Origin of the sequence: Niveispirillum sp. KHB5.9 (assembly GCF_048066115.1) — a bacterium.
Lineage (GTDB): Bacteria > Pseudomonadota > Alphaproteobacteria > Azospirillales > Azospirillaceae > Niveispirillum.
On record NZ_JBLTYX010000015.1, the window covers coordinates 57,672 to 115,342 of the forward strand.

A 57,671-nucleotide genomic window follows, 5' to 3' on the forward strand; every position below is an offset into this window, starting at 1 on the left:
GGCTGATCGGCAGCGACCATTTCCCCGACAGCCGCCCCACGATGGGTGGTCCCACGAAGATGGTGCCGGTGTCCTGATGCACATGGACGGCGATATGGGCACGGTCCAGATAGTTGGTGATGCGCGCTTCCGGCCCCATGCCCAGCGTGCTGTCCATCAGATAGCCGTCGGCCCCGACCAGGGACAGCTGGACGGTGAAGCCTTGCGGCATCGTATGCTGGTGCATGAATTCGGGCAGGCTGAAGGTTGCGGGGGCCGCCTCGTACTCCGCCCTGGCCGTGCGCAGCGTCTGCTCCACGGTGGACAGGATCCAGAAGGATTGTTCCTCGAACGCCAGCGCCAGGTTGGCCACATCGCGCCGCGCCTGATCCAGCGCGCGCTCCCGCTCCAGCCAAAGCAGGCTGCCGGTGCCGGCCCAGATCAGGATCAGCGTGGATGCCAGGACCAGCAGCAGCTTTTTGGACGCGAAAACCATCGCCCCTCCGGCGATGGACGCCGCTGCCCATCGCACCTCATATGGTTGGGCATTAAGTAACAAATCGCCAACCGGTGTGGTAGGCGCAGAAGGTTAGGTTAACGATCCGTCCTCATCCGACGTCGGATAGACGATCGAAACCACTTCCAGCTCCTCCAAACCGGCGGGCGTGCGCAGGGCGACCAGATCGCCCTCGCGCGCCTTCAGCAGGGCACGCGCCACCGGCGATACCCAGCTGATACGGTTGGGGCCCATATCCGTCTCGTCCACCCCGACGATGGTGACGGTGTTTTCCGTCCCATCCTCGCGGGCATAGGTCACGGTGGCGCCGAAGAACACCTGGTCGCGGTGCTTCTGCTGTGACGCGTCCACGACATTGGCGATTTCCAGACGTTTCGAAAGGAATCGCATGCGCCGGTCGATCTCGCGCAGCCGCTTCTTGCCATAGATGTAATCGCCATTCTCCGACCGGTCGCCATTGCCGGCCGCCCAATGCACAATCTCCACCACCTTGGGCCGCTCCACGCGCAGCAGATTCTGCAATTCACCCCGCATGCGTTCGAACCCCGCCGGGGTGATGTGGTTCTTCTGGCCGGGCGGCAAGGGGCTGGGATCGTCGGGGCCGTCATCATCGTCCCCCGCCGCGTCGCGGGCATTCTCGTTCACCCAGGCCTTGCTCATCCCCGCCACCAACCGCTGGAAACCGGCGGATGGTTTAGCGCGGATGGGGGCGGGAGGGAATGGGGGGATGGAAATGCCGGGGCAAATTGGTCCATATTGTACCATACAGCCGATGCCGCCATCGCGAGGGAAACGGCCATGTCGCTCTATGAGAAGGATTTCTACGCCTGGGCCAACCAGCAGGCGGCACTGCTGCGCGCCGGCAAGCTGGACGCCGCCGACATCGCCCTTATCGCCGAGGAGATCGAAAGCATGGGGCGCAGTGAGAAGCGCGAGCTGGTCAGCCGTCTGACAATCCTGCTGCTGCATCTGCTGAAATGGCAGTTCCAGCCCAGCTTGCGCGGGCAAAGCTGGCGCCTGTCCATCGCCAATGCCCGCGACCAGCTGGCCGATCACCTAGATGACAATCCCAGCCTGAAGCACAAGTTGGACGAAGCCGTGGTATCGGCCTACCGCTACGCCACCCGACAGGCCGCCATCGAAACCGGTCTGCCGCAGGCAACCTTCCCCGCCAACTGCCCCTGGAGCTTCACCCAGATTGCGGGTGCGGATTTCTGGCCGGAAGCGGAGTGATCTTTTACCCTGCCATGGCGATGTCGGACACGTCCGATACGGTCAGGCGGGCCAAGCGGTGGTCGGGCAGGGCGCAGAGCAGCTTGACCCGACGTTCCACCATGCCGAACACCAGGTTCAGCAGCGCCCGGCGCTCCGTCTCCGACCCTTCCAGGGCCAGCGGGTCGGGAAAGCGCCAGGTGACGATCATCGGATTGCCCGTCCAGGCCGGCTGCGGCAGGACGGCGGACTGTTCGCAGACATGGAAGACGAAATCCAGGTCCGGCGCGTCGGGGCCGGTGAACAGGTCCCACTGCTTGGGGCGCAGGTTTTCCGTATCGATGGAGACCTTGCCCAGCAGGTCGAGCGTGATCGGATCGGCCGTCTCGCGCGGTTCCGGACCGGCGGAGAAGGTCTCGAACCGCCCCATCCCCCATTTGCGCAACAGCCCTTCGGCCATCAGGCTGCGCGAGGCGTTGCGGCGGCAGACGAACAGCACGTTGAACGGACGGTCAGGCGACATGGGATCAGCCCCGTTGCGGTATGGAAACCGCGCGGCACTATCCGACGGATCGACGACAGGATTTTCTCGGTTTGATGTCGTTTGCGTGAAGGCGTCGTCGCAGTGCCTTCTCCCTCCCATTGGCTCGCGTCAACGGGTCCCTCCCTCTCCCGCAATCGGGAGAGGGAGGAAGTTACGCCCTCGCCCACGAAAGAGGGGCCGCCCGTGTCAGCGGGTGGGAGGGAGAGAGATTGCTCTACCCCTTACGCGGCCCGTACCGCTTCTTGGGCGCACCCCGGAAACCCTGGGGCGGCTTGGGCTTGCCCCCACCGCCCGGTCGGCCACCGCCACCGCCGGGCTTGCCCATTCTCTGCCGCCGTGCGGTGCTGGCCAGCAGTTCCGACAGGCGCCCCGCCACCTCCGCCCGTCTTTCCTCCACCGCCTTGCGGTCGGGAAACAGCCGGGCGAATTTGCGGCTGGCCCAGTAGTAAAGGTCACAGGAGCGCGACAGCTCCTCCAACCCGTAATCGTCCAGCCGCTCCATGCGCAGCGGCACGACCAGGCCCAGCGGCACCGGCTCGTCCTTCTCCACCGCACGAAGCATCTGGTTGAAGAAGCGGGCATCCACCTCCTTCTCCAGGTCGGCGGGCATGAACAGCAGGCTCAGCTTCTCCTCGAACCCGATGCCGCGCTCGTCCAGGGCCTGGGCCAGGCGGCGCAGGGCCGACAGGTCGGCCACGCGATAGGGGCTGCCCGTTGTGCGGGCCGCCGCGAAGCAATCGACCAGCAGCATCATGCTGTCGCGGCCGATACGGCTGGCCAGCCGGTCGACCATGGCGCGGGTGGGCCGCACCGTCAGCGCCCGGCGGGGACCGAAGGACGGGTCGGGGCGGGTCCAGATGGTGCGCAGCTGCTGCGGCGTGCCTTTACCGACCACCCCGAACTCGCCCTCCTCATGATGCCCATAGCGGCCGGCGCGGCCGGCGATCTGTTTCAGCTCGGCCGGGGACAGCTCGCGCTGTTCGGTGCCGTCGAACTTTTCCAGGGTGGTGAACAGCACGCGGCGGATGGGCAGGTTCAGGCCCATGCCGATGGCGTCGGTGGCCACCACCACATCCGCCTCGCCATTGGTGAAGCGCTCCGCCTCGCGCCGCCGCACCTCCGGCGCCAGGGCGCCATAGATCACGGCGGCGGTCATGCCCTTGGCCTGCACGATGTCGCGGACCATGTGGACGTTGCGACGGGAAAAGGCGATCAGGGCATCGCCCTTGCGCACATCCTCGTACTCCAGCCGCTGTTCCAGCATGTGCAGTGGCTGCTTGCGCTCCAGCCGCACCACCTCCAGCGGTTCGCCCAGATATCCCGCCACCCGCTCGATCAGCGGCAGCGCCTCCGGCGCGCCCAGCAGATAGACCGTCCTGGCCGCCACGCCCATCAGCGCCGCCGTCCAGGCCCAGCCGCGATCCTTGTCGGCCAACATCTGGATTTCGTCGATGACGGCGACATCCACCACCTGCTCGGGATCCAGCATCTCGATGGTCGAGGCCAGATGCCGCGCACCGGGCACGCGGATCTCCTCCTCCCCCGTCAGCAGGGTGGTGGGCGTGCCCTCGCGGTTCAGCCGGTCCATCACCTCCAACGCCAGCAGGCGCAGCGGCGCCAGATAGACGCCCTGCTCAGCCTCATGCAGCGCCGACATGGCGCGGTGGGTCTTGCCGGAATTGGTGGGGCCGACGACCGCCACCAGCTTGCGTCCCATGGATCGGGCCGTGGGGAACAGCCGTTCGAACTTGGCGAAGTCGAATTCGGTATTCACGAAGGTGCGGCCGCGCGCCACGGCGCGTTCACGCAGCCAGGTGTCGGCCGTCTCCTCCCACCGGCGCAGGATGTCATTGGGCTGGTGGTTGGTGCGGGCGATGCGGTAAAGGCGCTGGGCCAGATTCTCGAAGGTCCAGCTGTCGTCAGCCTCTCCCACCGCCGCACGCAGCTGCCACAGCCGGCCCGATACATCGGCAAGCGCCTGTTCCATCGCCTGGGCCAGTTGCGGGTCCTCCACCAGATGCTGGCGCAGGGTGGCGTCGTCCAGGCCCGTCAACTCATCGATATCGAAGCTGCGGGAAACCTCCAGCCGGATGGGGCCGGACATGTCGGGGAAGGACAGCTCATCATGGGCCCGCGCCCGCACCCGGCTTTTCGCCTCCGCCGCCAGCAGGGCGACATGGGTCCCCTCCAGCGCGCGGCGCCCCTGTTCCAGCAGTTCCGACCGGCGGACCATGCGGGCCACCAGCCCCTCGATCTCCAGCACCACGGCATCGCGGCGTTCGGCCAGCACCACCAGATCGCGCCGCCCCTGCGGCAAAGGCAGGCCCAGCGGCACCATGCCATAGGCGGTCGCCTGCTCGATCCGGTCCAGGCCGAGGCGTCCGATGGTGGTGATTTCCGGATGATGCCGGGCGACGGCGAAGACGAGGTCCGGTTCCATCGGGATGGACGGTTCCGGGAGCAGATTATCCATGGGGGTGCTTTATTGAAGAAGGATGATTTCGCAGGCGCACAATATGCGCCTGAAAGCGGCTTTTGCCCAGGGGTCAGGCGTCTGCCCGTGATGGTGCATGCCGCTGATGCGCCCCGATGCAGGACAGCACGCTGCCCACGACCAGGACAAAGGCCGCCACCTCCAGCCCCGTGGGCAGGCGCTGTTCCCACAGGAAGCCGTAAAGCAGGGCGAACAGGGTCTCGAACAGGATCATCTGGCCCACCAGGGTCAGCGGCAGCAGCCGGCTCATCCGGTTCCACAACGCATTGCCCAGCATGGAGGCCAGAAGGGCCACGCCAATGGAAATGCCGGCCAGCCGCGCCCAGGCATCGGCGGCGTGCTGCACCGGCTCGACCACCATCGTCACCGGGATCAGCAGCACGGCCTGCGCCCCGGTCATGATGCCCAGCAGCAGGTTCCAGTCATGCACGGACACATGCGGCAGCCGGGCAAGACAGCGGCTGTTGCCCACCGCGAACCCCGTCCAGGAAGCAAGGGCGCCGACGGCGCACGCCAAGCCCAGCAGCGACGCCTCCGCCGGTGCTGCCAGCGCCTGCCAGCCGATGCACAGCGCCCCACCGGCACAGAGCAGCAGCGACGGCAGCAATCGGCCCAGCGGCACCGCCCCCTGGTCGCGGCTGCCGATGATGGTCACCGCCACCGGCAGGAAGCCGATGACAAGGGAGGTCATGGCGATGCCGCCGGTCTGCACCGCTGTGGACAGCAGGATGTAATAGAGCGTGTTGCCGGCCAGGGCCAGCCAGGCCAGGGACCGCCATTCCCGCCGCGTGACGGCCGCGCGCAACGCCCGCCACCGCGGTGCGATCAGCAGGGCGGATAGGACGCCATAGGCCAGGTAACGGCCGATGGCCAGTTGCAGGGGCGTGAAGTCCCGCACCAGTTCCGGGGCCAGGAACACCAGACCCCACAGGGCACCGGCACCGATGCCGCAGGCGATCCCCAGACTTGTCCTGTTATCGCCGGACGGGCGGGTAAGGGCGATGTCCACTCTCGAAGCCTCTCGCTGAGCCTTCGGTGATCATTATCATCGCCCGAGCGAGCGTTGCGCTCTTGATCGGCCCCTCAAATGCAACAAATACTCACCCCATGAAGAACCCGCTCCGCATCCTTGACGGTTTCGACCGCGCCATCCTGCGTATCATCCAACGCGACAACAAAACGCCGCAGCGGGAGATCGCAGAGGCGGTGAACCTGTCCGCCGCCGCCGTGCAGCGCCGGGTCGCGGGCATGGAAAAGGCCGGAATCATCCGCCAGAACGCCGCCATCGTCGATACGAGCGCCGTTCATATGGCCATCACCGCCATCGTCGAGGTGCAGTTGACCGATGAACGGGCGGCGACCGTCGACAAGGCCAAGGCCCTGTTCCGTGAAGCGCCAGAAGTGCAGCAATGTTACTACGTGACCGGCGGCATCAGCTTCGTCCTGGTGATCCTGTCGCCGGACATGGCCAGTTACGAGGCGATCACACGGCGCCTGTTCGCGGAAAACGACGCCGTGGTCAGCTTCCGCAGCCTGATCGCACTGGATCGAGTGAAGGAGGGGGCGGAGGTGATGATCCTCTGAAGCTCCCCCCCTGTGTGCGCCGTCATTGCATCCACCGTCACCCATGATAGCGTGCCCGGCGCAATGCCAGCGTGAGAAGGCTGCCCATGGTCCCCATCGACGCCGTTCAGGACAGATCCGCCCCTTCCTGGCGTGAGCGGACGCGGACCCTGCGCCGCTGGGTGATGGTGCTGCTGATCGGCGGTACGCTGGGCTTTCCCATAGCGCATTGGGCCGGGGTGTCGCTGCCCATCTCCATCGTGTTCGGATCGTGTATCGGCGGCCTGTGCCTGGCCTTCAAGCACCGGCTGCTGCTGTCGGGCCTGCGCACCCGCATCAGCCGGCTGCCGCGCGGCGTCGGGCTGCCGGCATTCTATCTGACCCATTGCGGGCTGATCATCGTGGGCATCGCGCTGGCCCATATCATCAATGCCACCACCGGCCTGGATGTCGATGACGGTTCCCCCAATATCGATTTCTTCCAGGTCTTCTCCTATTCCGCGGCATCGGTTGTGTTGCTGCTGCTGCTGGACCAGACGCGCAGCCTGATCGGCAATCCCGTGTTCTTCGCCCTGATCACCGGGCGTTATTCACGGCCGGTGGAGGAACAGCGGCTGTTCCTGCAGGTGGACATGGCCAATTCCACCGCCCTTGCAGCCCGCCTGGGCGACCGGGAAGCGATGCGGGTGGTCGGCCGCTTCCTTTATGCGCTGGGGGAGCCGGTGCGCTGCCATGGCGGGGTGATCGACAAATATGTCGGCGACCAGGCCATCATTTCCTGGCGCCTGACGCCCAAGCAGCCTCAGGCTCCGGCCCTGTCCTGCGCGCTGGCCATACGCCGGGCGTTGACCGGACTGGACCGGGAGATGGCGGTGGGGCTGGGCTTCCGCATCGCCATCCATGCCGGCCCCGTCATCGTCGCCCAGGTGGGGGACGAGCGGAAGGAAATCACCTATTTCGGTGACACGATCAATTCTCTCGCCCGTTTGGATGGGGTGGCCAAGGATCTGGGCCGCGACATCATCCTGACTGACGCGGCGCTGGAACGTTGCACGCCCCTGGCCGGGATGGAACCCACAAAGCTGGGCCCGGTCACGCTGCGCGGGCGCGAAACCCCGATCGGGGTGCTGGGCCTGCCGCCCTATTTCACATCCACGCCGTAGAAATCCAGCCGGGTGGAGGGCGAGGCGCGGAAATCCACCACTTCCGGCCGCACGCCGGTGAAGACCTGCGGATGGGCGATGGGGATCCAGGGCAGGTTCTGGTGGAACAGGGCCTGGGCCTTGAAATAATAATCCTTGCGCGCCGCCTGATCGCCCGTGCGCCGGGCGGCGGTGATCAGCCGGTCCATCTCCGAATCGCACCAGCGGGCCAGATTGCCATTGCCGGGCTTGGCCGCCTCGCACGACAGCAGATCGGACCAGAACCGGTCAACCTCGTCATTCGACCAGCCATATTGGGCCATCGCCGCCTCCCCGAAGCGCACGCGGCGGACATACTCGCCCCATTCATAGGTGACGATCTTGGCCTTGATCCCCACCTTGGCCAGATCGGCCTGGATCATCTCCGCGATGCGGCGGGGGGCGGGGTTGTAGGGGCGGACGACGGGCATGGTCCACAGCTCTGTCGCGAATCCGTCCTTCAGCCCGGCCTCTGCCAGCAGAGCCTTGGCCTTGGCGGGGTCGTACGGCAGGTCCTGGATACTGTCATCATGGGCCCAATGGCCCGGGGGAATGGGCGTGATGGCGGGTTTGGCGGTGCCCATATAGGCCTGATCCAGGATCGCCTTCTTATCGACAGCCAGATTGACCGCCAGGCGCACGCGGGCATCGTCGAAGGGCTTTTTGTCCATGTTCATAGCCACATAGCCCACGGACATCGCGTCCACCCCGACCAGCCGCACATCCTTGTCCTGACGCATTCGGTCCAGGTCGGCGGGGTTGGGATAGGTCATGGTGTGGCATTCGCCGGCCTTCAGCTTGGCATAGCGCACGGTCGCATCCGGCGCGATGACGAAGACCAGCTGGTCCAGCGGGGCCACGCCGCGCCAGTAATCCTTGTTGGCGCGCATCCGCACCTCGGTATCCAGCAGGTGGCGGATCAGCTGGAACGGGCCGGTGCCGATCGGGTCCAGATCGACCTTTTCCGGGGTGCCGGCCTTCAGCATGGAAGCACCATATTCGGCCGACTGGATGGACATGGCGTGGCTGGCAAGGGCGTAGAAGATGCCGGCATCCGGTTCCTTCAGACGGAACAGTACCTTGTAATCGCTGACTTTTTCCACGGCCAGCAGGTTGGTGGACAGGCCCAGGTTATGAAAGGCCGGATAGACCTTGCCGCCGGCCACGGCGTGATAGGGATGGGTCTTGTCCATCTGCCTTGCGAAGGTGAAGACCACGTCGTCGGCATTGAAATCGCGCGTAGGCGTGAACAGCTTCGACCGGTGCCATTTCACCCCCTGGCGCAGGGTGAAGATGATGGTCCGCCCGCCATCCGCCAACTCCCAGCCGGTGGCCATCTGCGGTTCCAGCTCCAGCGAACCGCGCTTCACATTCACAAGCTTTTCATAGAGTTGCTGGGCGATATCGTAGGCATTGCCCGAGGTGGAATATTGCGGATTGAGACTGTCGGGGGCGGCTTCGGCGCAATGGACCAGGGTCTTGGCCTGCGCGGTTCCCACCAGCAGCATGGCCAGCAGCAGCGATCCCACAACCCGCATCATCCATCCTCCACACCCGATCCATGACAGATCAACATGGGTGGCATGGGGGTGCAAGCGGGGGCTGCGACAAGCTGGACCAGGACGTATCGGCGCATCAGGTGTATGGATCATACAAATACCATACAATTCATCCTGTATGGCCCATACAATGGAGAGCCGCCATGGCCGGCAAGCAGAAGATCGATTTCGCCACCACCCCCTTCGGTCTGGGCATCAAGGGCCTGTGCCCGCATTGCCGGCAGGGATCGATCTTCGACGGGTATCTGAAGCTGGCGAAGAACTGTCCGAACTGCGGGCTGGACATGTCGTTTGCCGATCCGGCGGACGGGCCGGCGTTCTTCACCATGTCGATCGTCAGCTTCCCGCTGACCGGGTTCGCGGTATGGCAGGAGATGGTGTTCCAGGCGCCCTATTGGGTGCATCTGTTCACCACACTTCCGGTGACGGTGCTGTCGGTGCTGGCGCTGTTGCGGCCGTTGAAGGGCTGGCTGGTCTGTGCCCAGTATATGAACAAGGCCGAGCAGGGCCGGCTGGACGAGGGCGGGGATGAATGAGTGACTGGACGCCCCCTGCCCTGCCGCCCGGTGTGCCGCTCTATCGCGCCATCGCCGATGCCATGGCGGCCGACATCGCGTCGGGTGCGCTGAAGCCCGGCACACGGCTGCCCACGCACCGGGCGCTGGCCGATGCGGTGGGGGTGGACCTGACCACCATCACCCGCGCCTATGCCGACGCAAGGCAGCGCGGGCTGGTGGAGGCGTCGGTGGGGCGCGGCACCTTCGTCGCCGATGCCGCCCGCCAGCCCCCGCCGCCGCCGGTGGAGCTGGACCTGTCGATGAACCTGCCACCGCAGCCGCCCAGCGCCAACCTGGCGGCACGGCTGGCGCGGACCATGGCGGGGCTGACGCGCCGGCCCGACCTGTCGCGCCTGCTGAATTACCAGCCCAATGGCGGCAGCGAGGCCGACCGCAAGGCCGGGGCCAAATGGCTGGGCAGCCGCATCCCCGACCTGGACCCGGCGCGGGTGCTGGTCACCGGCGGGGCGCAATCGTGCCTGACGGCGCTGCTGACGCTGGAGACATGCTGGGCCGGCGATATCCTGAGCGATCCCTATGCCTATACCGGGTTCCGGCTGGCGGCGCAGATGCGCGGGCTGCATGTGACGCCGGTGCAGACGGATGCGCTGGGCATGGTGGCGCCGTCGCTGGCCCTGGTGGCGCGCGACACGCGGGCGCGGCTGGTCTATCTGACGCCGACCATCCACAACCCCACCACCCTCACCATGCCGCTGGAACGGCGGCTGGAGATCGCGGCGGTGGCGCGGGCGCAGAACCTGATCATCATCGAGGATGATGCCTACGGCATGCTGGCCGAACCCGGCCTGCCGCCGCTGGCCGCCTTGGCGCCGGAACGGGTCTGGCATATCGCCACCCTGTCCAAATGCCTGTCGCCGGGCCTGCGCGTCGCCTATCTGGTGGCACCGCAGGGGACGGACACCAACCCGATCCGTGCGGCATTGCGCGCCACATCACAGATGGCCATGCCCCTGTCGGTGGCCGCCATCACCGGCTGGATCGAGGATGGCACGGCGAGCGAAATCCTGGCCGCCATCCGGCAGGAGGCGGTGGAGCGTCAGGCGATCGCCCGGCGCCTGCTGCCGATGGGGGCGATGGCGGCCCATCCCCAGGGCCACCATGTCTGGCTGACCCTGCCACCCTACTGGACCGACCGCGCCTTCGCGCTCGCCGCCAAGAAGGCCGGGGCCACGGTGGTGCCGGGGTCCAACTTCGCCATGGCGGCGGAACCGCCGGAGAAATATGTGCGCGTGGCGCTGGGGGCCGCCCCGGACCAGCCGGCGCTGGCCCATGCGCTGGAAAAGCTGGCGGCCCTGATGCGGCATGGACCGGTGTCGGAGGTGGAGGTGGTGTGAAGGCGAGGTGGGAAGTGCTGCAATTGGACTTGCCCACCCGCCACCTTCCAGCAATCATGCTGTTGTCGCTGCGGTGGAGAAAAAAATGAGATTGCGGGAGGCCCTGGGAGAAATAAAAAGACGGCACCTTGTCTATTCATTCAAGGGCAGCGCCGTATTTCTTTTTATATTCATACCCTTGATCCCGTTTTATTATTTCAAAGAAAACACTAGTTTCGTTGGATTCATGATCAGCTGCGGCATGATCATGACTGGGTTCATCGGCCGGTTTCTCTACATTTTATGGCGAACCCAAAGAAAACGCGCTTTCTAAAGATGACGGTGGGAGAGGGGGGAACCCCTCACCCACGCCGGCACACCACATAATCCAGCGCTGGCACCGTCACGGTATAGCTCTGCCCCTGCCCCGCCCCGCAGGCCCCGCGCAGGGCCGACCATTGCGTACCCGGGCCATCCACGTCGATGCTGACCGAACGCGGCTTGGTGTCAGTGTTGGCCACCACCAGGAACTGTTCGCCGCGCCCCTCATCCACGCGGGAGAAGGCCAGCAGGCCAGGGCCCTTGCGTTCGAAATAGCGCACGACCGTCTTGCCCTGGCGCAAACCGGGATGGGCCTGGCGGATGGCGGCCATTTCGGTGAAGGCGCGATAGAGGGCGTGGTTCGGCTGGTAGGCGTCGCCCGTGCGGGGGCCGATGGTGCCCAGCCGTTCCTCGGTATTGAACTGTTTCGACGCGCTGGCGAACATCGGCTGGCGCGAGGCCTTGTCGTCACCCAGGCCGACGAAACCCTGCTCGTCGCCATAATAGAGCACCGGCACGCCGCGGGAGAAGAACATCAGGGCATGGCCCAGCGCCACGCGGGCCTGCAGCTCATCGGCCGTCATCTTGGGATTGGCCTTGCGCAGCTTGAAGGCGAGACGCCCCTGGTCATGGTTGGAGATGAAGGTGGCCAGATCGCGGGCGGCATCCGGCCCGCCGGGATAGAGACGGTCGCCGCGGAACAGCCGGTCCCATTCATCCAGGTCCTTGCCCTTGCCCAGCGTATCCAGGGTCGCCGCCGACAGGGCGAAATCCAGGACCGAGGGCAGGCCCAGGATGCCGGTATAGGCGGCCAGGTCGGAGACATCGTCATTGGCCACCTCCCCGAAAATGATGAAGTTGGGGATGCCCTGGGCCTTGGCGAACGCCGTCACCTCCGGCACGAAACGGTGCCAGAATTCCGGGTTCACATGCTTGGCGGTGTCCAGGCGGAAGCCGTCGATACGGTATTCGCGGACCCAATGCTTGTAGATGTCGATCAGGCCGTCCACCACGGCGGGCTGTTCGGTATAGAGATCGTCCAGGCGGGCGAAATCGCCGAAAATGCTGTCCTCCCCGCTGAAGGTGCTGTCGCCGCGATTATGATAATGGCGCGGGTCGTTCATCCAGGCGGGGTTCTTGGCCTGCTCTTGGCCGGCGGGGACGTAGGGCGTGTAGGCGTAGTTGATGTCGGTCAGGGTGGCATAGTTGGGATTGGTCTGCGCCGCCGGACGGTCGCCCTGGAAACCTGGATTGAGCCCATTGCGGGTGGTGGGATAGTCGCCCTTGGAACGGTAGGGGCAGGGCTTGGCCATGCTGGTGCCATCGCATTCGCGGTACTGGATGACATCGCCGGTATGGTTGACGACGATATCCATGATCACCTTCATGCCGCGGGCATGGGCGGCCTCCACGAAAGCCTTGAACGCCGCGTTGCCGCCCAGATGCGGGTCGACATTGAGGAAATCCACGCCCCAATAGCCGTGATACCCGGCCGACAGGCCGCCATCATACTTGTGCACCACCTTGTTGGTGACCGGCGGGGTGACCCAGATCGCCGTGACGCCAAGGCCCTGGATATAGTCCAGCTTGGCCGTCAGCCCCTGGAAATCGCCGCCATGGAACATGCCGATATCGGTGGGGTCGTAACCGGTCTGTTCCGGCCCGCCGGTAAGACCGCCCTTGTCGCTGGCCGGATCGCCATTGGCCATGCGGTCGGTGACGACGAAATAGACCACATCATCGGCGAAGGGCCGGTCGGGGTTGGCGGTCTGCCCATAGGCGGGGGCGGCCAGGGCCAGCAGGGTGGCGGCTTTCGTCAGCAGACGGGGCATGTTTCCAACTCCTTGGGGTTTGGCTTTTTTGTTTCGGTGAAGTTCCGGGCCGTGACGGCTTCCCCCCACCCACCGTCACCCCGGCGAAGGCCGGGGCCCAGGTCGTAGAGCGATGCGCTTGTCACTTGGGCCCCGGCCTTCGCCGGGGTGACGGTGGAGGGGGGGGAAACGATGGTGCCCACAGGAAGCGTGGCAGGGGTTGCCCCTCACCCCGCCTTGGCCGCACAGCTCCGCTGGATGAACTCCGCATGGGTGGGCAGGACCTTCATCTCATGCGCGATCATGCCCTTCACCTCGGCCAGGAACTCCTTCAGTTCCGCCTCGCTCAGCTGATCGGCCAGCGGGTGCCAGGTACGGGGGATCACGCCCTGGCCCAGGAACACCTGTATCCAGTTCACCTCCATGAACAGCTCGTCATAGACGCGGGACACCCTTCCGTGGGAGGCGAAATAGCGCATGCGGCGGGCCAGTTCGTCGGGGATGTCCATGGCCCGGCAGTTGCGCCAGAATTGGCTGTCGTCGCGCTCCGTGGCCTTGTAATGCAGGATGATGAAGTCGCGGATACGCTCATACTCGGTGCGGGATTTCTCGTTGAAATCCTCCACCTCCACCGCATCGATGCCGTCATTGGGCAGGGCCATCAGCAGGCGGGACACCGCCGACTGCACCAGATGGATCGAGGTGCTTTCCAGGGGCTCCAGAAAACCGCTGGCCAGGCCGATGGCGATGACGTTGCGGTTCCACATCTTCTTCCGCCGCCCGGCGGTGAAGCGCAGCAGGCGGGGTTCCGCCTGGGCCTCGCCATCCAGGTTCGCCATCAGGATGTCGCGGGCCTGTTCCTCCCCCATATAGCGGCTGGAAAAGACATGGCCGTTGCCGATGCGGTGCTGCAAGGGGATGCGCCATTGCCAGCCGGCGGAATGGGCCGTGGCTCTTGTATAGGGGGTGAACTCCCCGCCATTGGCGCAGGGCACGGCCCAGGCCCGGTCACAGGGCAGCCAGTGCGACCAATCCTCGAACCCGGTGCCCAGCGCCCCCTCGATCAGCAGGCCGCGGAAGCCGGAGCAGTCGAGGAACAGGTCGCCCTCGATCTTCGTGCCATCCTCCAGCTCCACCGCCTCCACATGGCCGTTGAAGGCGTTCAGGATGGTGCGGCGGATCTTGCCTTCGGTGCGCACCACGCCACGGTCGGTGGAATAGCGGCGCAAATAGGCGGCATAGAGGGCGGCGTCGAAATGGAAGGCGTGGCCCAGCGGTTCCAGCGGCGTGCGCCGCTGCGGCCCCGGACGGGCGTAGCGCAGGTCGCGGGCGGCGACGGTGTTGAAGACATATTGCTCCCAGTCATGATCCAAGCCCAGCGCATTGGCGCGGCGCCAGACATGGTGGAACTGGGTCATGCCCAGGGGCCGGCCCAGCGCGCCGAAGGCATGCATGTAGCGGTGGCCCTGGCGGTACCAGTTCTTGAACTCGATCCCCAGCTTGATGGTGCCGTTGGTGGCGCGCAGGAAGTCATCCTCGTCGATGCCCAGCACGCGGTTGAAGGTGGCGATGGGCGGGATCGTCGCCTCGCCTACGCCCACCGTGCCGATCTCGTCCGATTCCACCAGATGGATCTTGTGGGTCTTGCCGGCCACGCGGGCCAGGGCCGCCGCCGACATCCAGCCGGCCGTGCCGCCGCCCACGATCACGATGGTACGGATGGGTTTATGCATGGACTGCCGCCTCGGTTCGGGGAGGGGTGGGGGAGATAGCGAAGCGCGATTGGGGGTGGGGCGTCAATGGCGCTGGTAGTGTGGTTTCTTCCAGCCGAGTAAGGCTGCCAGGCTTCCATCAATATCCACCGTCACCCCAGCGAAGGCCGGGGCCCAGTTCGTAGAACGAGGCGCTTGTCACTTGGGCCCCGGCCTTCGCCGGGGTAACGGTGGAAGAGGTTGGAGCCGTTACAGCCCAAACCCCACCGGGGAAGACCCTCCCATCCCCCAAAGAAAAACCCCCGCCGGATGGTGCCGGCGGGGGCGAGGGAGGATGGGGTCAGAACTTGTAGGAGGCACCCAGCAGGTAACGGCTGCCGAATTCCTCGTAACGCTCGATCAGGCGGGTGTCGCCATTGCCATAGGCCGCGAACGGCTCGTTGGTCAGGTTGTAGCCCTGGAGCATGATGGTCAGGCCCTGGAGCGAGGAGCCTTCCTGGAACTCGTAGGACACCTGGGCGTCCATCACCGTCTCGGCCTTGGCCATGCGCATGGCGCGACCCTGGCCGAAACCGGTGACCTCCGCCAGGAACTTGGAGCGGTGGTTGGCCGAGACGCGGGCCTGGAAACCGTCCTTGTCGTAATAGAAGGTGCCCTGGGCCGTGTACTTGGAATAGCCGGGGATCGGCTGCGACGGCTGGCCCGGATCGGGGGTGATGCTGGTCTTGGTGTAGCCGACATTGCCGGTGACGCCAAACCCATCCAGCCCCTCGCTGATCAGTTCGAACGGCAGCGACAGGGCCAGTTCGACACCGTAGATATCGCCGCCATTGCCGTTGACCGGACGCTTGGAATAGCCGGTGAACAGGCGCGGCGTGGTGCCGTTGGTGGGCAGGCCCGTGAAGTCGTACACGCTCTTTTCACGGTAGATGTAGGTCTTCAGCCACTTGTAATAGCCGTTCAGGGCCAGGTAACCGGCATCGGCGAAATAGAACTCGTAGGTGGCGTCGATGGCGTCGGCGATCCAGGGCTTCAGCTTGGGATTGCCGTTCTTCTCGTCATCGGCGGACCAGGGCGAGAACTCGATATCGGTGCTGGCCAGCTTGGTCGGCGTCGGGTCGAAGCCGTAGGTGAACAGGGCCGACAGCTGGTCCGGACGGGCGCGCGCCATCTGCCGGGCGGCGGCCAGGCGGATCTTGTGATCCTCGTTCGGCAGGGTGAAGATCAGGTTCATGTTCGGCAGGAAGTTGTTGTACTTGATGCCGTCGGTGACCGACTTGAAGCTCTTGTCCGGGTTGATGGCCGGGGCGGTGGAGCTCTGGTCGGTGCGGATATACTGGGCGCCGAAATTGCCGGTCAGGCGGGTATCACCCAGCTGCGCGTCGATATCGACCTGGGCATAGCCCGTCCACACCTTCTCATCGATGGAATAGGCCAGGTCATCGACGCAGTTCAGGCGCGGGCACTTGACCAGCGAATAGATGCCCTGGTCCAGCAGGTCGCGCGGATCGAAGGCCAGCGTATCACCCAGACCGACCCAGGACAGGTCCGTCGGCTTCAGCACGGAAGCCGCGGGTACGGCGATGGAACGCTGCGCCGTCGGGTTCTGCACATTGGCCGTGGTGACGATGTACCATTCCGGCTGCTCATAGCTCTTCGAGCGGTCGGTATAGTTCACGCCCAGGGTAACGGCGCGGAACGCCTCACTGTCGATCTCGCGCTTCACATCCAGGCGGGCCGTGTACAGCTCGTCCTTGATGGAGGGCTGGTTCAGGTAGCCGTTCTGGTCCAGCGAACCGATGGACCCACCCGACCAGCCACCCGGATCGGTCAGCAGCATCAGGTTGGGGTCGGCATAGTTCAGGTTATGCGTCAGCTGCCAGCCGAAATCGTTCGGCGTGGAGGTGAAGCCCACCGTGTCGGTGGCGCCGGTGCCGTTGCGGCCCGTGCCGTAATAGGCCTCGAAACGCGAGGACTGGCGGTCGGCCGAGCTGTAACCCAGGTCGGCGGTTACCGTCCAGGCGTCCTTGGTGTATTTGCCGTTCCAGCCCGCGGAATAGAGGTCGGCCTCGGTCTCGCGGATGTCGGAGCGGCCCACGCCCTTGACGCCGGAGAAGCTGCCGGCCGTGACCAGCCCGTTCTGCACCGTGCGGCCGGTGGGGGCCAGGACGGCGCCCGACCACCAGAGCGGCAGTTCCACGCCGCGCTGGTACTGCACATCGTCGAACTTCGAATAGAAGAAGTCGAGGCTGGTGGCGAAGCTGTCCGTCGGCTCGTACTGCACCGTCGCGACCACGCCGGTACGCTTCAGCGTCTGGGAATTGGCGCGGAATTCGCCGCCGCCGATGATGTAGGGGGCGGTGTCGCTCAGCGGCTGGCTGTCATTGATGCGCGGATAGTTGCCGTCGCCCCAGAAGCGGGCCGACTTGATCTGCGTCGGCTGGTTCAGGTGCGAGACGCCGATGGACAGGCCCAGCGTGTCGTTGGCGAAACGGTCGACATAGGTGCCGGAGAAGCGGTAGCCGATCTCCTTGCTGTCGCTGTTCAGCTTGCCGTTGGTGACATATTCGGACCGGGCCGACAGCGCGACGACACGGTCCTTGTAATCCAGCGGGCGGATGGTCTTCAGGTCCACCGTGCCGGCCAGGCCCTGGCCGATGACATTGGACTGCGAGGTCTTGTAGACGGCGACGCCCGAGGAGATTTCGGCCGGATACTGGTCGAACTCGACACCGCGATTGTTGCCGGTCGACACCTGCTCGCGCCCGTTCAGCAGCGTGGCGGTGAAGTCAGGCCCCAGGCCGCGCAGCGAGATCACCGAGGCGCGCCCATCGACGCGCTGGGCCGCCAGACCGGGCAGGCGGGCGATCGATTCCGCAATGGAATTGTCGGGCAGCTTGCCGATATCTTCCGCCGTGATCACTTCCACGATCTGCGTGGCGTTGCGCTTCTGCTCCAGCGAGGCCTGGATCGACTGGCGGAAGCCGGAGACGATGATCTCCTCCAGCACATCGCCGCCGGCACCAGCCGTGGCGGCGGGCGCGGCCTGGGCCACCTGGGTGGCGTCGGCACGCTGGGTGACGATGCTGTCGTCAGCGGCGATTGCAGCGCCCGCCTGCAGCATGGCGGCGCCGGCAACCGTCGCCAGCAACGCGAAACGCATTGGATGAACCTTGGACATTCCTCTCACTCCCCATCGACTTGAGCGTCATCGACGCCATTGTTCTTGTTGACCCCTTCACGGGGTGCAGTTTGCGACCGCAAGCGACCCTCGTCCGCGAACAGCCAAGCCACTCCCATTGCCCGCCGCCGTTACCGGCATCGGGCCTGCCTGGCGTTCCTTTCAGGACGCGCAACAACCATAACAAACGGACGCGACGACAAACCTTCACCCGCAACAGCCTTGGTATTATTGGCCGTCCGTGGCCGCCCCCTGATTACAAAGGCGGCAAGTAAAACGGGTGCATCATTCCTGTGCAGAACCCGACTACCCAACGGTGGCTTTGGCAATGGACCCGGTAAAGGGCCCAGTTGATCCGGCATGTTGCATCCCGAATTTAGTTACAAACCTTGAAAACGAAGAGCGCGAAAATACGTATGCAGATGATTGCTGCGTTGCGACGCATACGTATTCACCTGCGCAGGCGCCGTCGGCGGGTGACGGGGCGCACTGAACGGGCGGCGATCCGGCCAGCCGCGGGAGCGGAAAATGCAGGCGACCGCATTTCAAACTGGCACGGATGGCGATCCGGCGGCATCATCGGCGCCCGGATCGGGGCCAGGGAAAAGGGCGGCATGCGCAAGGCGGGCTGGGGTACGGCATCTCTGACGGCGGGACTGGTGCTGGCGCTGGCCGCCGGGCCCGTCCGGGCGCAGGTCAGCGGGTCGGCCGCTCCCGCCGGCAATGGCGTCCCCGCCGTAAATGGTTCCGCCGCCCGCGCCCTGGTCACCCTCATCGGCGAATTGAACTATCGCGAGCGCATGGCCCTGCCGCCGGGGGCGGTGCTGCTGGTGACGCTGGCCGAACAGGGCGGCGATCCGGCGGCCCCGGCCCTGGCACGGCAGGCCATCGACCTGGCGGGCCAGCAGGTGCCGCTGCGCTTCCGCCTGACGGCGGCGGCGGCCAAGCTGAAGGCCGGCGTGCGCTATGCCTTGCGTGCCATCATCCAGGACGCCCAGGGCCAGCCGCTCTGGTCGATCCAGAGCGCCCATGTCGTCGATCCCGGCCGCACCCTGCACAATCTGGGCATGCTGTGGCTGACCCGCGCGGCGGCACCCGAACCCGCCGCCACCGCCCCGTCCACCGGACCCGCCCTGCGTCCGCCCGGCACCGTATTCCAGTGCGGGGAGCGGCAGGTGGTGGCGCTGGCCGGCGAGGACGGGTTGGAACTGACCCTGGACGGGGCGACGCGCCGGCTGGAACGCGGCTTCTCCGCATCCGGTGCCCGCTATGACGGCACCCTGGCCGACGGGCGGACGGTGGAGTTCTGGAGCAAGGGGCGCAATGCCCGCCTGTCCCTGCAAGGCGAGGCGGAAACATCCTGCGCCCAGTCGGAATTCGCCGAGGACGTGCCCGCCAACATCTACGAGGCGCGCGGCCGCAGCCCGAACTGGAGCCTGCGCATCGGGCCGGAGCGCCTGGACCTCGTGAGATCCGGCACAGTAACGTCGCAGGTGGCGCAGATCGCCGTGCCCGAACGCCAGCTGCTGGCCGACGGCCACCGCTATGTGGCCCGCCTGGGCGAGGGGGAGTTGAGGGTGACCATCAACCCCGGCCTGTGCCTGGACGAACGCACCGGCGCGCCCTTTCCCGACAAGGTGGTGGTGGAGGCCGATGACGAGGTGCTGACCGGCTGTGGCGGGTCGGCGTCGGCGGTGCTGGCCCATGGCGGCGACTGGAAGGTCACGGCGCTGAACGGCCAGCCGGTGGCCGATGCCGGCCTGTCCATGCGCTTTTCCGGCCAGGGGGAGGTCAGCGGCCATGCCGGCTGCAACCGCTTCACCGCCCGCTACCGCGCCGACGCCAACGGCCTGACCATCGCCGGGCGCAGCGCAGCCAGCACCATGATGGCCTGCCCGCGCGAGGTGATGCTGCGCGAACAGGCCCTCATGTCGGCGCTGCGCAGCATCCAGCGCCATACGGTGGAAGAAGACGGGACGCTGGTCCTGTCGGGGCTGGACGATACGGAGATCAGGCTGCGGCGGTAGGGGCCATCACTCTGCCTTCTTCCCCGCGCACTCAAACGCCCAGCCCGACCCCTTGGCCCCGGCCGTCAGGTCGCTCGGAAAAGGGATAGGCGAACGCCGCGAAATCACGCAGCAGCAGGTCCAACGCCTCTCCCCGCCGCCCCTGTAGAGCCAGATAGCGGACGGCCCAGCCTGCATTGTCCATGCTGCGCTCCCGCGCCGCCCGTTCCAAGAAGAAGGGGGCGGCGGCGGGATGGTGCCCTGTGGTCAGGGCCAGCAGCGCCTGTTCACGCCGGCGCTCCGGTTCCGCCGCCCCCATTTCGATCCCGGTTCCGGCCAGCAGCGTCACCCAGGGCCGGTTGTCGAAATCGCTCCAGGCCAGCTCGGGCCAGTCGGAGGTGCGATCCGGGCGCCCGCCCCAGGGCGATGGCCGGCCCTGTTCCGCATCCGCCACCAGCCGCAAAAGATGCGCGGTGGGCATGGAGGAGAAGGCGCCCGTCAGATGGTCCAGGGCATGGCGTGCCCGCCATTGCCGGTCGGCATCGGCACCCGGTATGAGGTCGCGGCGCAACCCCGCCTCCAGCCCCTGCTGTGCCGCCTCCGGTGGGGCTTCCAGCAGGGTGACATAATCCTCGATCAGGCGTGTCCAGCGGCTCTCAGGGCCGCCATAGGGCGCGGCCACATCGGCGCCGGACGCCGGCAGGATGCGCCAGGTACCGTCGGCGGCGCGCGACAGGAACAGCACATAGCGGCCACCACGCACCGGCTGGAACGGCTGGCAGACATTCACCCGGTCGGCCCCGGCGGGCCCACCGGTGAAGAAACCCAGTTCCAGGTCGAACCGGTCCGGCCCTTCGCCCTTCAGCACCCGCAAGCGGCGCAAGGGGATACGCGGCGGATGGTAATCGGCCTCCTGGAATTCCGGGATCGGCGGAGCCGTCGCCCCCGCCTCCGCCACGATGATGGCGTCGGCCCTTGCCACCATGTCAAAGGCGGAACTGCGCGGCATATCGGTATAGCCATCGCAGCCGCCGGGACGTATGGCCATGCTCATGTAGGCCCCGGCCGGGCCCGACCAGGACAGCAGCACCAGCAACAACAGGGACAGCGCAAACCCCCTCATTTCCCACCCCCCGGTGCCGTCACCGGCATAGCCATGCGCGCGCTGCCCGCCGGGCAGGTAAACGGCCTGCCCGTCCCCCGTTCGCCGCGAAAGGCGGCCGCCAGCAGCGGCCTTGTGCTGCGCGGCGGCGGATCGTCATAGGGGGAGGCAACGGTTTGCGGCGTGGGCCTTGGGCCGCGACCATGGATACTCAGCATCGCCTCGATCAGGCGCAGCCTTTCACGGGCGTCCAGCCGATCCGAGGCCAGCAAGGATGCGGCGATGTCGAAATCCTGCGCATTCTCGACCAGCAGGTCCAGCATCCGGCCGAACTCGTAACCGCCGGCGCAGTAGAGATCGCTGGCCACGGCGCGCGTCACGGCAGCACGCCCCTCCTGATGCAGCAGCATGCCGAAGGCCAGCGCCCGATCTGGATCGGAAATGGGCGGTACCGGCTTGCGCTTGTCGCGCATCAACTGGAAGACCTGCAATTCCGCCATGGCCCAGTCCAGGGCCGGCTTGCCACCCGCCGCAGCCTGCATCTTGCGCATCTCGCGGAAATCGTTCTCTGAAGTCCGGGTCAGCGGGGCGGCGGCGATGGCGGTACCCAGGGCCGTGTCCGTCAGGTCCCATGGACGCAGGCGCGCCTGCAGGGCCAGCCGCGTGGCCATGGTCGGCCATTGCGCGACCAGGACGGGATCGGAGCGCCACAGGGCGGATGTCCGGTCCATTCCCGCCTGTCCCGTCATCACCTTGCCCAGGGTGAAGATTATCTGCGGGAAGTCCGACGCGGCATAGGCGGTCAGTTTCAGATAATGGGCCGCCACCAGGTCCATGGCGCGCTGGCCCTGCCCGGCATGCACGGCATTGCCGACGGCCTGCATCAGGATATCGTAGCTCCACCACTGCGCCTTCACCCCGGCATCGAACAGCGGAGCGGCAGCGGGATGACGGCCGGTGGACAAGGCCACCATCACCTGGTCCCGGCCATCCAGCGGCGTGAGCTGGGGCTTTTCCATCGCCTCTCTCCGGAACGCATCCCAGGGCTGGTCATCGAACCGGCTGGCATACCAACCCCGCCGCATCCCCCATTCCGGCATGCCGCCGGCGGAGAACAGCTTGTGCAACTCCAGCAGATGGCCGGTGGGCATCAGCGGCGAGATGGAGCGCAGATGGTCCATGATCTGCCGCGCCTGCCATTGTTCCTCCGGATCGGCATCGGGCCGCAGCCTGTCGCGCAGCATGGCATCCAGCCGCTGCAACTGTGCGTCCGGGGCCAGGTCGCGTTGCATGTCCAGATAGAGCCGCGCCAGCGTGGCCGCGAAATCCCCCGGTCCCTGATAGGGCGTGGCCGTGGCCGACCCCACCACGGGCAGGATGACCAGCCGGTCCCCCTCCTGCCGCAGATACAGCAGATAGGATTGGCCCTTGCGCGGGGAAAACGGGACGCAGCCATCCGGCATCTGGCCCATGCTCATGGTGTAGAAGCCCAGGGGCAGGTCGAATGCCGCAGGCGCCCAGCCCTTCAGCACCGTTCTGGTGCGCATCGCCACCGATGGCGGATGATAATCTTCCATGCGGTCATAGGGCACAGTGATGTCCGCCCCGGCTTCCGCCACCAGAATCACGTCGGCGCGGGCCGCCAGATCGAAGCTGGAAGGCCGCACCTGATCGCTTTCGCCGTCGCAGCCCCAGGGCTCCGGCGGCGGAATGGACAGGGCGCCGGCCGGCACGCAAAGGGACAACAATGACAGCAGGACAAGCAGCAGGCGGAACGCCATTCCCCCCTCCCCTTCGCTTCCTTCACCATCCTGCCAGAGCGAAGATGAAGAATGAATAAGCGAGGGATGATGGAGTTTCGCCACCATCACATCTATTTTATATCGTACACGATAAGATCGTCATCGCGAAAATTGCATGGCTGGGGCATCGGAATTTAGATCGTGCACGATCTGATATCGCGATATCTATCTCTCCAACGCGGCGCCACGGGGCGTCGCCCTTGAACCCCGAAGGATGGAGACGATCATGAACAAGTTCCTGTTTTCCCTGGCTTTGACCGCCAGCCTGCTGACCGCCACTGCCGCCCAGGCACGGAATTCCGAAGACCCGCTGTTCGCACCGGAAGTGGCCGAACCGACCGTCACCCCCGTCACCGCACCGGAAAGCCGCGCCGTGCAGTCGCTGCTGGACAATCTGGTCAGCGCCGAAGCCGCCGGCGATGCCGTCAATGCCAAGCGCTGGGCCGAACTGGTGGCCGCCGAACGCACCAACGAGGCGGTGGTGCAGGTGGCGGAGAAGGCGGAATAAGCTCCCCCCGCCCAGCAAACAGGGCCGGTCCCATCGTCGGGACCGGCCCTGTTTGCATCTGTCAGGGAAAAGCCACGGTGATGAAGGCCGCCAGACGCCCGCCACACAGGCATCCGGGTTCCCGGCCAAGGTCGGTGTCGGTATAGGCGATGCCGATGGTGGCGGGCGCCAGATCGTAGGACAGTTCCAGGCCCCAATCCCAATAGCCGGGGCCGGCCCGGTCATGATGGCGGTACCCCTGATGGCCCAGATGCGGCGACAGGGCGAAACGCCCGGCAAAGGGAATGGTGACGCCGATACGCTTGTACAGCGCCACCCCGGCCCCGCCATCATCGGGGCTGTAGATCAGTTCGGCTTCCCATTGATGGGTGTCCAAATCCAGGGCTCCCGCCAGGGCGAATTCCCACAGATCCAAACCGGCGCGCGCCGGGGCGCCGACATAATGGGTGTGACCGGCCGCGGCCACCAGGGCCCAGCCGTCGCCCGCCCATTCATAGCCGGCGATGGTATTCAGCTCCGCATCCGTGCCGTCGCCGAAATCGACCATGGAGCCATCCAGCGTGGCGAACAGGCCGCTTTCATGCGTCCAGGTCACGCCCCCCTGCAACGCGGCATGGCCATGGGAGTTGGAAAGGCCACGGTCGACATAATCGCTGGTGATGCCGACCGCGCCCTCGACATCCGCTAAGGCCGGTGCCGCCCACAGGACGAGCGCCAGCGACGCCATCAGAAACCGAACCATCCGCCTGCCCCTGCTCTTCTTGGCTTTGTTTGAACAAGCATAACCAAAGGGCAGGGTAATCGGCAGGTCCATATGGGTAGCGGATGGAATTTACTGCCGCATGTTGAGATTGATTAGCATAATATACTGGAAATGATTTCGAGTTTCAGTATCAGCGCTTGGTCTTTACTCTGGCTCCCGTCCGAACAGGGGTGGCGGGACCTGGTCGCGGGCGGGGCGCAGGACGATGTTGCTGGTCACGCGGCTGACGCCCAGTTCGGCATCGTCCATCCAGCTCTGGGTCAGTTCCTGATAGGCGTCGATATCGCGGCAGATCAGCTTGGCGATATAGTCGAACTCGCCGCTGACCTCGAAACATTCCACCACTTCCGGCGTGTTGGCCAGACGGCGTTCGAACAGCAGCCGTTCATTGCGGCCGTGATGTTCCATGGCGATCTGGGTCAGCACCGTGATGCAGCTTTGCAGCTTGCGGATATCCAGCACGGCCTGATAGCCGACGATCAGCCCCTCCCGCTCCAGCCGGCGCACCCGTTCCAGGCAGGGGCGCGCCGACAGGCCCACCCGTTCCGACAGGGCCTGGTTGGTGATGCGCCCGTCGGCCTGGAGTTCGGCCAGGATGCGCAGGTCGATCTGATCAAGGGTGCGACGCATGATGGGTCTGGACTGTCACAGTTGACCCCAGCCTAGCAGGGCGGACGGCCATTTCCAAATTCGGGGATGGGCGGTCGCGGGTGGAAGCCGGGTAATCAAGCCACCAGTGCCGCTTCCCCCTGCCGGCCCGCCATGAAGCCGGCCAGCAGCTTCTCCACCACCTGGGCGGTGCGGTTGCCCTGGTCGTGCGGGGCCGCGTATTCGACGATATCCAGGGACCGGACCAGGCCACTGCCACCCAGAAGATGAAGGGATTCAATGGCTTCGTCCAGCATCAGGCCGCCGGGGACAGGGGTGCCGACACCGGGTGCGACTGTCGGGTCCAACGCGTCGATATCGAAGCTGACATGGACATGGCCGCCGCCGGCGGCATGGATGCGCGAGATGGTGTGGGCGACCAGGGCGGCCAGGCCGCGTTCGCGCACATACTCCATCTCGTGGAATTCGATGCCGGTGCGGCGCAGATTGTCGCGCTCCCCGGCATCAATGTCGCGCACGCCGAACTGCACCAGACGGTCGGGCCGCAGCAGAGGGGTGAAGGCGCCGACGCGCAGCAGAGCGGGATGGCCGATGCCGCAGGCCAGGGCGGCCGGATAGCCATGGGTGTTGCCGGACGGCGAGGTTTCCGGCGTGTTGAAATCCGGATGGGCATCGAACCACAGCACGAAGAAATTCTTTCCCTCGCGACGGGCATGGTCGGCGGCGGCGGCGATGGAGCCCAGGGCCATGGCATGGTCACCCCCCACCATCACCGGCAGGCCGCCATCGTTCAGCATGCCGGTAACGGCATTGCGCACGCCGGTGCACCAGGCGGCGGTTTCGGCGACGGAGCGGCTGCCCGTGGCATCGCGGCCGCCATCATAGGCGGGGCCCCGCACGTCGCCGCGGTCGATAAGACCCAGGCGGGCGGGGATGCCGGCGGCGCGCAGGGCGGCCGGTCCTTCCGCCGCCCCGCACCCGACATTGCCGACATCGGTGGGTGCTCCGATGAAACCGTACCAAGCGCTCATATCCCCTCCCCTTTGTTTATTGTTATCGGGCGCTGGGTTCAGGCCGTCAGCTTGGCCAGCGTATCCGCGAACCGGTCGATGGCCCAGTCCAGATCCTCACGGCTGATCACCAGCGGCGGGGCGAAGCGGATGGTGGTGTCATGGGTTTCCTTGGACAGCACACCCTGTTCCATCAGCCGCTCGCAGACATGCCGGGCGGTGGCCACGGCGGGGTCGATCTCCACCCCCAGCCAAAGCCCCCTGCCCCGCACGGCGCGGATGGCCGGGCTGTTCAGCGCCGCCAAGCGCGCCATCATATGGGCACCCAGTTCGGCCGAACGCTGCACCAACCCTTCATCCTCGATCACGTCCAGGGCCGCCAGACCCACGGCGGCGGCCAGCGGGCTGCCGCCGAAGGTGGAACCGTGGCTGCCGGGGCCGAACATGTCGATCACGTCGCGCCGCGCCACGAAGGCCGAGACGGGCATGACGCCGCCGCCCAGGGCCTTGCCCAGGCACAGCCCGTCGGGGCGGATTCCTTCATGCTGATGCGCGAACCATTGGCCGGTGCGGCCCAGGCCGGACTGGATCTCGTCCAGGATCAGCAGGACATTGTGGCGGTCGCAGATGTCGCGCAGGCGACGCAGGTAACCGTCGGGCGGCACGATGATCCCGGCCTCTCCCTGGATCGGTTCCACCAGGATGGCGGCGGTGTTGGGGGTGATGGCCGCTTCCATGGCGTCGACATCACCGAAGGGGATGATGCGGAAACCGCCGGGGAAGGGGCCGAACCCGTCGCGATAAGCCTCCTCCGATGAGAAGCCGACAATGGCGGTGGTGCGGCCGTGGAAGTTGCCCTCCGCCACCAGGATTTCCGCCTGGTCCCTGGCCACACCCTTGACGCGATAGGCCCAGCGGCGGGCGGCCTTGATCGCCGTTTCCACCGCTTCAGCCCCGGTATTCATCGGGCAGGCGCCATCCAGGCCGGTCAGGCGGCACAGGCGTTCCAGGAACGGGCCCAGACGGTCGGAATGGAAAGCGCGGGAAATAACGGCGACACGCGATGCCTGTTCGGTCAGGGCCGCCAGGATGCGCGGATGGCCATGGCCGGTATTCACTGCGGAATAGGCGGCCATCATATCCAGATAGCGGCGGCCCTCCCCGTCCCACATCCAGGCGCCCTCGGCACGCGTGATCACCACGGGCAGGGGCTTGTAATTCTGCGCGCACCAGCGCTTTTCAACGGCGATCGCGTCGGCTTCGATGCTGGCCCGCACGTCCATGATCATCTCCTACTTTCAATCCATCCACCATCAGCATGGCAGGCGGATGCAGCCGAAACGGCTGAAGTTTCGCAGGCGAACGACAGGAATGGGGTGGTTGACAGGGGTGGCGCAGCCGAAGCTGTGTGACGTCACACAGTGGTGGTTGAACCCGTGCATCCCGGCACAGTATCGCCCCCTGTGTGACGTCACACAGCACCCGTGCTTTGCGTTACAGTGACGAAAATCCAGGGCGGTGCCGCTGACGGGCATTGACGGGAGCCGCGATTTGAGACAATTCTCAAAGCCTCAAATCCTCCCTCCTGGACTTGGTACCATGACCCCCGATGAACTGCGCCAATTCCGTGAGACCCGTGGCGAGAGCCAGGCCGCCTTCGCCATCTGGGTCAATGCCAAGCTGGGCCGCAAGTACGACAATGCCACGATCAGCCGCTGGGAATCCGGGGCGGAACGCCTGCCCGTGCGGGTGGCGGAGTTCCTGGCCGCCGCCAGCCAGCGCGTCGCCACCATCATCGCCGTGGCCAACCAGAAGGGCGGGGTGGGCAAGACCACGACGACCCTGAACCTGGGCTATGCGCTGGGCGAGCTGGGCAAGAAGGTGCTGATCGTCGATGCCGACCAGCAGGCCACCGCCACCGAGGGCTCGGGCATCGATCCGCTGGAAGTGCAGGACCGCAAGGGCGGGCTGGAGGATGTACTGTTCGGCCAGACGAGCATGGCCGACGCCATCGTCAAATGCGACGGCTACGACCTGCTGCCCTGCACCATCGCGCTGGCCGAGGCGCAGATCAAGATACTGCTGGACCCCGATGACGGCCGCTATGTGCTGCGCGAGAAGCTGTCGGAGGTGCTACGCGATTATGATTACATCGTCATCGACTGCCCGCCGGAACTGGCGCTGATCACCGTCACGGCGCTGATCGCCGCCGACTACCTGCTGATCCCCACCAAGGCCAGCCGGTACGACGTGCGCGGCATACCCTTGATTTTTGACACAGTATCGAAGATCCAGCGCCGCCAGAATCCCAGCCTGAAGGTGCTGGGCGTGCTGCCCACCATGTTCAACCGCAATTTCGCGGTGGAACAGCAGGTGCTGGCCGACCTGCAGGAGAGCCTGGGCGACAAGGCGCGCATCTTCCCGCCCGTGCCGCGCTCCACCGAGATCGACCAGGCGACATATGCCGGGGCGGTGCCGTTGAAGATGCTGCCCAAGAGCCACCCGATCGGGGTTTACCGCACCCTGGCCCAGGAGATCGTCAATGGTTAAGAACTGGCGCAAGCCCGCCGCGCAGCAGCCGGCCCCCCAGCCCGACAGGGTGGCGAAGTCCATCGGCGAGAGCCTGGAGCGGCCGGGTGCAGACCTGATCTTCGGAACCGCCGACGGGCTACGCGACACGGTGCTGCTGCGCCTGACCGACGTTGAGCCAAACCCCAATCAACCGCGCCGCCATTTCGACGAGGAGGAGCTGCAGGCGCTCAGCTTCTCGCTGCGCGAGGTGGGGCAGCTGTCGCCGATCCTGGTGCAGGCGCATCCGACAGAGCCCAAGCGCTTCCTGCTGGTGGCGGGCGAGCGGCGCTGGCGGGCGGCGGGCATGGCCGGCCTGACCAAGATCATGGCCCATATCCTGCCCACCGACGCCAATACCGACCAGATCGCCCTGATCGAGAATTTGCAGCGCGTCGACCTGTCGCCGGTGGAAGAGGCGGAGGGCATCCGCCGCCTGATCGAGACGCATGAATATAACCAGGAAGCGGTGGGCGACCTGCTGGGACGGTCGCGGACAGAGGTCAACACCACCCTGACCCTGCTGAAGCTTGAGCCCACCATCCTCAAGGAATGTGTGACGTCACACAATGATGTGCCTAAGGCCGTGCTGCTGGAACTGGCGCGGATGGAGGAGATTGACCAATTGAGCCTATGGCTCAAGGTCAAGAAGGATGGGCTGACGGCGCGCGAGGCCCGCGAATACCGGGCAAAGCTGCAGCGCCCGCCGGAACCCGCCAAGGGATCGGCCGCAGCCAAGCCCGTGACCGCCAAGAAGTTCATCGCCGGGCTGGGAAAGCTGGAAGAAAGCCTTTCCGCCGGCATCGAGGCGGTGGAGGAGAAGGGTACGGCCAAACTGAAGCCCGAGGAAAAGGCCCGATTGGAAGCGCTGAAGTCACGGCTGACGGCCATGGCGGCACGGTTGGACGGGTTGTTGGGGGCGTGAAGTTTGGCATAGTATCGGGGTCATAGGACCCGAACCCCGATGAAAGACCAGGCTGGGAGGCCGCCCCATGCTGTCGCATGTCCATATCGGCACCAATGATTTCGATCGCAGCCTGGCCTTTTACAACGCCGTGATGCCCCTGCTGGGCTGGCGGCGGCGCTTCATCGACCGCACGCGCCCCTGGGCCGGATGGCAGCCGGGGGACCAGGAACGGCCGCTGCTGCTGGTTGGCTCGCCGTTCGATGACCAGCCGGCGAGCCCCGGCAATGGCCAGATGACGGCGCTGCTGGCCCCGTCACGGGCAGCAGTGGATCAGTTTTATACGGTGGCGCTGGCGCATGGCGGGCGCAGCGAGGGGGAACCGGGGCTGCGGCCGGAATACCATGCCAAATATTACGGGGCCTATCTGCGCGATCCGGCAGGCAACAAGCTGTGCGTTTGCCATCATGGGGGAGCGTAGGTCACTGTCGTCGCCTGCTGTTACACCGTCATCCCGGCGAAAGCCGGGACCCAGGCGTAAAGCGGCGTCAGCCGCGATATGAGTCATATCGGCGCTAATCGCGCCTCACGCTGGGCCCCGGCTTCCGCCGGGGTGACGGTAGATATTGTGAAATCCCTGGCAGCCCAAACTTCACCGGAAAGCCGAAAGAGAATGTCACCCTAACCCCGCAGCCCCTTCGCCACATCCTCGGCCACCAGGGCGATCCAGCGGGTGATGTTCTCCGGCGCCGTGGCGGCGCGCATCTCGGGCGCGCCCAGGGTCTGAGCCTTGCGGTACCATTTGGCGCGCACGGCATAGGGCTCACCCGACAGGAACATCAGGGCGCGCTGTTCCAGGGCCGACAGCGGGGCCGGTTCGGAACCGGCGGGAGCCAGCCGCACGGGGGCCGACGCGGCGGGGTGCAGCTTTTCCAGCCAGGCGCGGAAGGCGGCGGACGGGTTGCGGCACGGTTCCTTCTGGCGCATGGCCCATTCGGCCCAGCTGAAGATCGCCGCCTGCATGTCCACGTCGGGATAGAGGGCCACCAGTTCCTCGATCACCGCCAGCGATACGCGCTGGATCAGGCCCAGGGTACCGGCGGGGCCGCGCTCCCGATCCGTGCGGCCATCCTCCAGGTCGGGCGTATCCTGATCGCGGCCGGCATTGGCGGCGGCGGCGCGGCCCACGGGGGCCTTGGCGAATTCGGTGATGCGGGCGGTGGCCACCAGTTCGCTGTTCGATTTCTTCTTCACGTCGAACAGCAGCTTCTCCACCTTGCGGCCCCGGCCCTGGGAACGGATTTCCTGATAGGCGATGACCAGGCCGGACAGTTCGTTGATCTCGCTGACTGCGGGGTCCAGCACACGGCGCTGGAAATGCGCGTAGTTGGGCATCTTGTCGGCACAGCCCAGGCTGTCGCGCAGGTCATCCAGGGTCACGTCCCAGCGCGGTTCCCGCAAATTGACCCTAAGGCTCAACAGCTCATAAAGGGCGAGGGAATATTTGGAGGAGAACTGGGCGCAGATGGCCAGATGGATGCGGGCCCAGGCACCGGGCTTGGCCAGCACCGGCCGCAGCTTCGGCGGGAATTCCCATTCGGCATAACCGGCCCCGCGCGGTATGGCGCGGAAGGAAAGCAGGGGGGAACCGCCCTCCTTCAATTGCTGGTCGGCCTCGCTCCAATAAGGGAAGCGGACCAGGGTCTGCATCAGCCGGTCGAAGGATTGGCGCAGACGGACATTGTTGCTTTCGGTATCATCGCCGATGGCGCGGCGCAGGTCGGCGGTGGAGGCGCGGAACGGCGGCAGGGGGGCATCGGCGTCGGACAGCTTGTCCCAGCTATAGGCCAGCAAGACGTTGAAAAGCTTGCGATCCGCCAGGGTCAGGCCGTTGCCGGTCTCCATGATCTCGATCTGGGATCGCGGCTTGGGCAGGGTCGGGTCGGTGGACAGGTCCAGGACATTGCCCGTGATGCGCGGCCGGGCCGTTTCCGGTTTCACCGCATTCGCCAGCGCTGCCATTCCGTCCCCCGCTATGCACTGTTTCAGTGCCAACAGCCTCTAAGGCTTGTCACTGTGACAGAGCATCACCGGAGGGGCACAGGATCAAGCGGGAATCATCGGGGCCGTAAGAGACGGCACAGTAAGGACCGGAATCATCGATTCCCACCCGTGCATTCCGGCACAGTGACGCGGGTTGAGGAAATGAGCAACCGTGAGATCCGGCACAGGATCGCAATGGGGAGCAGAATCGGGGGAGAATCGGACCCGTGAGCTTTGGCACAGAATGAAGGGTGGGGGCCGTGAAATCCGGCACAGAAAGCCGGATGGAGGTCCGGAATGGGGGCGGAAGGTGTTGCAGGCGTGAGATGTGGCACAGGGACGGGCCGGAAAGCCGCACAAATACTTGATTCTCAAAGAGCCTTGAGGGTGTGCCCGTGCGATCTGGCACAGGATTGAGGGGCACCCCGTGAGATATGGCGCGCAAATCCGGGTGATGTGGCACAGGAAGCCGAAAGAAGTGGCACAAGGACTCGGGCGAAATGGCACAGAGAGCCGGGGTCTGTGGCACAGGAAGAGGGGTTAAAGGGTTGGGTTTATTGGGTAAATCGACCCATGAACAATGAATCCTGAAAGGATGGAATCAACTGAACAAAGGGTTGAGGGTAATTTGAGGCAATGAGGGGGAAGGGAAGGAGGTGCTGCTGTTCCCTGGTGAGCACCTACATCACCATTTCAAATCCGTCATCCCGGCTTCCGCCCATAGGCGCTAAGTTAAATGATTGAGCAGACCGGTTCCGCTCTCACTACCGTCACCCTGGCGAAGGCCGGGGCCCAGGCCTCCGCCAGGGTGACGGTGGAGTGGACTGGAACCTATTCTCTCACTTCCCCCTCAGCTCCCGATCGAAAAACGCCTTGGCCGACAGGTAGTAATGCGCCGCCAGGTCCACGTCGTAGAAGCCGTGGCGCTCTCCCGGATAGAACATCATGTCGAAGGGCTTGCGGGCGTGCTGAAGTGCGGCCGCCATGCGCACGGAATTATCCAGGAAGACATTGTCGTCGGCCATGCCATGGATCAGCAGCAGCGGCTTGGACAGCTTGTCGGCCAGTTTGGTGGCGTCGGCGCGGTCATAGACGCCGTCCTTGGCGCCGGGCTGGCCGATGAAACGCTCCGTATAGAACGTGTCATAGAGCTTCCAGTCGCTGACGGGGGCGGCGGCCACGCCGGCGGCATAGAGATCGCCATGACGCAGCAGGCTCATCAACACGTTATAGCCGCCATAGGAATGGCCATAGATGCCGATCCTGTCGCCCTTGATGAAGGTCAAGGTCTTCAGATAGGCAGCACCAAGGGCCTGATCATCGGGTTCCACCGTGCCGAAGGCATTGTGGATCACGTCCAGGAACTTCTTGCCCTGGTTGGGCGTGCCACGATTATCCAGCATGAAGATGACATAGCCGCTCTGGGCCAGGGCCTGCAGAAACAGGCCGGTGCGGCTGCCCCAGGAGCGGGTGACGACACGGGAGGTGGGGCCGCCATAGGTGTAGATGATGGCCGGGGCCGGATTGCCGGCGTCAACGCCCGGCGGCTTCAGCATCGACCAGTGCAGATTGGCGCCATCCGGGGCCTTCAGCGTGCCATAGGTGGGCAGGATGTGGTTGGCCATATAGGGGGCGTAGGGGTGGGAACCCTCCACCTTGTTCTGCTGCAACCAGGTCAGCACCTTGCCGTCACGGTCGCGCAGGGACAGCTGCGGCGGCTGGGCGGGGCTGGAGAAACTGTCCAGCCAGGCGCCACCTTCGTCCGCCAGCACGGCACCATGGGAGCCGCTGCCTTCCGACAGGCGGCGCGGCGAGCCGGCGTCACGGCCATCCAGGCGCGCCGTATAGACATGGGTTTCCAGCGGCCCTTCCTTCAGGGCGGTGAACATGATCTGGCCGGATTTCACATTGACGCCGGCCAGCGCCTTCACCGGCCAGTCGCCACGGGTGATGGCGTGCAGGCGCTTGCCATGCCGGTCATGCAGGTAGAGATGGCGCCAACCGGTCTGTTCGGACGACCAGATGAAGCGGCCATCGGCCAGGAAGAACAGGTCGTTATGCAGGTCGACCCAGGTGGATTTGGTGTCGGTCAGGGCGATACGGGTGCGGCCGGTCTTCACATCGGCGAACAGCAGGTCCAGGCGCTTCTGGTCGCGGCTGATGCGCTGTACGGCCAGACCGCCATCAGGCTTCCAGTTGACGCGGGCCAGGTAGATGTCGGGATCGGCGCCCAGGTCGATGGATACCGGCGGGGACGCGCCGTCGATGGGGGCGACCAGCAGCCGGACGGCGACATTGGGGCCGCCGGCGAACGGATAGCGCTGGGGGATGACCTTCACCCCGTCGGCGCCGTAATCATAACGGTTGACCAGCGGCACCTTGCTTTCATCGACGCGGGCATAGGCGATGGACTTGCCGTCGCGCGACCACCAATAGCCGGTGTCGCGGTCCATCTCCTCCTGCGCCACGAATTCGGCCATGCCGTTCAGGATGCCGTCCTTGCCGCCGTCGGTCGTCAGGGCGCGTTCATTGCCCGTGGCCAGATCCTGGACATAGAGATTGCCGCCGCGCACATAGGCGACATGGGAGCCGTCGGGGCTGAATTTCGGATCGGTTTCGGCATCCTCCGTGCGGGTCAGGCGGCGGACGGGACCGTCCAGCGGCTTCAGCCAGATATCGCCGGATTTCGGCACCAGCACGGCCTTGCCCAGGCTGTCCCAGACATATTCGGTCACGCCGGTTTCCGGGATGCGCTGGCGCTCGCGCCGCGCCCGTTCCTCCTCGCTTTCCGGGACGGCGGCGAATTCGGCGCTGTCCAGCAGCAGGACGGGCTTGCCCTGCTTCAGATCATAGGCCCAGAGGTCGCGGCGGCTGGCGTCGCTGGCCGCACGCTCCAGATAGGTGACGCGGGTGCCGTCGGGGGAAAAGGCCACGCCGCGCGGGGCCGCACCGGACAAGGCCGGGCTGGCCACGACGCGGTCGATGGTCAGCTGTTCGGCGGCGGCGGGGAAGGTGGCGAGGCCGGCCAGCAGCAGGGCCGTGAGGCGGTGGCGCATGGATTGTTCTTTCTTGTTTGGCGGGAACCGATTCCTTGTCGCGCCGTTGCGGGGGAAAGGCAATGGGATGGGGGTTGGATATCGCCCGACATATCCGTGCTTCCCCCGCGAAAATTTGGGCTGCAAGCGTTTCAGCAATATCCACCGTCACCCCGGCGAAGGCCGGGGCCCAAGTCGTAGAGCGAAGCGCTTGTCACTTGGGCCCCGGCCTTCGCCGGGGTGACGGTGGAGGGGGCAGAAGCGGCGGTGCCTACGAAATCGGGATGCCCACGCCGGCGCGCATTATTCGTCAACTATGCGCATGGACAGCGAAAGGGGCTGGCGGAGCCACCCCGTTTTCGGCCAATAAGATAGGGAAACGAAGGCCATCTGGGAGGATGGAATGGATGCCGTGCGGGCCGCCGAGGCGGCGACCGCCGAGACCATGGTCGACCTGCTGCTGTTCACCCTGGACGGCCGGCCCTATGCCGTGCGCCTGGGCCAGGTGGAGCGGGTCGTGTCCATCGCCGCCTTCACCCCCCTGCCGGGGGCGCCGTCGGTGGTGGCGGGGGTGATCAATATCGGCGGGCGGTTCCTGCCCGTGCTGGATGTGCGCGCCCGGCTGGGCTCCGCCGCGCGCCCGCCCCGGCTGGAGGATGGGCTGGTGGTGGTGCGGCTGGCCAGCCGGTCGGTGGCGCTGTGGATCGACCGGGTGGAGGGGACCATCCATCTGCCGGCCGACAGGCTGGTGCCGGCCGACAGCGTGGTGCCGGCGGGCGGCTGGTTCGACGCGGTGACGGCCCTGCCCGGCGGGCCGGTCTTCATCCATGACGCCGACCGGTTCCTGTCGATGGACGAGGAGGCGGTGCTGGACCAGGCCCTGGCCCGGGGGGTGCCTTCGTGAACCAGACACTGGTGCATAGCCTGATCGAGGAGTTCAGCAGCTTCCTGGCCACGCGCATGGGCCTTTACTATCCGGTCGAGCGCTGGGGCGACCTGGACCGCGCCGTCACCCAGATGGCGGCGGAGCTGGGCTATGCCGATGCCGATGCCTGCATGCGGCATTTCCTGTCGACCCCGGTGGACCGGGCCGAGATCGAGACGCTGGCCAGCTACCTGACCATCGGCGAGACCTATTTCTTCCGCGAGCCGGCCAGTTTCGACGCACTCGCCACCCGCATCCTGCCGGGATTGATCACCCAGCGCCGCCAGGCGCACAGCCGCTATCTGCGCATCTGGAGTGCCGCCTGCTCCACGGGAGAGGAAGCCTATACGATGGCCATCCTGCTGGACCGGCTGATCCCGGACATCAGGCAGTGGAACATCACGCTGCTGGCCACCGACATCAATCCGCGGTCGCTGCGCAAGGCCATCGACGGGGTCTATGGCGACTGGTCCTTCCGCGGCATCGATCCGGAGATCAAGAAGACCTATTTCACCCCGCGCGGGTCGCGGTTCGAGGTGGCGCCGCATATCCGCCGCATGGTCAGCTTCGCCTATCACAACCTGGCGGAGGACCAGTACCCGTCGGTGCACAACAACACCAACGGCATGGACATCATCTTCTGCCGCAATGTGCTGATGTATTTCAGCATGGACCGGGCGCGGCAGGTGGTGACGAACCTGCAGCATTCGCTGATCGATGGCGGCTGGCTGGTAGCGGCGTCGGTGGAGGGATCGGCGGAGCTGTTCACGCCGCTCAGCAATATCGGTCTGACCGACGCCACCATCTATCGCAAGGCGGCGGCGGTGCCGCTGGTGCCCTTCACCCTGCCGCCCCTGCCCGAGTCGGAGGAATTGCCGCTGCCGCCGCTGGCGCTGGTGCCGTCCCCGCCGCCGCCGCTGGTGGTGGAGCCGGAGCCCGCCCCTTCGCCGCTGGACCGGGCCATGGCGCTGTACCAGCGCGGCGACAATGCCGAGGCCATCGCCCTGCTGCTGGACGATCCCAACCTGGCGGCCGACGGCAAGGCGCTGACCCTGCTGGCGCGGCTTTACGCCAACGAGGGGCGGCTGGACCTGGCCGACGAATGCTGCCGCCGGGCGCTGGCCGTGGACCGGCTGGCGCCGGAGCGCCATTACCTGCTGGCCATGATCCGCCAGGAATGCGGCGATGCCCGCGGCGCCGCGGATGCGCTGAAGCGCGCCCTGTTCCTGGACCCCGATTATATCCTGGCGCATGTGGCGCTGGCCGGGCTGGCCGTGTCCGACGGCAGGAAGGCGGAGGCGCGGCGCTGCTATCGCAACGCCCTGACCCTGCTGGCGACGCTTGATCCGGCCGGCACGCTGGCGGAGAGCGACGGGCTGACGGTCGGGCGCCTGATGGAGATCGTGCGCGTGGCCAGTGCGGAGGTGGCGGCATGAGCATGCGGGAGCCGGAAGGCACCATCGACTGGGCCGGCATGCATGCCCGCATCCGGACGGCCATGGAAGGGCTGGAGCGCGGGTTCGAGCCCGATGCCGGCGAGGTGGAGCGCCGCCTGCGCGAGCGTGCCGCAAGGCTGGCGCGGGCCGGCGAGGTCAAGGCGGCCCCGGCGGACGAGATACGCATCCTGGAATTCGACATTGCCGGCCGCACGCATGCGGTGGACAGCCGCTTCGTGCGCGAGGTCTGCGCCGGCATGGCACCGACGCGCGTGCCGCAGGCGCCAAGCTGGGCCATCGGCGTGGTGCATCTGCGCGGCGAGATCCTGACGGTGATGGACCTGACGGCCCTGACCGGCGGCGGGGCCGCAGGCGATGGGGAAGGGCCGCTGGTGGTCCTGCATAGCCATGGGCGGACCCTCGGGCTGGTCACCGACGCCATTCTCGGCCTGCGGGCCGTGTCGCGGTCGGCGCTGGACCCGGTGCCGGGCACGGTGCAGGGCAATCGCCGTTTCTATCTGGGCGTGACGGAACAGGATGCGCTGGTACTGGATGCCGGCGTGTTTTTCGAGGATGGTGCCCTGACGGGCACGGGTGCGGACGGTTCGGCCGGGACGCGGGGGGGCGTGAAATGATGATCACGGTGGGCAAGAAGATCTGGGGCTGCCTGGGGCTGTTGCTGCTGGTGGTGCTGGGCGTGGGCTGGGTGTCGCTGGACACGACCGCGCGGCTGAGCGAGGCGTCGCGGTGGACCGAGCATACCTATGCGGTGCAGAACCGCCTGACCGACCTGATGTCCGCCATGCAGGATGTGGAGACGGGCCAGCGCGGTTTCGTCATCACCGGCGAGGCCCGCTATCTGGCCCCGTACGAGGACGGCTTGCGCCGGCTGGACGCGCTCGCCCGTGAGATTCGCAGCCTGACGTCCGACAACCCGGAGCAGCAGCGCAACATGGACCGGCTGGAAGCCGCCATGCGGGCCAAGACGCAGGAGGTGACCTTCATCGCCGACATCCGTCGCAAGGAGGGGTTCGAGCCGGCGCAGCGCCAGATTCTGACCGATCGCGGCAAGCAGAGCATGGATGATTTCCGCGCCGTCATCCGCCAGATGCAGGATATCGAAAGCCGCCTGCTGACCGCGCGCGACAAGGAGAAGGAAGAGAACACCAAGCTGGCCAACCTGGCCGTGATGGGCGGTGCCGTGCTGGCGGCCCTGATCGTGCTGCTGTCGGGTGCCTTCCTGTCGACCAACATCGTCGGCCCGCTGCGCGATATCACCGCCACCGCCGAGCGCATCGGCCGCGGCGACCTGACCACCGAGATCGCGGTTTCCACCCGTGACGACGAGGTCGGTACCCTGACCAACACCTTCCGCGAGATGTCGCGCGGCCTGCGCCAGCTGGTCCAGGAACTGGCGGAGGGTGTCAACGTGCTGGGCACGGCCGGCAGCCAGATCGTGTCGACCACCGCCCAGGTGTCGGCATCGGCCGCCGAGACGGCCACGGCCCTGGCGGAGACCAGCTCCACCATGGAGGAGGTGCGCAAGACCTCGCAGCTGTCGACGGAGAAGGCCAAGCACGTATCCGACACGGCGCAGGCCACGGCGCAGATCTCCGCCACCGGCAAGCGGGCGGTGGAACAGTCCATCTCCGGCATCGGCATCGTGCGCGAACAGATCGGTTCCATCGCCGAGGCGGTGATCAAGCTGTCCGAGCAGAGCCAGGCCATCGGCACCATCGTCGCCTCGGTCAATGATCTGGCCGAACAGTCCAACCTGCTGGCCGTCAATGCCGCCATCGAGGCGGCGCGGGCCGGCGAGCAGGGCAAGGGCTTCGTCGTGGTGGCCGCCGAGGTCAAGAGCCTGGCCGAACAGTCCAAGACGGCCACGGCACAGGTGCGCGCCATCCTGGGCGACATCCAGAAGGCCACGGCCACCGCCGTGCTGGCGGCCGAACAGGGCAGCAAGGCCGTGGATACCGGTGTGAAACAGGCGCAGGAGGCGGGCCAGGCCATTGAGCGGCTGGCGCAGAATATCGCCCTGGCGACCCAGGCCAGCACCCAGATCGTGGCATCCAACCAGCAGCAGCAGGTGGGCATCGACCAGGTGGCGCTGGCCATGGACAGCATCCGCCAGGCCAGCAGCCAGAACACCATCGCCACCAAGCAGGCGGAGACGGCGGCCCATAACCTGAACGCGCTGGGCCACAAGCTGAAGTCGCTGGTCGGCCAGTACAAGGCCTGACCGGAAGACCGGAGCGCCGCCCATGAACAGCCGCAACGAACAGCTTTTCCAGCGCCTGCTGGCCATGTTCATGGTCGAGGCGGAGGAACATGTCGGCTCGCTGGCCATCTCCATGCGCGAGCTGGAGGCGGGCGTCGGCGAACAGCGCGCGCGCGAGCTGATCGAGAAGACCTTCCGCGAGGTCCATACGCTGAAAGGGGCGGCGCGCACCGTCAACCTGTCGCATCTGGTGGCCCTGTGCCACGCCATGGAAACGCTGCTGGCCCTGCTGAAGCGCGGGGAGTTGAAGCTGTCGCCGCCCGTGGTGTCGGTGCTGGTCGACGGCTATGCGGCGCTCAGGGTGATGGTGCCCAGTGCGGTGAACGGCAACAGCCCGCCGCCCGTCGACGGCCTGGACGGGCTGATCGCGCGGCTGGAAGGGGCGATGGTTGCCGGGGGTGAGGCGGCACCCGTCCCCGCCGCTGCGGTCCCCCCGCCGCCACCTCCCCCACCGGCCCCTGTCGCACCGCCGCCGCCAGTGGCAAAGCCGGCCCCCCCGCCTCCACCCCCGCCGCCCCCGGCGCGGGAGGAAGAGGTTGCCCCGCGGCCCGCGGCGCGGCAGACCCTGCGCGTGCCCGTGGACCGGCTGGATTTCCTGCTGCACCAGGCGGAGGAGCTGATCACCGCCAAGCTGTCGGGCGGGGAGCGGGTGCAGGAGATCCGGGCGCTGGGTGTGGGCCTGGGCGACCGCATGCGCACGCGCCAGCGCCTGGATGCCGAAAGCCAGGCGGAGTTCGACGCGCAGACCCTGGCCTGGGTGGGCAACAGGCTGAGCCGGCTGGCGCTGGATGCCGATCAGGATGCGCGTGGGCTGGCCAAGGGCGTGGACAGCCTGCTGTCGGGCACCAAGCAGGTGCTAATGCTGCCCGCCTCCACGCTTTTGGAGCCGGTGGCCCAGGACCTGGCCGACCTGGCGCGCCGCCAGGGCAAGGATGTGCAGCTGACCCTGTCCGGACAGGAGCTGGAGCTGGACCGCCGCGTGCAGGAGGAGCTGCGCGACGCGCTGCTGCATCTGGCGCGCAACGCCATCGACCATGGCATCGAGAAGCCCGAGGAGCGCGTGGCCGCCGGCAAGCCGGCCCGCGCCAGCGTCACCCTGAGTGTCAGCCAGCGCGATGGTGGCAGGGCGGAGATCGCCATCGCCGATGACGGGCGCGGCATGGATCTGGGCCGCCTGACCCGCGAGGCGGTGAGCCAAGGCCTGATCGAGGCGGACAAGGCGGCCTCGCTGGGGCCCGACCAGGTGATGGCGCTGGCCTTCCAGTCCGGCCTGTCGACCAGCGACGGGGTCAGCGACATTTCCGGGCGCGGGCTGGGTTTGGCCATCGTGCAGGAGAAGGTGGAACGGCTGGGCGGCACGGTGACGGTGGAGTCGGCACCGGGCAGGGGCAGCACCTTCCGCCTGCTGCTGCCGGTCACCATGGCGGCCTTTCGCGTGGTGATGGCGGAGGCCGCCGGCCATTGCTATGCCATGCCCACCAACCGCATCGAACGCGTGGGCCGCGTGCCCAGTGCCGAGGTGCAGCTGGTCGAGGGCCGGGAAATGCTGCGCATCGACGGCCGCCCCCTGGCGCTGGTCCGGCTGTCGGACCTGCTGCGCCTGGGCGGGACGGGGCCGGCGGGGGATTTCCGGTCCTACATCGTCCTGGCGGCGGCCGGGCAGCGGCTGGCGGTCGAGGTGGACCATGTGGCGGGCGAGAGCGAGATATTGATGAAGCCGCTGGGCTGGCCCCTGACGCGGGTGCCGGCGGTGGCGGGTGCGGTGGCCCTGCCGTCGGGGCGGCTGGGTTTCGTCCTGAACGTGCATGATCTGCTGCGCACGGCCTTGCGGCCGGATTTCCAGAGCATGTCGATGAGGCCCGACCGCAACGCGGCGGCCCCGGAGCGCAAGTCGATCCTGATCGCCGAGGACAGCATCACCGCGCGCACCCTGTTCAAGCATGTGCTGGAGGCGGCGGGGTTCCGCGTGCGCACCTGTGTGGACGGGATGGAGGCGTGGAACGTGCTGGCCGGCGAGACGTTCGATCTGGTGGTGTCCGACGTGGAAATGCCGCGCATGGGCGGATTCGAACTCACAGAACGGATCAGAAAGGAACCCCGCCTTACGGATATTCCGCTGATTTTGATCACTTCCTTGGAGACGCGTGAGGATAGGGAGCGCGGGGTTGATGTGGGTGCCAGCGCCTATATTGTGAAGCGAAGTTTCGACCAGAGCGACTTGCTGGAGATCATCGGTCGCCTGATCTGAGGAATATCCCGTGATCAAGGTTCTCGTCGCCGAGGATTCGCCCACCATTCGGGCGTTTCTCACTGCCATCCTGGAAAGCGAGCCCGACATCAAGGTCGTGGGTGCCGTCTCCGACGGTGACGCGGCCGTGCAGGCGGTGCAGAAACTTCGCCCGGACGTGGTGACCATGGACATCCACATGCCGGGCCTGGACGGGTTCACCGCCACGCGCGAGATCATGGAGACGGTCCCCGTCCCCATCGTCATCGTCAGCGGCGCCGTGCAGGACGAGATGGCGGCCACCTTCAAGGCGGTGGAGGCGGGCGCGCTGGCCTTCGTGCGCCGGCCGGCCGGTCTGGGCCATGACGATCACGAGGATGAGGCCGACGCCCTGGTCACCTCGGTCCGGCTGATGTCGGAAGTGAAGGTGGTGCGCCGCTGGAAGCGCCCGCCGGCCATCGCCCAGCGGGTGGCGGCGACGCAGATCGAGCCCGACCCCCTGTACCGGCCGCGCGTGGTGGCCATCGGCGCCAGCACGGGCGGGCCCGTTGCGTTGCAGACCATCCTGGGCGAACTGCCCGCCGATTTCCCGCTGCCGGTGCTGGTGGTGCAGCATATCGCCTATGGCTTCGTCCAGGGCTTCGCCGACTGGCTGAATGCCGGCTGCGCGCTGCCGGTCACGGTGGCGGTGGATGGCGAGGAGGTGATGCCCGGCCATGTCTATGTGGCCCCGGACGACCGCCATATGGGCGTGGACGCGTTCGGCCGCATCCGTTTGGACAACAGCCCGGCGGAAGCAGGGTTGCGCCCGTCGGTGGGCCATCTGTTCCGCAGCGTGGCGGTGCAGTATGGCCGCCGGTCCATCGGCGTGCTGCTGACCGGCATGGGCTCCGACGGGGCCGAGGGACTGTGCGACCTGCGGGCGCTGGGCGCGGCGACGATTGCGCAGGACGCGGCCAGTTCGGTGGTGCATGGCATGCCGGGGGTGGCGATCGAACGCGGCGGGGCGGGGCATGTGCTGCCGGCGTCGGCGATCGCGGGGAAGCTGGTCAGTTTGGCGGGGTAGGGCGCCGTAGGTCAGGTCGAGGCGTGAGCCACCGGCCCCGTCGATTGCCGCACCATCAGTTCGAACCCCAATTGCCGGTCCGGTGCCGGCTCCCCGTCGCCGATCAGCAGGTCGACGGCGGCGGCCGCCATGCCCATGGTGGGCTGGCGGATGGTGGTCAAGGGCGGCCAGATCACCCTTGCGATGGGGCTGTCATCGAAGCCCACCACCGACAGGTCGCGGGGCACCTGCAGGCCGTGCTTGTTGGCGGCGGCGACCGTGGCGGCGGCCATGTCGTCATTGCCGGCGAAGATCGCGGTGGGGCGGTCGGGCAGGGCCAGCAATTGCTCGGCCGCCGCGAAGCCGCCGGCGAAGCTGAAATCGCCGGGCAGGATATGGGCGGGCGACAGGGTCAGGCCGCGGGCGGCGGCGGCGGTCAGGAAACCACGCTGGCGCAGTTCGGCCGCGCCATGGTCGGGATGGCCCAGGATCATGCCCAGCCGTTTATGGCCCAGATCGGCCAGATGGTCGGCGGCCAGACGGGCCGCCGCCTCGTCATCCATATGCACATGGGCGGTACGGTCGGGCTCCAGCCGGGGGGCGATGCGCACCAGGGGGACGTTGGCGGCGGCGATGGCGTCCAGCACGTCCTTCCTGTCCACGATGGGCGGGGTGAGGATCAGGCCGTCCAGGCGGAAGCGGGTGGCCACGCCCACCATCAGGCGCGGCAGGCTGGGATCGTCGGCCTCGCACGGTTCCGTCAGCAGGTGGTAGCCCTTCTCCTGGCAGCGGCGGATGGCGCCGGCCTTGATGTCGGCCATGTAGTTGCTGGACGGGTTGTCATAGAACAGCCCGATCAGGTAGGAGCGGCGGCCGGCGAGCGAGCGCGCATTGGGATTGGGCCGGTAATCCAGGTCGGCCACGGCGGCGCGGACACGGGCCAGCGTCTCCTCCGCCACCCGCGCCTCGTTGTTCAGCACGCGCGACACGGTCTTGGTCGACACGCCGGCCTGCCTCGCCACATCGAAGATGGTGGCGACACGCTGCGGCGCCCGCCCGTTGCCGGAATGCTGGATGTCGGTCAAGGAACGCTCCCTATACGCGCCTGAGGCTTCGGGACGGCAGAAGCCGCCTCACGTCCCCTTGGGTTTCGGGAACAGGATGTAGCATGGTTCATGACATCTGACAACGTTGTCTAGTCCGGTTTGGTGTTCCCTCAGGCGCCGGGCGCCGCCATCCGGCGGCTTGGCTCACGCCGCATGGGCGGCGGGCCGGCAGTCGCCGGCCTGTGGTTCCCGTCATCATGCGTTACGGGGAACCGCTTTCAGCCGCCTGTCGGGCACGACGCTTCGCGCTGACCCGCAAGGCCAGCGGAATGGCCAGCGGCAGCAGCGAATAGGACCAGGGGGCGACAAGAATGGCGCCCGGCGAGGGGACGGCGGCCAGCAGGGCGGAGAGGATGCCGCTGCCCATGATCAGCGCCCAGACCAGGGCGTGATCCCAGTGGCCCGCCACCAGATGCCCGCGCCGCAGCCCGTGGGTGAACAAAGCCAGGATCAGCCCCGACATCAGCGCGAAGCCGGCGCCATAGAGCACGAACAGGGCACGGGCATCGCCCAGGCCCAGGCTGGCGCGTCCCCGCAGGAACTCCGTGAAGGTCAGCAGCATGACCCGCATCGGATAGACATAGACCATGACCACGAAGACCAGGGCCAGGCTGAGCAGGACGGACAGCCCATCGCCGCGCCCGCCGGCCCGGCGCCAGGAGACATGCGCCCACCAGAACATGGCGATCAGCACGAAGCCGCCGGCGAAGACCGGCAGCCGCCACAGCGCCTCCAGCAGGTCGCGGAACCCGAATTCCGACCCGCCCTCCGCGATGACCAGCAGCGATACGGCAAAGGCGAAGGCGGCATCGACGAAATTGTCGAGCCGGGTGGAACCGGGGTCGGCATTGCTGTCGGACATGGGCGGCCCTGGGGCGGGGGAGGATGGGTGATTGTCCATGAGGTGGGGGACGGGGGCAAGCGGCACCGTGCCGGCTTGGCATTGACACCGGTATCAATTACTCTACCCCCGACGAAATGGCCCCGTGGAAGGGCCGTACCGACGGGGGGATGGAATGCGCGTGATGGATGTGACGCGGCGGTCGCTGCTGCTGGCCGGGGCGTCGGGGGTGCTGCTGGCATCGGGTGCCAATGCCGCCACGGGCAAGGGGCCGGTGGTGGCCACGCGGGCCGGCAAGGTGCGCGGGCGCACGGACCAGGGCGTGCATGTGTTCAAGGGCGTGCGCTATGGCGCCGACACGGCCGCCCGCCGCTTCCAGGGCCCCCTGCCGCCCACGCCCTGGAAAGGGGTGGTGGACGCCGTCGATTACGGCAATGCCAGCCCGCAGGGATCGAAGGAGGATCGGCAGTCGGAGGATTGCCTGTTCCTGAATGTCTGGACACGGGGCCTGGGCGACGGGGGCAAGCGGCCGGTCATGGTCTATATCCATGGCGGCGCCTATGCCAACGGGTCGGGGTCCAGCCCGCTTTATGACGGCACGCGGCTGGCGCTGCGTGGCGATGTGGTGGTGGTGACGGTCAATCACCGGCTGAACCTGTTCGGCTATCTCTATCTGGCGCGGCTGGCGGGGCTGGGGGATGAACGGTTTGCCGACAGCGGCAATGCCGGGCAGCTGGACCTGATCCTGGCCTTGCAATGGGTGCGGGACAATATCGCCTCGTTCGGTGGCGATCCCGGCAATGTCATGCTGTTCGGCCAGTCGGGCGGCGGGGCCAAGATCGCCACCCTGATGGCCATGCCCGCCGCGCGCGGCCTGTTCCACAAGGTCGCCACCATGAGCGGGCAGCAGGTGACGGCCGGCGGCCCGCGCAATGCCACGGCGCGCACCGCCGCCATCCTGAAGCAGCTGGGCCTGAGTGCCGACAAGGCGGGGGCCGAGGCGATGCTGTCGCTGCCGGTGGAACAGCTGAAGGCGGGGCTGAAGGCCGTGGACCCGGTGGCGGGGTCGGGCGGGGTCTATACGGGGCCGGTGGTGGATGGGCGCAACCTGCCGGTCCATCCATTCTTCCCAGGTGCCCCGGCCCTATCGGCCGATATCCCGATGATCATCGGCAATACCCATGACGAGACGCGCGGCCTGATCGGCGGGGGGGACCCGTCGACCTTCACGCTGACCTGGGAGGCGCTGCCCGACAAGCTGTTCCCCGCCATGCGGGTGGATATCGCCCCGGAGGAGGTGATCGCCGAATATCGCCGCCTCTATCCCCAACACAGCCCGTCCGACGTGTTCTTCGCCGCCACCACCGCCGGCCGGTCCTGGCGGGGCGCGGTGGAGGAGCTGGAGGCGCGGGCCCGGCAGAAGCCGGGCGTGGCGCCCACCCCTGCCCCCACTTGGGCGTATCAGCTGGATTGGCCGTCGCCCCTGGATGGTGGCAAATGGGGGGCGCCGCACACGCTGGACATCCCGCTTTCCTTCGACAATGCCGCCCAGCCGGGCAGCCAGACGGGGACGGCGCCGGAAGCACACCGCATGGCGGGGCGGCTGGCCGATGCCTTCATCGCCCTGGCGCGCAAGGGCGATCCCAACCATCCGGACCTGCCGGCGTGGGAACCCTATGGGCTGGAGCGGCGGCAGACCATGGTGCTGAATGATGAATGCCGGCTGGTCGATGATCCCAGGGGCGGGGAGCGGCGGTTGTTCGCCAAGGTGCCGTTCATCCAGTTCGGGACGTGAGGTCCGTCCCTCAGGCGCCGGGCGCCGCCTCCGGCGGCTTGGCTTGCGCGGGCACGTGCCCGCGGGCGCTCAACGCGCCAGCCAACCGGCTATCCATTGCCGGTTGGCATGATCCCATGATCGTAGGTCGGGGTGAGCGACAGCCCCATCCACGCCGCCTTCACCTGACCGGCCAGCCCCATCAGGTCCAGCGGCTTGGCGATGATGCCGGCGGCCCCGAGCGCCAGCAGCCTTGCCCGGTCGTCGTCCCCGTCCAGCGCGGTGACGAACAGCACGGGCAGGGCGGCGGTGGCGGGGTCGGCGCGCAGGGCGGCCAGGGTCGCGGGCCCGTCCAGGCCCGGCATCACCACGTCCAGCAGCACCAGCTGCGCGTCCGACGAGCAGGCCAGGGCGACGGCCTGGCTGCCATCGGCACACAGCGTCACGGCAAGCCCGCCCACGGCGGCCAGGGCCAGTTCCGCCATGGCGCGCAGGTCGGGATCGTCATCGACATATAAAACCCGGATCAGGGGGCCCATCATCATCGTCCCGGCAACAGGAACCTAACCGTCATGACAGGTAACCCTGCCTCGACAGGGTTAACGCGGCACGGCTAGAATGCAATTGCAAACCAGTTACGATTGCCGGGTCCATTGATGAGCGACCAGCACCTTTCCGTTTCCGTTGCCGCCCGGCACCGGGAAATCCGCGCCCAATATGTGCTGCTGCTGCCGGAGCGGCTGGCGGCCCTGGCCCATGCCGCGAGCGACGCGGCGGAGATGCTGCGCCAGGCCCATGGGCTGGTCGGATCGGCCAGCACCTTCGGCTTCATGGATCTGGCCGAGGCCGCAAGGCGCCTGGAACAGGTGCTGCGCGCGCCCTTGCCCAACGCGGCCGCGGCCGCTACGCAGCTGGAGCAGGCCCTGGCCGGTGTGCTGGGGGCGGGCGAACAGGCGCTCCACCTGCCGGAGAGGGTGGAGGATGCCGAGGAGGTGGGGCCGCGGGCGGAGGAGCTGACCGTCTATCTGCTGGAGGATGACACCGTCCAGGCCGACGAACTGGTGAGCCAGATGCGGCCCTATGGCTATCGCGCCAAGGCATTCACCGATCCCGCCAGCTTCCGCGAGGCGGTGCGCGAGAACCCGCCATCGGCGCTGATCGTCGATATCATCTGCGGGGCCGATTACGATGCGGGCAGCGAGACCCTGACCCGGATGCTGGCCGAGGGGCCGGTGCCGCCCGCCATCTTCCTGTCGGGGCGCGATGATTTCGCCGCCCGGCTGGGCGCGGTGCGGGCCGGCGGGGCGGGATACCTGACCAAGCCGGTGGACCCGGCCACGCTCGCCGAACGGCTGGACCAGGCCATCGGGCGGGAGAGCATCCGGCCCTACCGCGTGATGCTGATCGATGACGACCCGCTGGTCGCCGCCCAATATGCCACGGCCCTGGGCGGGGCCGGGATGGAGGTGGAGGTGCTGGTCGATCCGGTCGAGGCCATCCCCCAGATCCGCCGCTTCCTGCCCGACCTGGTGCTGCTGGACCAGGTGATGCCGGGCTGCACCGGCCTGGAGCTGGCCGCCGTGCTGCGCCAGCAGGAGGGGATGCTGTCGCTGCCCATCCTGTTCCTGACGGCCGACCAGGCGCTGGGCGACAAGCGGCTGGTGCTGGATGTCGGTGCGGAGGACCTGCTGCTGAAGCCGATCGGCACCGTGCAGCTGGTGTCGCAGGTGCGGGCCCGCGTGCGGCGCGCCCGTCAGCTGCAGGCCATGATGGCCCGCGACAGCCTGACCGGCGCCCTGAACCACGCCATGGTGCAGGAGCATCTGGCCACGGAGGTGGCGCGCGCCCGGCGTGACGGGGTGCCGCTGTCCTTCGTGATGATCGATGTGGACCGGTTCAAGCGGGTGAATGACGAGCATGGCCACGCCGCCGGCGACCGCGTCCTGCGCTCGCTGGCGCGCCTGCTGCGCCAGCGCCTGCGCCGCAGCGACATCGTGGGCCGGTACGGCGGGGAGGAATTCGCCGTCATCCTGCCGGGGACGGGGCCGTCGGAGGCCGCCTTCATGCTGGACGCGCTGCGCCGGGATTTCCAGGCCATCGGTTTCCGCGGGGCCGGCGACGTGCTGTTCCATGTCAGTTTCAGCGCCGGCGTGGCCGGCCTGACCGATGCCAGCGACCTGGCCGCCCTGAACTTGGCGGCCGATGCCGCGCTGTATTTCGCCAAGCGCGCCGGCCGCGACCGGGTGCATATCGCCGGCTCCCTCTCCACGCCCGCCTGATCCGTTTTCGGCTAAGCCGAAAACGGATCAGGTTTTTTTCGTGTTCCCTCAGGCGCCGGGCTTGGCTTACGCGGCACGTGCCGCGCGGCGGCGGTCGCCGCCGTGGTGGTTTTCGGCTGGCCGAGAACAGGTGCGGCTTTTCCGTTTTCCTCAAGCCGCGGCGGCGGTCGCCATCGTGGCGGTTCCCGGCTAATCGAAAACCGTTCTGGTATCCGCAATCAGAAGTGCCTTAAAAGGGAGATGGATACCCGTCAGCCAAGGACGGGTCGTTGAGGGTCGGCCGGGGCAGGGGACCGGATGAGCATGCAGGCGCCGCATCTGCTGGTCGTGGAGGACAGCCCCACGCAGGCATTGCAGATGGAGATCACACTGGCCGCCCAGGGCTGGACGGCGGAGGTGTGCGCGACGGCCGAGGATGCGCTGGAGACGTTGAACGGCGCCCTGCCAGACCTGGTGCTGGTCGATTACCACCTGCCGCGGATGAGCGGAGACGAGCTGATCCGCCGCCTGCGCCTGAATGTGCGCACCCGCCACCTGCCGATCATCATGCTGACCGACGAGGTGACGGCGGAGGCCGAGTTCCGCGGCATCGAGAGCGGGGCCGACGCCTATGTGCCCAAATCCGCCGACAGCGACCTGCTGCCGGCGCGAATCACCGCCCTGCTGAAGCGCGGGCGGCAGAATTTCAACGCCTCGGCCCAGGCGCTGCGCCGCTGCCGGCTGCTGATCGTCGATGACAGCCCCACCTTCCTGGAATTCATGCGCGGCCTGCTGGAGGAGGAGGGGCACGACGTCCTGCCGCTGCTGTCGGGGCTGCAGGCGCTGGAGCTGGCCGAACACGAGAATTTCGACTGCATCATCGTCGACCTGAACATGCCGGAGATCGACGGCGTGGATCTGTGCGCGCGCCTGGACGGCGTGCGCCGGCGGCGGGAGGAACTGTTCCAGATCGTCATGCTGACGGCATCGGAGAGCAAGACCGACCTGATGCGCGGCCTGGAGGCCGGGGCCGACGATTACGTCACCAAGGCCAACGATATCGAGATCATCAAGGCCCGCATCCGGGCCTTGCTGCGCCGCAAGCTGCTGCATGAGGAAAACCTGCGCATCTCCACCGAGTTCCACCTGAAGGAACGCGAACTGGAGAACGCGCATGAGGAAAGGCGGCTGGCGGAGGCCCGCGCGTCGCTGGCCGACGCGCTGGAGAAATCCAACCGCGAGCTGGCGGAGGCCAATGAGCGGCTGACCCAGGCGCAGGTGGAACTGACCCGCGCCAAGGACCAGGCCGAGGCCGCCAACCGCGCCAAGTCGGAATTCCTGGCCAATATGAGCCACGAGCTGCGCACGCCGATGAACGGCATCATCGGCATGAACACGCTGCTGCTGACCACGGAGCTGACGCCGGAACAAAGGCATTCGGCCGATCTGGTGGGATCCTCGGCCAAGCTGCTGCTGAGCCTGCTGAACGACATCCTGGACATCTCCAAGCTGGAGGCCAACCAGGTCACGCTGGAACATATCGAGTTCGATCTGGCGCGGATGTTCGAGGAAACCGCCCTGCTGATGGCGCCCAAGGCGGCGGAGCACGGGATCGAGCTGGTGCTGGACATCGCGCCGTCCGCTCGGCGCAGCGTGGTCAGCGACCCGACCCGCATCCGCCAGGTGGTGCTGAACCTGATCGGCAATGCCATCAAGTTCACCGCCAGGGGCGGGGTGACGGTGGGCGTGGCCGTGCATGAGGGAGCGGGCGGGACCCTGACCCTGGATGTGCAGGTCATCGATACCGGCATCGGCATCCCGCCGGCCGCCGTGAACCGGCTGTTCGAGAAGTTCGTGCAGGCCGACAGTTCGGTCAGCCGCAAATTCGGCGGCACCGGCCTGGGCCTGGCCATCTGCCGGGAGACGGTGGGCCTGCTGGGCGGGCGCATCGGCGTGGAAAGCACGGTGGGCATCGGGTCCACCTTCTGGTTCACCGTCACTCTGGCGGCGGGCGAGGAGGAGGTGCCGGCCGGCACCCCCCTGCCCGATCTGGCGGGGCGCGAGGTGCTGCTGCTGGTGCCCGACGGGCTGGTGCGCGCGCCGATGGTGCGCGAACTGTCGCGCCTGGGCTTGCGGGTGCGGGTGGAAGAGGTGGATGACGCCGTGGCGGAGGCCGGGGCGGGGCGGCTGGCGCCGGAGATCGTGGTGCTGGACATGGCGCTGGTCGCCGATCCCGACAGCGACGTGACCGCGCGGCTGCGCGGGGCGCTGCCCAAGGCGCGGCTGGTCATGCTGCGCCCCATGACGGGGGCCGGCCCGCTGCCGCCCGGCATCGACGCCATGCTGGACAAGCCGGTACTGCGCCCCGACCTGATCACCGTGCTGCGCGGCCGCCAGCCGGCGGCGGCGGTGGAGCGCGCGGCCCCGGCGCCGGCCGTGGCGGCGTCCGGTGCCGGCGGGCGCATCCTGCTGGCCGAGGATAATTACGTGAACCAGCAGGTGGCGCTGCACATGCTGACCGGTGCCGGCCACAGCGTCGATATCGCCAACCATGGCGGCGAGGCCGTGGAGGCGCTGGAGGCCCGCGATTACGATCTGGTGCTGATGGATGTGCAGATGCCTGTGGTCGACGGGCTGGAGGCCACGCGCCGCATCCGCGCCCTGGGCGGGGCCCGCGCGTCGATCCCCATCATCGCCATGACCGCCAACGCCATGACGGGGGTGGAGGAGGAATATCGCGAGGCGGGCATGGATGATTACATCTCCAAACCTGTCGAATATCAGGAATTCCTGGCCAAGGTGCGGCTGTGGCTGGACCGCGTGCGCGGCCAGGCCGCCCCGGCGGCGGCGGTTGCCGCCCCCATCGACGTGGCGGACCTGGATTTGACGCCGGTGCGCCAATTGCGGGAGATGATGGGGGCGGCCGCCTTCGACCGGCTGCTGGGCCAGTTCCTGGATAATTCCACCGCCCGGCTGGAGCGCATCGCCAAGGCGCTGGACGGCGGCGACCAGGCCGGTCTGGCCCGCGACATCCACGACATGATCAGCACGTCGGGGGGCTTCGGCTGCAAGGCGGTGATGCGCCTGGGCCGCGAGATGGAACAGGCCCTGCGCGAGGATGAGCAGGCCACCCTGGCCCGCCTGGGCGAGCAATTGGAGCGTACTGCACCGGGGACGTGGGAGCGGCTGGCGGCGGCGATGCGGGAGTAGGAAGATGCCGGATCGTGGGCCGCGTCTTGACTGATACCAAATCCTGATGGGATGGATTCTCCGGGACCTGGTACCCGCCCGCTTATTGTACCGCTGAGGATTTCCCTGCAGATGGGCCGGATAGTCTTCCGTGCCCTCCAGGATGGCATTTTGGCTATATCTGGTGGCCGTTCTGCACGCCAATACGCAAAACCCCTTCTCGCATCAACCGATGCCCGTCGCGCCCTGTCGATGAAATGGGCGCCAGTATATAGAAAAATCGAAGAGATAGGTCTGCTGATACCGCGTATTGAATGGGGTTTTTCCCCCGGATTCGCGTATTGAGTTAATGAGGATTTGCCGATCATTTTAAATATCCCCTGAACCGAAGCCGGGAGATATGACATGTCCTTGGGGATCCGAGCGAAGTTGCTCTCTGTCGTCGGACTGTTGGCTGTCATGGCCCTGGTCCTCACGGTGGTGCAGAGCTTTGCGGCGCTGCAGGAATTGGCCATCGCCAACAACGTAGAGTCCGGCAATGCGACCGCCCGGCGGATGTTGGGCGTTGCGGGGAAGCTGGCGGTGGAACGGGGTGCCACCAATATCGCGCTGACCATGGTCGCGGTCGATAATGGCCAGCGGGATCAGGCCGGAAAGGCGCGCGCAAGCGCCGAAGCGGCTATCGCCGAGGCGGTCGCCGCCGGCGATCTGTCTCCGGCCACGCTTCGGGCGTTGGACACCCTGTCCGGGCTGCGTGACATCGCCTGGAAAAGCATGGAGGGTGGTCAGCGGGATGCCGCCGGCTGGTTCCAGGGCACATCGCGCGTCATCGACCAGTTGCTGTTCCAGGCCCGCGACAGTGTCGCAGCGGTGGAATTGCCGCAGGAGGCAACGCTGGTCGGTGGGCTTTCCCTGTCCAGCAATCTCGCGGAACTGTCGGAGCATCTGGGACGGCAACGTGGCTTGGTGGCGGGGGTGCTGGCGGCCGGGCAGGCTCCGACGGATCCACAACTCGTCGCCATCGGCAATGCGGCTGGCTTCGCGCAGCTGAGCCTCATGGTCGCTCGGGCCCAGGTAGGCGGCATGGGACCGGAATACCGGCGCGCCGTCCAGGACGCGGAGGGAGCGGCGCAAGCGATGGAAAAACAGCTGCAGTCCGTGCTTGCCGCCGCTGCCGCCAGCCAGCCCTATCCGATGGACAGCGCGGCATGGTTCGAGGCTGCCACCAAATCCATCGGCACCATCCTGGCGGTGCGATCCGGTGTGGAGACGCTGCTGGCCCGCGATGTGTCGGCCTTCAACCGGTCGCGGGGCTGGAAGCTGGGGGGCATGATCGCGGTGATGGCGGCGGGCGGCCTGCTGGTGCTGGGTGCCTTCGCGATTGTCACGCGTCAGGTGCTTCGGCCGCTGGCCGATCTGGGCAACATCATCGACCATATCGCGCGTGAGGATTTCAGCCGCGCGGTACCCTATTGCGGTCGCGGCGACGAACTGGGGGCGATGGCGCGCTCCATCGACGTGCTGCGGGCCCACAGTCAGGAGGCGCAGCGGCTGCGCGCCCAGGAGGCGGAGCAGCAGCAATACCGCATCCGCCGCGCGGCGCTGCTCGAGGAGTTGATCAGCGGCTTCAACGCCAGTGCCAGCAACAGCATCCAGGAAATGTCATCAGCCTCGACAGAGCTGGAGGCCACGGCGACCCAGATGTCGGGAGTTTCCACCGAAACGCTGCGCCAGTCGCAGGCAGCGACGGACGCAGTGCATGCCACCACCGAGCATATCCAGACGGTGGCCGCGGCGGCGGAACAGCTCAGCGGGTCGATCACGGAGATCCAGCGCCAGTCCGACCGCTCACGCCAGTCGGCCAGCGAGACGACCGGCGAGGCCGAAGACGCCACCCGCACCCTGGTCACCCTGTCGGATGCGGCGCAGCGCATTGGGGACGTGGTCAGCATGATCGCCAATATCGCCAGCCAGACCAACCTGCTGGCGCTGAACGCCACGATCGAGGCGGCACGCGCCGGGGAGGCCGGCAAAGGCTTCGCCATCGTTGCCGGCGAGGTGAAGGCGCTGGCCACGCAGACCGCACGCGCCACCGATGATATCGGCCGTCAGATCGCGGAAATGCAGCGCGTGACCGGCCTGTCGGTGGACGCCATCCGCCGTGTGTCCACAGCCATTGGCGGCCAAGCGGCGATCGCGCGGGAGATCGCCAACGCGGTCGATCAGCAATCTGCCGCGACCGGCGAGATTGCGCACAGCGTATCCGATGCCGCCGACAGCATGCGCGATGTCAAAGGCTCCATGGCCCGCGTCACTGAAGTGGCCAATGAGGCGGGGGCCATGTCGCAGGAGGTGACAGAGGCGGCCTCCATCCTGGCCCGCAACGCCACCGTTCTGAAGGATGAGATGTCGAAATTCTTCACGGCGATCCGAGCGGCGTGACGGAGAGGGGCGATTGTTCAAGCGGTGCCCCTTCCCGCCCTTCTCCCCAAGAACGCCTGTATCCGCCCGTGCCGCTGCGCCGTCAGCTTATATCCCGCCACCGACAGCATGGACAGGCCCAGTCCCAGGGCCACGGCCAAGCCGGCCAGCCAGCGGAAGCCGGTGAGGGTGGTGGCGGTCTGGGGGACGCCCGGCACATAGCCCACGCCCTCCAGCGCCAGCCCGCCGATGAAGGCCGAGCCGCCCAGGGCCAGCTTCAGGATCAGCGATGCCAGGCCGTAGATCTTCGCCTCGTCCCGACGGCGGCGGCGCCAATGGGCGTAGTCGACGGCGTCGGGCAGCATGGACCACATGGCCACGGCGTGCGCCGCATGGCCGAAAAAGATCAAGGTCAGGCAGGCGAAGCTGGACCAGAGGCTGCCGGCCGGGGTGAAGGCCAGGGCCACCCCGCCGATGATGACCAGAGCGCTGCCGCCTTGCCAGGCGGCGCGCTTGGACCAGCGGCGCGCCACCCAGACCCAGACGGGGACCCCGATGATGCCGGCGGCGGAGAACCAGGTCAGCGCCTGCGCGATCATGGTCTTGTCGCCGCCCAGATCGTATTTCAGCAGATAGGGCACGTTGCGCATCAGGATGCCCAGCGACAGATGCAGGGCCACCGTGGCGGCCAGCAGGCGCAGCAGCGGCCCGTTGCGCATCACGCCGCCCACGAACCCGCCCAGATCGTCGCGCAGGCCCAGCGGGGCGGTTTGTGCCGCCGGCGCCGGCAGTTCGCGCACCGAGGCGACGCAGGCGATATGGGTCAGCACGGCCAGCGCACCGACGCAGGCCGCGGCCGGGCTGTAGCTGCCGAACCAGCCGGCCAGCAGCGGCAGCAAGGCCGAGACCGAGGTGGAGCCGGCGAAGGCCAGCAGCATGCGCCAGCCGGTGAGGCTGGCCCTCTCGTCACTGTCGCGGGTCATGGCGGCGGTCAGCGAGGAATAGGGGATTGCCACCACCGCGTAGCAGCTGCGCAACAGCATATGGGTCAGCGTGGCGAAGATGATCATCCCCGCCGATCCCGGCACCAGGAAGGCGGGCGGGGAGAAGCACAGCCAGAAGGAGGCTGCCAGCGGCACCGTGCCGAACAGGATGAAGGGCCGGTAGCGGCCCATCCTGGTGCGGGTGCGGTCGGAGATGATGCCCATCAGCGGGTCCATGCCCGCATCCCAGACCGAGGCGATCAGATAGGACAGGCCGGCATCCACCGCCGACAGGCCCAGCACATCCATCTGGAAGAACAGGATGAACAGCAGCAGCGACTGCCAATAGAGATTGAGGCCGAAATCGCCCGTCGCATAGCCGATCCTGGCCCCGAGACCCAAAGTCCGCATGTCCGCCCGCTTGGCATCTTCCCCCGTGCCCGGGTTTCTACCGGGCTTGGGGGCGACGTTACGCGGTCGGCCTGCGGCGGTCGAGGGGAGTTTGGTGCTTGGGTGGAAGTCTTGAGTATCACCGTTGTTGCTCTCTCTCTACCGTCACCCCGGCGGAGGCCGGGGCCCAGGTGACAAGTGCTTCGCTCTACGACTTGGCCCCCGGCCTCCGCCGGGGTGACGGTAGAGATGGCTGGAACCTCAAAGCCCGGACTTTCGCGGGGATGACGGTGGGAAGGCTGTAATGACGGTGCCCAACGCCCCACCCTCTTTGGAATGCCACCCGCGCGGGTGGGGTGGGGGCCGGTTTCTTTCAATCCAGGGGCGCTTGTGTTAGGTGATTCTTAACCAATCAGAACCGTATGACGTCGCACGACAAGGGGCCTGTCCAATGCGTCTGAACCTCAGCCTGAAGATCCTGCTGTCCAATCTGGCGATCCTGGCGCTGTTGCTGATCGCCGCCATCATCATGGCGGTGGGGGCCAACCAGCAGCGTGCGCAGGTGGCGGTGGCCCGGGCGGCGGCGGAGCGGGCGGCGGACCAGGCCCTGACCCTGGTGACCATGGTCAAGGATATACGCGGCGACGTGATGCGGGTGCAGCTCTGGCTGACCGACGTGTCGGCGACGCGCGGGCTGGAGGGGCTGGATACCGGCTTCGCCGAGGCGGAGAAGGCGCACAACGATCTGCTGCGCACCATGGCGGCGGCCCGCAAGCATGCCACGGCGATGGGCGTGCCGGAGGTGGAGGCCGCACTGGGCCGGGTGGAAGGGCTGTTCGCGAACTTCTACACCAAGGGCACGGCGATGGCGAAGGCGTATGTCAATAGCGGCCCGGAGGTCGGCAACATGCTGATGGGCGCCTTCGTGGGCGAGACGGACGGCATGTCGGCGGAGCTGGATGCCGTGGCCGACGATGTGCGCAAGGTGGCGGACGCCGCCAAGGCCCGCATGCAGGCCGAACTGGCCGCCGCCGATGCCATCGCCAGCCGCCTGACCTGGCTGATCATGGCGCTGGCGGGGGTGGGCGTGGCGATTGCCGCCCTTGTGCTGCTGGCGCTGCGCAGCAATGTCGTGCTGCCGCTGATCGGGCTGACCGACGCGCTGACCCGTATCGGGCGCGGCGACCTGACGGCGTCGGTGCCGGCCATGGCGGATCGCCATGACGAACTGGCCGAGATGGCCCACGCCTTGTCGGCGCTGCGCGACCGGGCGGCGGAGAATGACCGGCTGCATGCCGAACGGCAGAAGGGCGAGGCGGAGGCGGAGCAGAACCGCCGCGTCGCGCTGCGCAACATGGCCGAAACCGTGGAGGCGGAGAGCCGCACCAGCGTCGACGGCATCGCCGTGGAAACGCACGAGATGGACACGGCCGCCGCGTCGATGGCCGAGAGTGCGGCCCAGGTGCGCGACAGCGCCGCCAATGTGTCCACCGCCGCCATGCATGCCCTGGCCAATGCCCAGGCCGTGGCCAGCGCCACGGAGCAGCTGACCGCCTCGATCAACGAGATCAGCGCCCAGGTGGCGCATGCCACCAGCCTGTCGGGCGAGGCGGTGGAACGCAGCCGGCGCACGCGCGGCACCATCGACAGCCTGTCGGAGGTGGTGGAGCAGATCGGCGGCGTGGCCAACCTGATCCGCGACATCGCCGAGCAGACCAACCTGCTGGCGCTGAACGCCACGATCGAGGCGGCGCGGGCCGGCGATGCCGGCAAGGGCTTTGCCGTCGTGGCGTCGGAGGTGAAGAACCTGGCCACCCAGACCACGCGGTCGACGGAGGAGATCACCGCCAAGATCATCCAGATCCAGAATGTCACGGCCGAGGCAGTGATGGCGGTGGAGCAGATCGGCGACGCCATCCGCGCCATGGACGAGGTGTCGGCCGGCATCGCCGAGGCCATGGAGGAACAGGCCGCCGCCACCAGCGAAATCTCCCGCAATGTCACCGAAACCGCCGAAGCCGCGCAGGAGGTGGCGACCCGCATCGACACCGTGTCGCAGGAGGCCGGCAGCACCGGCGCCAAGGCCGTGGCCATGCGCGAGGTGGCGATGCGCATCGTCGGTTCCGTCAACGATCTTCGCCAGACCCTGGTGCGCGTGGTGCGCACCGCCACCGCCGATGTCGACCGCCGGCACGGGGCGCGCCATGCGGTGGAGATGGATGTGGTGGTGGAGGTCGCCGAGGGCCGGCGCCAGGGCCGGTTGCTGAACATCTCCGCCGGCGGCGCGCTGCTGGATGGCCTGGCGCTGCCGGCGGGGGTGGAGGGCAGCCTGATCGTGGATGGTCTGGAAGGCGCCTTGCCCTTCCGCGTGAAGACGCTGGACGGGCGGCAGAACGGGGTGGCCTTCACCCTGGACGAGGGGCGGAAGCTGGCGCTGGGCCATCGGCTGGTGGATCGGTTCGCGGCGTGATGGACCCGCT

General features: G+C 67.0%; 42 protein-coding genes (1 of these 42 only partly in view). 21 read left to right on the forward strand and 21 right to left on the reverse strand.

All coding sequences use genetic code 11. The features are described 5' to 3' along the window. Window positions 1–475 carry the start of an ATP-binding protein gene (locus tag ACM9HJ_RS21630; RefSeq protein WP_416573838.1) on the reverse strand. It extends 2,474 nt beyond the left edge of the window, so only the first 475 of its 2,949 coding nucleotides appear in the window; it begins with the start codon at window positions 473–475; the stop codon falls past the left edge of the window. A gap of 93 nt (window positions 476–568) precedes the next feature. After that, on the reverse strand, window positions 569–1,156 hold the full coding sequence (gene greB, locus ACM9HJ_RS21635) for a transcription elongation factor GreB (protein ID WP_416573839.1): 588 nt from the start codon (window positions 1,154–1,156) through the stop codon (window positions 569–571). A 138-nt stretch (window positions 1,157–1,294) separates the two neighbouring features. Here greB and ACM9HJ_RS21640 point away from each other — a divergent pair, with 138 nt between their 5' ends. Beyond that, window positions 1,295–1,729: a DUF29 domain-containing protein gene (locus tag ACM9HJ_RS21640; RefSeq protein ID WP_416573840.1), complete on the forward strand. Its 435-nt coding sequence runs from the start codon at window positions 1,295–1,297 to the stop codon at window positions 1,727–1,729. 4 nt (window positions 1,730–1,733) lie between these two features. Here ACM9HJ_RS21640 and ACM9HJ_RS21645 read toward each other — a convergent pair whose 3' ends face one another. The 3 genes from ACM9HJ_RS21645 to ACM9HJ_RS21655 all read right to left on the reverse strand — a co-directional run bounded on the left by ACM9HJ_RS21645 (window position 1,734) and on the right by ACM9HJ_RS21655 (window position 5,755). Next, window positions 1,734–2,231 (reverse strand): arsenate reductase ArsC, encoded by a 498-nt coding sequence (locus tag ACM9HJ_RS21645; protein ID WP_416573841.1) that lies wholly within the window; start codon window positions 2,229–2,231, stop codon window positions 1,734–1,736. A gap of 235 nt (window positions 2,232–2,466) precedes the next feature. Next, window positions 2,467–4,725, reverse strand: coding sequence for a helicase-related protein (locus tag ACM9HJ_RS21650; protein WP_416573842.1), 2,259 nt, complete (start codon window positions 4,723–4,725; stop codon window positions 2,467–2,469). A 73-nt stretch (window positions 4,726–4,798) separates the two neighbouring features. Beyond that, complete coding sequence (locus ACM9HJ_RS21655) at window positions 4,799–5,755, reverse strand: DMT family transporter (RefSeq protein ID WP_416573843.1); 957 nt, start codon at window positions 5,753–5,755, stop codon at window positions 4,799–4,801. Between the two features lie 26 nt (window positions 5,756–5,781). Between ACM9HJ_RS21655 and ACM9HJ_RS21660 the strand changes: the two genes are divergently transcribed. Both ACM9HJ_RS21660 and ACM9HJ_RS21665 read left to right on the forward strand, forming a co-directional pair. Continuing rightward, window positions 5,782–6,330: an Lrp/AsnC family transcriptional regulator gene (locus ACM9HJ_RS21660; RefSeq protein ID WP_416573844.1), complete on the forward strand. Its 549-nt coding sequence runs from the start codon at window positions 5,782–5,784 to the stop codon at window positions 6,328–6,330. An 86-nt stretch (window positions 6,331–6,416) separates the two neighbouring features. Next, entirely contained in the window at window positions 6,417–7,472 is a 1,056-nt protein-coding gene (locus ACM9HJ_RS21665) for an adenylate/guanylate cyclase domain-containing protein (protein WP_416573845.1), read from the forward strand. Here the strand turns inward: ACM9HJ_RS21665 and ACM9HJ_RS21670 are convergent. Beyond that, window positions 7,451–9,031, reverse strand: coding sequence for an ABC transporter substrate-binding protein (locus ACM9HJ_RS21670; protein ID WP_416573846.1), 1,581 nt, complete (start codon window positions 9,029–9,031; stop codon window positions 7,451–7,453). The two genes, ACM9HJ_RS21665 and ACM9HJ_RS21670, sit on opposite strands and share 22 nt — an antisense overlap. 161 nt (window positions 9,032–9,192) lie before the next feature. Between ACM9HJ_RS21670 and ACM9HJ_RS21675 the strand changes: the two genes are divergently transcribed. Both ACM9HJ_RS21675 and ACM9HJ_RS21680 read left to right on the forward strand, forming a co-directional pair. Continuing rightward, entirely contained in the window at window positions 9,193–9,585 is a 393-nt protein-coding gene (locus ACM9HJ_RS21675) for a DUF983 domain-containing protein (protein WP_416573847.1), read from the forward strand. Further along, on the forward strand, window positions 9,582–10,961 hold the full coding sequence (locus tag ACM9HJ_RS21680; RefSeq protein ID WP_416573848.1) for a PLP-dependent aminotransferase family protein: 1,380 nt from the start codon (window positions 9,582–9,584) through the stop codon (window positions 10,959–10,961). Before ACM9HJ_RS21675 ends, ACM9HJ_RS21680 begins: the two co-directional genes overlap by 4 nt. Window positions 10,962–11,302: 341 nt before the next feature. Here ACM9HJ_RS21680 and ACM9HJ_RS21685 read toward each other — a convergent pair whose 3' ends face one another. From ACM9HJ_RS21685 to ACM9HJ_RS21695, 3 genes are all read right to left on the reverse strand, one after another. Beyond that, window positions 11,303–13,093 carry an alpha-amylase family glycosyl hydrolase gene (locus tag ACM9HJ_RS21685; protein ID WP_416573849.1) on the reverse strand — a complete coding sequence of 597 codons (1,791 nt, stop codon included), beginning with the start codon at window positions 13,091–13,093 and terminating at the stop codon, window positions 11,303–11,305. A gap of 206 nt (window positions 13,094–13,299) precedes the next feature. Further along, window positions 13,300–14,805 (reverse strand): tryptophan halogenase family protein, encoded by a 1,506-nt coding sequence (locus ACM9HJ_RS21690; protein ID WP_416573850.1) that lies wholly within the window; start codon window positions 14,803–14,805, stop codon window positions 13,300–13,302. Between the two features lie 319 nt (window positions 14,806–15,124). Then, a complete protein-coding gene (locus tag ACM9HJ_RS21695) occupies window positions 15,125–17,965 on the reverse strand; it encodes a TonB-dependent receptor (protein ID WP_416573851.1) in 2,841 nt (946 codons plus the stop codon). A gap of 614 nt (window positions 17,966–18,579) precedes the next feature. On the opposite strand from ACM9HJ_RS21695, the gene ACM9HJ_RS21700 reads away from it, so the two are divergent. Beyond that, entirely contained in the window at window positions 18,580–19,992 is a 1,413-nt protein-coding gene (locus tag ACM9HJ_RS21700) for an META domain-containing protein (protein WP_416573852.1), read from the forward strand. Between the two features lie 31 nt (window positions 19,993–20,023). On the opposite strand, the gene ACM9HJ_RS21705 is transcribed toward ACM9HJ_RS21700, so the two are convergent. Continuing rightward, entirely contained in the window at window positions 20,024–21,094 is a 1,071-nt protein-coding gene (locus ACM9HJ_RS21705; protein WP_416573853.1) for a hypothetical protein, read from the reverse strand. Next, window positions 21,091–22,854, reverse strand: a complete 1,764-nt coding sequence (locus ACM9HJ_RS21710) for a hypothetical protein (protein ID WP_416573854.1) — start codon at window positions 22,852–22,854, stop codon at window positions 21,091–21,093. The genes ACM9HJ_RS21705 and ACM9HJ_RS21710 overlap by 4 nt, the downstream gene beginning before the upstream one ends. 247 nt (window positions 22,855–23,101) lie before the next feature. Between ACM9HJ_RS21710 and ACM9HJ_RS21715 the strand changes: the two genes are divergently transcribed. Then, entirely contained in the window at window positions 23,102–23,383 is a 282-nt protein-coding gene (locus ACM9HJ_RS21715) for a hypothetical protein (RefSeq protein ID WP_416573855.1), read from the forward strand. 61 nt (window positions 23,384–23,444) lie between these two features. Here the strand turns inward: ACM9HJ_RS21715 and ACM9HJ_RS21720 are convergent, their stop codons facing one another. From ACM9HJ_RS21720 to rocD, 4 genes are all read right to left on the reverse strand, one after another. Continuing rightward, window positions 23,445–24,125 carry a TorF family putative porin gene (locus ACM9HJ_RS21720; protein ID WP_416573856.1) on the reverse strand — a complete coding sequence of 227 codons (681 nt, stop codon included), beginning with the start codon at window positions 24,123–24,125 and terminating at the stop codon, window positions 23,445–23,447. A gap of 165 nt (window positions 24,126–24,290) precedes the next feature. Next, on the reverse strand, window positions 24,291–24,776 hold the full coding sequence (locus ACM9HJ_RS21725; protein WP_416573857.1) for an Lrp/AsnC family transcriptional regulator: 486 nt from the start codon (window positions 24,774–24,776) through the stop codon (window positions 24,291–24,293). 95 nt (window positions 24,777–24,871) lie between these two features. Further along, entirely contained in the window at window positions 24,872–25,786 is a 915-nt protein-coding gene (locus tag ACM9HJ_RS21730; RefSeq protein WP_416573858.1) for an arginase, read from the reverse strand. Window positions 25,787–25,824: 38 nt separating this feature from the next. Next, on the reverse strand, window positions 25,825–27,048 hold the full coding sequence (rocD, locus tag ACM9HJ_RS21735; RefSeq protein ID WP_416573859.1) for an ornithine--oxo-acid transaminase: 1,224 nt from the start codon (window positions 27,046–27,048) through the stop codon (window positions 25,825–25,827). 316 nt (window positions 27,049–27,364) lie between these two features. Here rocD and ACM9HJ_RS21740 point away from each other — a divergent pair, with 316 nt between their 5' ends. The 3 genes from ACM9HJ_RS21740 (at window position 27,365) to ACM9HJ_RS21750 (ending at window position 29,718) form a co-directional block, all read left to right on the forward strand. Continuing rightward, on the forward strand, window positions 27,365–28,315 hold the full coding sequence (locus ACM9HJ_RS21740; protein WP_416573860.1) for an AAA family ATPase: 951 nt from the start codon (window positions 27,365–27,367) through the stop codon (window positions 28,313–28,315). Further along, window positions 28,308–29,258 carry a ParB/RepB/Spo0J family partition protein gene (locus ACM9HJ_RS21745; protein ID WP_416573861.1) on the forward strand — a complete coding sequence of 317 codons (951 nt, stop codon included), beginning with the start codon at window positions 28,308–28,310 and terminating at the stop codon, window positions 29,256–29,258. Before ACM9HJ_RS21740 ends, ACM9HJ_RS21745 begins: the two co-directional genes overlap by 8 nt. 67 nt (window positions 29,259–29,325) lie before the next feature. Further along, window positions 29,326–29,718, forward strand: a complete 393-nt coding sequence (locus ACM9HJ_RS21750; protein ID WP_416573862.1) for a VOC family protein — start codon at window positions 29,326–29,328, stop codon at window positions 29,716–29,718. Between the two features lie 200 nt (window positions 29,719–29,918). On the opposite strand, the gene ACM9HJ_RS21755 is transcribed toward ACM9HJ_RS21750, so the two are convergent. After that, window positions 29,919–31,259 carry a replication initiation protein gene (locus ACM9HJ_RS21755; protein ID WP_416573863.1) on the reverse strand — a complete coding sequence of 447 codons (1,341 nt, stop codon included), beginning with the start codon at window positions 31,257–31,259 and terminating at the stop codon, window positions 29,919–29,921. 860 nt (window positions 31,260–32,119) lie between these two features. Continuing rightward, the gene (locus ACM9HJ_RS21760; RefSeq protein ID WP_416573864.1) at window positions 32,120–34,336 is read right to left on the reverse strand and encodes a DPP IV N-terminal domain-containing protein; all 2,217 of its coding nucleotides are present in this window, start codon (window positions 34,334–34,336) and stop codon (window positions 32,120–32,122) included. Between the two features lie 382 nt (window positions 34,337–34,718). Between ACM9HJ_RS21760 and ACM9HJ_RS21765 the strand changes: the two genes are divergently transcribed. The 6 genes from ACM9HJ_RS21765 to cheB are packed head-to-tail and all read left to right on the forward strand — an operon-like array spanning window position 34,719 to window position 42,250. Then, window positions 34,719–35,219, forward strand: a complete 501-nt coding sequence (locus ACM9HJ_RS21765) for a chemotaxis protein CheW (protein WP_416573865.1) — start codon at window positions 34,719–34,721, stop codon at window positions 35,217–35,219. Next, window positions 35,216–36,676: a CheR family methyltransferase gene (locus tag ACM9HJ_RS21770; RefSeq protein ID WP_416573866.1), complete on the forward strand. Its 1,461-nt coding sequence runs from the start codon at window positions 35,216–35,218 to the stop codon at window positions 36,674–36,676. Before ACM9HJ_RS21765 ends, ACM9HJ_RS21770 begins: the two co-directional genes overlap by 4 nt. Then, a complete protein-coding gene (locus ACM9HJ_RS21775) occupies window positions 36,673–37,311 on the forward strand; it encodes a chemotaxis protein CheW (RefSeq protein WP_416573867.1) in 639 nt (212 codons plus the stop codon). Before ACM9HJ_RS21770 ends, ACM9HJ_RS21775 begins: the two co-directional genes overlap by 4 nt. Beyond that, a complete protein-coding gene (locus ACM9HJ_RS21780; RefSeq protein ID WP_416573868.1) occupies window positions 37,308–38,918 on the forward strand; it encodes a methyl-accepting chemotaxis protein in 1,611 nt (536 codons plus the stop codon). The genes ACM9HJ_RS21775 and ACM9HJ_RS21780 overlap by 4 nt, the downstream gene beginning before the upstream one ends. A gap of 22 nt (window positions 38,919–38,940) precedes the next feature. Then, window positions 38,941–41,205, forward strand: a complete 2,265-nt coding sequence (locus ACM9HJ_RS21785; RefSeq protein ID WP_416573869.1) for a hybrid sensor histidine kinase/response regulator — start codon at window positions 38,941–38,943, stop codon at window positions 41,203–41,205. A 10-nt stretch (window positions 41,206–41,215) separates the two neighbouring features. Then, complete coding sequence (gene cheB, locus ACM9HJ_RS21790) at window positions 41,216–42,250, forward strand: chemotaxis-specific protein-glutamate methyltransferase CheB (RefSeq protein ID WP_416573870.1); 1,035 nt, start codon at window positions 41,216–41,218, stop codon at window positions 42,248–42,250. A gap of 11 nt (window positions 42,251–42,261) precedes the next feature. On the opposite strand, the gene ACM9HJ_RS21795 is transcribed toward cheB, so the two are convergent. After that, complete coding sequence (locus ACM9HJ_RS21795; protein ID WP_416573871.1) at window positions 42,262–43,314, reverse strand: LacI family DNA-binding transcriptional regulator; 1,053 nt, start codon at window positions 43,312–43,314, stop codon at window positions 42,262–42,264. A gap of 223 nt (window positions 43,315–43,537) precedes the next feature. After that, a complete protein-coding gene (locus tag ACM9HJ_RS21800) occupies window positions 43,538–44,197 on the reverse strand; it encodes a TMEM175 family protein (RefSeq protein ID WP_416573872.1) in 660 nt (219 codons plus the stop codon). Between the two features lie 154 nt (window positions 44,198–44,351). Between ACM9HJ_RS21800 and ACM9HJ_RS21805 the strand changes: the two genes are divergently transcribed. Then, window positions 44,352–45,971 (forward strand): carboxylesterase/lipase family protein, encoded by a 1,620-nt coding sequence (locus ACM9HJ_RS21805; RefSeq protein WP_416573873.1) that lies wholly within the window; start codon window positions 44,352–44,354, stop codon window positions 45,969–45,971. An 89-nt stretch (window positions 45,972–46,060) separates the two neighbouring features. Here ACM9HJ_RS21805 and ACM9HJ_RS21810 read toward each other — a convergent pair whose 3' ends face one another. Then, on the reverse strand, window positions 46,061–46,489 hold the full coding sequence (locus ACM9HJ_RS21810; RefSeq protein ID WP_416573874.1) for a response regulator: 429 nt from the start codon (window positions 46,487–46,489) through the stop codon (window positions 46,061–46,063). A gap of 117 nt (window positions 46,490–46,606) precedes the next feature. Here ACM9HJ_RS21810 and ACM9HJ_RS21815 point away from each other — a divergent pair, with 117 nt between their 5' ends. From ACM9HJ_RS21815 to ACM9HJ_RS21825, 3 genes are all read left to right on the forward strand, one after another. Then, a complete protein-coding gene (locus tag ACM9HJ_RS21815; RefSeq protein ID WP_416573875.1) occupies window positions 46,607–48,229 on the forward strand; it encodes a diguanylate cyclase in 1,623 nt (540 codons plus the stop codon). A gap of 297 nt (window positions 48,230–48,526) precedes the next feature. Further along, window positions 48,527–51,418: a response regulator gene (locus ACM9HJ_RS21820; RefSeq protein WP_416573876.1), complete on the forward strand. Its 2,892-nt coding sequence runs from the start codon at window positions 48,527–48,529 to the stop codon at window positions 51,416–51,418. Between the two features lie 438 nt (window positions 51,419–51,856). Continuing rightward, the gene (locus ACM9HJ_RS21825; RefSeq protein ID WP_416573877.1) at window positions 51,857–53,839 is read left to right on the forward strand and encodes a methyl-accepting chemotaxis protein; all 1,983 of its coding nucleotides are present in this window, start codon (window positions 51,857–51,859) and stop codon (window positions 53,837–53,839) included. A gap of 17 nt (window positions 53,840–53,856) precedes the next feature. On the opposite strand, the gene ACM9HJ_RS21830 is transcribed toward ACM9HJ_RS21825, so the two are convergent. After that, entirely contained in the window at window positions 53,857–55,212 is a 1,356-nt protein-coding gene (locus ACM9HJ_RS21830) for an MFS transporter (protein WP_416573878.1), read from the reverse strand. A gap of 430 nt (window positions 55,213–55,642) precedes the next feature. On the opposite strand from ACM9HJ_RS21830, the gene ACM9HJ_RS21835 reads away from it, so the two are divergent. After that, window positions 55,643–57,661, forward strand: coding sequence for a methyl-accepting chemotaxis protein (locus tag ACM9HJ_RS21835; protein ID WP_416573879.1), 2,019 nt, complete (start codon window positions 55,643–55,645; stop codon window positions 57,659–57,661). The last annotated feature ends 10 nt before the right edge of the window (window positions 57,662–57,671 follow it).

Excerpts from the sequence above, each read along its gene's own strand:
- ACM9HJ_RS21725 (WP_416573857.1), bottom strand. The coding sequence starts at position 24,776 with ATGCGTCGCACCCTTGATCAGATCGACCTGCGCATCCTGGCCGAACTC.
- ACM9HJ_RS21800 (WP_416573872.1), bottom strand. The coding sequence starts at position 44,197 with ATGTCCGACAGCAATGCCGACCCCGGTTCCACCCGGCTCGACAATTTC.
- ACM9HJ_RS21810 (WP_416573874.1), bottom strand. The coding sequence starts at position 46,489 with ATGGGCCCCCTGATCCGGGTTTTATATGTCGATGACGATCCCGACCTG.
- ACM9HJ_RS21695 (WP_416573851.1), bottom strand. The coding sequence starts at position 17,965 with ATGTCCAAGGTTCATCCAATGCGTTTCGCGTTGCTGGCGACGGTTGCC.
- ACM9HJ_RS21825 (WP_416573877.1), top strand. The coding sequence starts at position 51,857 with ATGGCCCTGGTCCTCACGGTGGTGCAGAGCTTTGCGGCGCTGCAGGAA.
- ACM9HJ_RS21750 (WP_416573862.1), top strand. The coding sequence starts at position 29,326 with ATGCTGTCGCATGTCCATATCGGCACCAATGATTTCGATCGCAGCCTG.
- ACM9HJ_RS21675 (WP_416573847.1), top strand. The coding sequence starts at position 9,193 with ATGGCCGGCAAGCAGAAGATCGATTTCGCCACCACCCCCTTCGGTCTG.
- ACM9HJ_RS21710 (WP_416573854.1), bottom strand. The coding sequence starts at position 22,854 with ATGGCGTTCCGCCTGCTGCTTGTCCTGCTGTCATTGTTGTCCCTTTGC.
- ACM9HJ_RS21730 (WP_416573858.1), bottom strand. The coding sequence starts at position 25,786 with ATGAGCGCTTGGTACGGTTTCATCGGAGCACCCACCGATGTCGGCAAT.
- ACM9HJ_RS21665 (WP_416573845.1), top strand. The coding sequence starts at position 6,417 with ATGGTCCCCATCGACGCCGTTCAGGACAGATCCGCCCCTTCCTGGCGT.
- rocD (WP_416573859.1), bottom strand. The coding sequence starts at position 27,048 with ATGGACGTGCGGGCCAGCATCGAAGCCGACGCGATCGCCGTTGAAAAG.
- ACM9HJ_RS21830 (WP_416573878.1), bottom strand. The coding sequence starts at position 55,212 with ATGCGGACTTTGGGTCTCGGGGCCAGGATCGGCTATGCGACGGGCGAT.
- ACM9HJ_RS21785 (WP_416573869.1), top strand. The coding sequence starts at position 38,941 with ATGAACAGCCGCAACGAACAGCTTTTCCAGCGCCTGCTGGCCATGTTC.
- ACM9HJ_RS21645 (WP_416573841.1), bottom strand. The coding sequence starts at position 2,231 with ATGTCGCCTGACCGTCCGTTCAACGTGCTGTTCGTCTGCCGCCGCAAC.
- ACM9HJ_RS21670 (WP_416573846.1), bottom strand. The coding sequence starts at position 9,031 with ATGATGCGGGTTGTGGGATCGCTGCTGCTGGCCATGCTGCTGGTGGGA.
- greB (WP_416573839.1), bottom strand. The coding sequence starts at position 1,156 with ATGAGCAAGGCCTGGGTGAACGAGAATGCCCGCGACGCGGCGGGGGAC.
- ACM9HJ_RS21720 (WP_416573856.1), bottom strand. The coding sequence starts at position 24,125 with ATGGTTCGGTTTCTGATGGCGTCGCTGGCGCTCGTCCTGTGGGCGGCA.
- ACM9HJ_RS21685 (WP_416573849.1), bottom strand. The coding sequence starts at position 13,093 with ATGCCCCGTCTGCTGACGAAAGCCGCCACCCTGCTGGCCCTGGCCGCC.
- ACM9HJ_RS21680 (WP_416573848.1), top strand. The coding sequence starts at position 9,582 with ATGAGTGACTGGACGCCCCCTGCCCTGCCGCCCGGTGTGCCGCTCTAT.
- ACM9HJ_RS21765 (WP_416573865.1), top strand. The coding sequence starts at position 34,719 with ATGGATGCCGTGCGGGCCGCCGAGGCGGCGACCGCCGAGACCATGGTC.
- ACM9HJ_RS21775 (WP_416573867.1), top strand. The coding sequence starts at position 36,673 with ATGAGCATGCGGGAGCCGGAAGGCACCATCGACTGGGCCGGCATGCAT.
- ACM9HJ_RS21760 (WP_416573864.1), bottom strand. The coding sequence starts at position 34,336 with ATGCGCCACCGCCTCACGGCCCTGCTGCTGGCCGGCCTCGCCACCTTC.
- ACM9HJ_RS21740 (WP_416573860.1), top strand. The coding sequence starts at position 27,365 with ATGACCCCCGATGAACTGCGCCAATTCCGTGAGACCCGTGGCGAGAGC.
- ACM9HJ_RS21700 (WP_416573852.1), top strand. The coding sequence starts at position 18,580 with ATGCGCAAGGCGGGCTGGGGTACGGCATCTCTGACGGCGGGACTGGTG.
- ACM9HJ_RS21715 (WP_416573855.1), top strand. The coding sequence starts at position 23,102 with ATGAACAAGTTCCTGTTTTCCCTGGCTTTGACCGCCAGCCTGCTGACC.
- ACM9HJ_RS21755 (WP_416573863.1), bottom strand. The coding sequence starts at position 31,259 with ATGGCAGCGCTGGCGAATGCGGTGAAACCGGAAACGGCCCGGCCGCGC.
- ACM9HJ_RS21835 (WP_416573879.1), top strand. The coding sequence starts at position 55,643 with ATGCGTCTGAACCTCAGCCTGAAGATCCTGCTGTCCAATCTGGCGATC.
- ACM9HJ_RS21805 (WP_416573873.1), top strand. The coding sequence starts at position 44,352 with ATGCGCGTGATGGATGTGACGCGGCGGTCGCTGCTGCTGGCCGGGGCG.
- ACM9HJ_RS21815 (WP_416573875.1), top strand. The coding sequence starts at position 46,607 with ATGAGCGACCAGCACCTTTCCGTTTCCGTTGCCGCCCGGCACCGGGAA.
- ACM9HJ_RS21705 (WP_416573853.1), bottom strand. The coding sequence starts at position 21,094 with ATGAGGGGGTTTGCGCTGTCCCTGTTGTTGCTGGTGCTGCTGTCCTGG.
- ACM9HJ_RS21640 (WP_416573840.1), top strand. The coding sequence starts at position 1,295 with ATGTCGCTCTATGAGAAGGATTTCTACGCCTGGGCCAACCAGCAGGCG.
- ACM9HJ_RS21650 (WP_416573842.1), bottom strand. The coding sequence starts at position 4,725 with ATGGATAATCTGCTCCCGGAACCGTCCATCCCGATGGAACCGGACCTC.
- ACM9HJ_RS21780 (WP_416573868.1), top strand. The coding sequence starts at position 37,308 with ATGATGATCACGGTGGGCAAGAAGATCTGGGGCTGCCTGGGGCTGTTG.
- ACM9HJ_RS21690 (WP_416573850.1), bottom strand. The coding sequence starts at position 14,805 with ATGCATAAACCCATCCGTACCATCGTGATCGTGGGCGGCGGCACGGCC.
- ACM9HJ_RS21820 (WP_416573876.1), top strand. The coding sequence starts at position 48,527 with ATGAGCATGCAGGCGCCGCATCTGCTGGTCGTGGAGGACAGCCCCACG.
- ACM9HJ_RS21745 (WP_416573861.1), top strand. The coding sequence starts at position 28,308 with ATGGTTAAGAACTGGCGCAAGCCCGCCGCGCAGCAGCCGGCCCCCCAG.